The following is a 56407-nucleotide window of genomic DNA, read 5'->3' as shown; positions in this document are numbered from 1 at the left end:
CCTCGCTCAGATGCCCCGGCCGGAACGGCCGCCGATCGAGGGTGGGGTCGTAAATCACCCTCAGGCCGCTCATGTCGTCGATCAGGTCGCAAGGCTCGCCGGCCGCCTGGGCATCAGCCAGGGCGCCCATCACCCCATTGTGGGTTGCGACGCTCTCGGCCGCATCCAGCGCCATCTGCAGGGTGCGCTCCGCGTCAGCCATCATCTCGTCGACCCGGGCCCGATCGGCGGCGAGCTGCTGGGTGGTCTCGGCGATCTGATTTTCGAGCCCGGCGATGATCCGGTCCTGGGACTGGATGACCCAGACCAGTCCCTTGTCGAAAAGCTCGACATCACGGCGCGACAGGCTGCGCTGTCCCTGACGGACCTGATGGAAGCAGCAGGACAGCAAAGTCGTTATGCGGCGCAGCGTCTGCGCCTCCGACCGGAGATTATCGGTCATTGTCGATCTCCTTCTGGATGATCCGGGAATGAGGGCAGCCCGACCGGCAGGCGTGGTACATTTCCACACGGGCAGATGAGCTGAGGGCATAGGGCTTGGCCTGCCAGGCAAGGCAGCGATGGCGAGGCATCTCGCCCTTGACCGGGCAGTCGACGGTGAGGCCCATCAGGGCGCCGCGCACGGATTCTTCGATGCGCGGCAGGTCGAGCTTGGCCAGCATGTTGCCGCGGTTGACGACGACCGAAACGGTGCTGTTCGAGTACCCGATGGCCTCGCCAGAGGCCTTGGCACCAAACCGGTCCGCATGGGCGGCGAGCTCGGCAACCCAGTCCGGGACGCCACCCACCGCAGCCCAGGCCTGCGAGGCCTTTTCCGCATAGGTCCGAAGGTCGCGCCCGCTCATGGGTCGACCTCCTCGGCAATCACATCACCGAGCACTTTGCCCGTGTTGGCGTCGTAAACGAGCTTGCTGCGCAGGATCTTCGGCGGCTTCGGGCCGGTATTGGCAGACCCTTTCAGTCGCCAGACCTGCTTCTTGCCCGGACCGCCCGGCGTCACGACGACAAGTAGGCCGGCCTGGCAGAGTGTCCGCGTATAGGCCAATGCTGTTGCGGCAGAGACCGAGACCTCATCGGTGCTGGCAGAGATGGCGAGCTCCTGGGCGGTCCATCCACCCGTTTCGCGGCGCATGACGTTCCACATCTGCTGCTGGCCGCGCCCTTGCCGGCCGGCGGTGCCGTCGCGGTTGATCGTCGGCGTACTACGGCTGCGTTCGATAAGCCTGTAGAGCGTCGGGGCGCCGTGCTCTTCGGGAGGGGTAGCCTCCACCAGTCCGCCCTTGACCAGCCTGCGAACGAAGTCGCGGATAGGCGCCCGGGTGCCGCACTCGCTGCGGCCTTCGACGTCGGTAAGCGTGAAGGTGCTCCCGCCTTCTGACAGCTCCATGATCACGCGCCAGAAGTGGTCGTTGCCGCGCAGAAGGGGCTCGGCCGATCCGATGCGCAGCCTGAGAACCGCGGACATCAGCGCCCCCTCCGGGGCGGGCGCCCCGTGAAGACGGCGCCGGAATAGGCGCTCTTGTCGATTGCCGTATGCCCATGGGTGCGGCAGAACTGCCCCACCTCGGCAAGCGTCGTAACGATCCGGCTGGCCACTCCCCGTGTCTCGCTGACGATATGACCCAGGAGGTCATCAGCGATCTCGAGCTGGGGCTGGTAGAGCTGCCCCAAAACTCTCGCGTCGCCGACATCGCACGGATTAGCCATGCCGAAGGCGGTGACCCTGTTTTCGCACCGTTCGTATTGCGCCAGCTTTTCGGGCAGGCGCTCTTCACCGACGAGCAGCACCGGGATCTTTGCGCCCTTGTAGATGTCGCGGACGAGCTCAATCATGTTCTTGTCGACGAGCTTGTCGGCTTCATCGATGATCAGCAGGCGGTTGGGAGCATCTTTCAGCAGCCGGATGGCCTGTTGCATCATCGCGCCGATAGTGCCCCGCGGCGCGACCTCGAGCTCGGCAAGCAGCGCCTCGACGAAGAGCTTGCGGGTCCAGAAGTCGAAGACCTCGACATAGATCGCGTCGAGCTTGTTCTGAAGGAACAGGCTGGCCTTCGACTTCCCGTAGCCCGAGGGGCCGAAGAATACGCCCAGGCCATCGACGCCGGGTGGCCGGGCGATGATGCGGTTAGCAACGTCGAGACAGGCAGCGACATTCTTCAGAGGCGCTGTAGAGCCAGTCTTGACGAGAGTGGGCTTTGGGGTCATCTAAAAATCCTTCGTTGTCGTCCGGGCCCCGGTGCCAGCCGGGGCCTATTCTTTTCGGGATCAGCGCAGCGCCTGGTCCCCGAACTCCTCGTGCATCATCTTCATGGTCTGGTAGTCGGCGCTCTGCTTGAAGCCGCCGAACCAGATCAGGTCTTCGGGCGGCACCTGTTGCCCAGCAGCCAATTGCTCCTCGACTCCCAGCGCCTTGCGGAAGAGTTGCGCCGGCGTGAGCGCGCGGCGCAGGGGCGTCACATTGCTGTTTGCGGGCTCGGGCTGCGCAGGATCGAGCTCGGCTAGAAGCGCCTGGTGCATGGCCGAGACATCGTCCGAGAGCGGCACTGGCGCTGCAGGCGACATGGCGGCGATCGCGGCATCGATCTGGGGTGTGGTGTGTTCCACGGACCGCCGCGGCAGAGGGACCACATTCGGGATGTCCCGGGCCTTCACCTGCAGCGTCTTGGCGATCAGGGTCTCGAGGCCGATCTCGCGCATGTCCGCGCGGATGCCTTTGGTGGCATTGGCGAGGCGTTCCGAGAGGATTTCTCGGCGCGCTTGGTGGAATGCGGCAGGATCAATGCCTGCCAGTTCGGGGCAGATCGCCTCGCAAAGGAACGACCCGCCGTCCGCGGCAAACACATAGACCTTGCCCAGGTCGAGCGGGTCCATCCTCACCAGGACGTTGAGATCGCCTGCCAGAGACGGGTGAGCATAGTGGAAGTGGTCGACGCGGATGCCCTGCTTGCCAACCTTGCGCAGGCCGTTTCCGCTGCCACCAGCGACCGGCATGAGCAGCAGATCGAACGCCCGCTCGTCCACCATGCGCGGCACGTAATTCGGGGCACTTGCTGCAGCCAGGGCCGGCGTCTGGCCCTTGAGGCCGCTGTGGGCGCGGTGCTGGTAGACCACCTCGATCCATTGATCGATGTAGCGCTGCAGCTCGGCTGCAGTCAGGCGAACCGAAAACAGTTTGGCGTCGTCTTCGCCAAGGCGGCTGGCGAAGCTGCGCCGTTCCTCGATTGCTTTTCGGTCTGTGACGTTGTGCCCAATGAAGCCCGGCAACTCGGGCCCCACCATGTGCTGAAACGTCTTGATCGCGCGCTCGACATGCGCCTTGTGCTCTGGCGCATAGGGCGGGCACACCTCAATCTCGATATTGAGTGCTGCCAGAAGCCGCTTGGTATCGCGGGCGACGAAGTCCGAGCCATTGTCGGTGCGGATCTGCCGGGGCACGCCCCAGGCCAGAGCAGCTTTGCGCACAAGCAGCGCGACGGCCGACGCGCGAGGGGTGCGCGATACTGTTATGGCGAGGCGCCGGGTTGCAACGTCGATGCAGGCATAGATCGAGTGCCGGCCGTCGATGCAGAGAGCATCCATCGGCGAGGCGTCGACCATCCAGAGGGCATTGGGCTCGTGGATATGGGCGAGCATTCCCGTCCCCGAAGGCCGCATGGCCGAACGGAACCGGTCCGGGTTGGTGATCTTGGTGAGGATGAGCTGCTTTTCGGGGTCGGCCTTAAGGGCTTTCAACGCCCGTTGAAAGGCCCTGACATTGGGCATCGGCACGGCATTGCCTGCCAGCTCGAGTGTGTCGCCGAACTTGTGCCTACACTGGGTCTGGATCGCTTCCGCCTTGAGGTGCGGCTCGAAGGCAATGAGCGCCAGCATCCACTCAATGACGCGCCCCCCATTGGCCCTTTCAAGTATGCTGGTGCCCTTGCGGCTGAGGCTCGGATCGTGGCCGATTGCATCGCCAGCTTTGGCCTTGGCGGCCCAACGGTCGAGTGAGCGCATGGAGAGGACCGGCACCGTGTCCTTAATCCACGCGTCGATCGCCAGAGTGCCGAGATTGTATTTGTCGCAGAAGAGCTTCAACCGAGCTGTCTTGTTCGGCCGCAACCCTCTCGAGAAGCGTTCAAAGGCCGCCAGAATTGCTAGCCGCGCGTCGCGCTCTCGCTGGGCCCGCTGCGTCCCGGCGCCTGCAGGGGGCAGGTTTGCCTTAGCCGTCGACGGTTCGGCCGCTGCCACCCGATCATGGCGCTGGAACCACGCCAGCTGAGCCAAGGTCGGGAGAATGCGGTAATTGTACTCCATGCCACCGCCCCGTCCCTGGCGGCGCCTGGCGAAGGTTGGATGCTCGTCCCAGCGCTCCCGTTCAGCCATGATGGCTACGCCGCGCGTAGTGTTGGGCACATCCCGCAGCTGGGCATCGGCTATTTCCCGCGCTGTCAGCCATTCCTTCATGCCCGGCTCCTCAGTCGGGCCTGCAGGCGCGCTTTCGCGTCCGCCAGCTCCCGCTCTTTTTCTTCGATCAGGTGCATTTCGATGATTTCCGCGTACTTGCGCGGTACCACCGCGAAGCCGAGCATCGCGGGGATGAATGCCAGCAGATCCTCCACGCCGGTGACGACCACCAGGGCGGCGAAAGCGTCTAGGGGAATGCGGTGCCCGGTACTGGCTTCCGAGGTCCACTTGTCGAGCTGGTCCTCGCTGACTGCTCTCTGCAGCTCGCGCGCCATGAGAGCCGCAACGTCGGCCCGGGTGAGGCCCTTGTCCTCGCGAACGTCTCGCAAGGCGCGGGCCAGCAGGCGAGCGATCTGGTTTTCCAGCTTCCCACGCCCAGCGACATCCGGCCCATACCCCACAGCGACCTGGGGAGGTTCCCAGGACAGCAGGTCAGCGGTGCGGTGGTCGCGAGTGGCCATGACTTAGCGGCTCGCCATCCAGAGCCGGATCGCGTCCTCATGGGCCTCGAAGAAACGCTCCTGTTCGGCCGGCTTGAGCCTGGAGAAGCCCTCGCTCATCCGCTCCCAGGGCATGCGGGGCGCCGGCGTTGGCAGATTGTCGAGAATGGCGATCGCGTCCGAAACACTGACGGCCCCGGCGAGTAGCCGGTCGACGATGGCGTTCTGCCGCGCGGGCGTCTCCGCGACCAGACTGAGCAGTTCGCTCTGATTGTCCGCGATCGGGTGGAGGGCAATGCGCTGCCGGATGCTTTCGCCGATGCGCGCGATCTTGAGTGCGCGGAAGACCGCATCGCGGGAAAGCCCCAGAGCCTTCTGAGCCGCGACGGTGAAATTGGCCGCGAACCTGTCGCTGGCCAACTCCATCGCGTCGTCGCCGATCAAAGTTGCAGATTTGAACTTTGATGACTTCCGGTCGCCGCCGCGCTGGACCGTCCCCTTGACCGCCTCGAACAGCTCGCGCCAAGCTGCCACATCGAAAGCCCGATCGAGCACCGACAGTTCGCGGCGCATGAAGTTTTCGACGATCTCCGCCAGCTTGACCTCGGCCTCGCTGGCAAAGTCCGCCCACTGCTTGACGATCGCGTCGATGGTCACGTCGCCATTGCGAAGCCGTGCGGCAAGCCGGTGGCCGCCAGTGACGAGGCGATAGCGCTCCCCTGTCTGTAGCAGCTCGATCGGAGTGCGCTGGCCGCGAGCCTTGAAGTCCTCGGCAAGCGCCTCGACCCAATTGGGGTCCAGTGCGCGACGTCCGGAGGGCACATCAATCAGGGCGATCTTCACCGCGCGATGTTCGGCGAGATGGGATTCGGTCACGTTTGGGTCCTGGTGAATAGGATGAGCAAGAAGAGGTGCACGGCTCACGACATCACCCCCAGGGTGAGGGCGCAGGTGCCGAGGATGACCAGTCCTCCAGCCGCGTAGGCGATCAGGCTGATCGGGTCGAAGCGAGTGGCGCGGCTGTCAGCGCGCCGCCAGGTTGCTGACCGCGCGCTCATCTCCGGGCACTCCGGGCGTCATCACGAATGTGACGCTTTTGACTGGTGGAGCGGGGAGCCTTGAGGCTAAAGTCGCTCTCGTTGGAAAGGCCGCGCAGATAGCTGTCGGGAAACAGCGTCCGGAACGGCAGACCAAGCGCTTTAGCGATGGCTTCCGCGCCCTTGCGATTGCCGCCGCGCAGTCCATGACGCACGGCGCTGGGCTCAAGCCCGGCAGCTTGCGCGATGGCCGTCTGCGTCAGGCCCTTCCGACCTATCTCGGCCTTGATGGCATGCCGGTCCCAAACGACCGCCTGCGTCTTGGTCATGCTTGTCCCCGTATCAGCCGGCCAGGATCAGTGGCCGGTTGGTGCACACTCGAAACACGAATATGAGCACAAACGTAACCGATTTTTATCGATTCAACAACCGAGAAATCTCGTTCCAAGTTTGAATGAGCGAGTTTTATCGTTAAATATCGAGAAACGTCGGTCTACCAATGTGTTAGGTGCCTAACGCTATGACGACCGCAACTGGGAACCCGCTTCCACCTTCGGGACCGGCACACAACGCCGGGTTTCAGCAGCGCTTCCAGGATCTCGTTGCGCGAGTCGGGGGGCTAGCTATTGCCGGCGAGCTGGCCGGGGTTACCGATGAGACGATCGGGAAATGGCGAGATGGCAAGACGAAGCCGACGTTTTTCGGCCTTGCGGGCATCGCCGCTGCAGCTGGAGTAACGCTCGACTGGCTGTTGACCGGCGCTGAGCATCCTCGCGCTCTTGCAGCATCAGATGCCGACGTAGAGGCGGCGCTTCCGGAGTTTGCGCTGCTGCCGCGCTACAGCGTGTCCGCATCTGCGGGTTCTGGGCTCGTCGCCCATGAGGAGGTCGAGATCGAGCGGATCGCGTTCCGGCGCGACTGGCTACGCGATATGGGCCTTGATCCCAATCAGGCCGGCCTGCTCTCGGCAAAGGGCGACAGCATGCATCCCACCATCCCCGATGGCGCCATGATGCTTGTAGACCGCAGGCTCGACCAGCCGATAGTCTCTGGCTATATTTATGTCATCGTCCTGGACGGTGAGGTGCTCGTGAAGCGCGTAAGCCGCAACGTCGACGCCACTTTCGATCTCATTTCAGACAATCCGATCTACCCAGTCCAGAAAGTCCGGCAGCCCGACTTTGACAAGCTGATGATCGCCGGCAGAGTATTCTGGGTGGGTCGCACGATATGATTGCCGGCACACTTAATTTGTGAGGGGGTGGCCTTGGTTCTGCGAAGTCTGCTGGGAATGGCGATGATCGTTGTGGCGACAACTGCCAGCAACGCGTCCGAGCTTGCTGCAGAATGTGAAGCCGCAATCATAGAGCAACTGACCGCACCGTCGACATTCAGGCTGGTCGCATTCGACGAGCGAGCGGTGCCGCTAACCGCGGATGATTGGCTTTCGCTCGATTTGCACAATCGGCTTTCGGTGGCTGCGGTCGATGCCGCCTATGCGGCCGGCATTCTTCGGCCTGTGGCGTTCATCGCACGCGTGAGGTACGAGGCGCTCAATGCGTTCGGCGTGCCTATCCGATCCGAGGTCCTCTGCGCGCTCCCCACGGAGACCGGTCTCGCGGCCCCCGTGGACGCATCATCGCTGATCCTCGCTAGGCCAGGCTCGATCGAAGCGATGCTGCTCGAGCACCTCATGAGCAGGTCCGGCCCGGGCTAAGCGCCCGCCAACTGAAGTGTCGCGGTCAGTCAGGCAGCTGGCCCGCCGAAACCCACGGAATGCCCGGGGTTTCTCGCCACATCCCGGGTGATCCCACCTAATCCCAGAGATGCCACTCGTTCTGTCGCGTTACACTTTCGGCCGTCGGAGCATCGAAATGATCGGCACTTGCGTCCCGCACCATGATCCTATACTAGGGGAGCATACGTTTTCAGCTTACGTCGGCTGCCTGCTGCCCGGTTTTACCGGCCCTTGGCTCACTGATCCACTTTGCGAACGTTTTAGCCTCTCCTTGCATGATGCGGGAGAGAAACGCTCGCTTTGCTTCGGCTCCGAGCTTTAAGGAAAAAACAATGTCCACCATCAATGGCACCGTCAAGTTCTTCAACACGACCAAGGGCTTTGGCTTCATCTCGCCGGATAACGGCGGCAAGGACCATTTCGTCCACATTTCTGCAGTGCAGAATTCGGGCGTTGACGGTCTTTATGAGAATGACAAGCTCTCGTATGAAGTTGAAACCGGTCGTGATGGCCGTGAGTCCGCGGTCAACCTGATGCTGCAGAAGTAATAATCGCGCTTCAGTGTCGAACACGAAGGTCGCCCTTGAGGCGGCCTTTTTTGTTTGGGCCATCGCCTGATGTCTATCGGTACGGAGTGTGAAGCGCCCCTGGTGCGTTCAGCGTGTCTTTGAGACGGCGCAGGCGTCGGCATAGGGGAGGAGGGCACGACAACGTTCGCGTTGCTTGCCCTGCCATATTGAGCCTTGTGGGGCGAGCGGTGACGGGGAACTGCGCCCCAAACCGGGTACCCGGCCGGCACTGACCGGCCGGGCGCAGGGATCCTTACTGCTGGATCCAGAGGTTGCGGTAGTGGCGGAAGCTCAGGCCGGCATCGCCATTATAGCCCATCACCTTGTTGGCCAGGATGTCGTAAGACGCGCCCACCCAGGTCATCGCGACAGGGCCGCGTGTCGCGAGGATGGTTTCGGCTTCCTGGTAGAGCTTTTCGCGCGCATCGCGATCGAGCTCGGTACGGGCTTTTTCGATCAGGGCATCATACTCCGGATCGCTCCAGTTGCCGTAATTGAGCCCGCCGCCGGTGGCAAAGGCCGAGGAGAAGCGCTCATCCGGATCGAGCGTCATCGAGAAGCCGCTCTGATAGATGTCGAAGTCGTTGGCCCGGAGCGCGGCATTGGCGACGGTCGACTCGGCCAGGCGCAGGTTCACAGTGATGCCGATATTGGCCAGCTGGTACTGCTCGACCTCAGCCGAACGCACCTGGAAGGCGGAGGTCGAAATCACCAGCAACTCGGTCTCGAAACCATCGGGATAGCCGGCTTCCGCGAGCAGCGCCTTGGCCTTCTCGATATCGGGAGCGCCATAGATCGGCTCCTGGACCGAGCCCCAGCGATAGGTCGGCAGGTAGCCGGCATTGAGCACGGTGCCGTGGCCCGAATTGGCGATATCGAGAATTTCCTGCCGGTCGAGCGCATGGAAAACCGCCTGGCGCACGCGAACGTCGCTCCACGGCTCCTTGGACGTGTTCATGCGGAAGTGCAGGGATGTTGCACCCGAGCCACCGAACCACTTGACGGCCGGGTCGGTTTTGAGCGCATCGATGAATTCGGGCGCGGCAAACCACAGGAAGTCGATGGTGCCCGAGCGGATGGCTGCAGCGCGGGCGTTGTCGTCCGGGTTCCAGGTGATGTCGATGCCATCGAGATAGGGCTGGCCTTCGCGCCAGTATTCGGTGTGCTTGTCGAGCACCACCCGCTGGCCCACCACATGCTCGCGCAGCTTGAAGGCGCCCGAGCCGGCATCGGTGGTCTCGTTGAGCCCGGTGCCCTCAATGACCGTACGATCCACGATCGAGGCGCCATAGGTGCTCATCAATGTCAGGAACGGTGCGTTGGGCGCATTGAGATTGAAGACGACGGTGTAATCGTCGGGCGTCTCGATGCTGGTAATGTTGGAGTAGGAACGGGCGCGTGGCGAAGCCGTCGCAGGATCCTGGATGCGCTCGATGGAATATTTGACGTCAGCCGAAGTCACCGGATTGCCCGAGTGGAATTTGGCGTTCTGCCTGAGCTTGAAGGTATAGGTCTTACCGTCTTCCGAGATTTCCCAGCTTTCGGCAAGTGCCGGCTGCAGGCCGTCCATCGTGGTTTCGAGCAGGGATTCGTAGATCTGCTCGACGATGACGAAGCCCGATGTGTCGGAGGTCTTGTGCGGATCGATGGTCTGCACGTCGAGCCGGATCAGCATGTTCAGGCGACCACCCGGTGTGGGGGTGAGGCTCAGCTCCTCTGGGATGGAGAGGCGCTTTTCCATCTGGGCCATGGCGGGCGATGCAAGACCGATCGCGGTGCCGGCAAGGAGGGCCATCGCGGCTCCGAACGTCACCATCCGGCGGAGTTTGTTCACTTCAGGCTGCTTCATCTTGGTCTCCATGGCACGGGGCCGCAACCCTGCCGGGATCTGCACGTCCAGGATGGCGGCGGCTCGCTCTCCCGGGCCTCGGGTGGTGTCGGCGCGCGCCCATGGTGCGCCGAATGTGGAAACCGTGTGCTCCGAATTGGCCTTGCCGACCAGCATAGCGCATCGCCATCTTTCGTCGAGATATTTCTACGAAATGGAACAGATGGCGGATTTAAGTATACGAATTTCGTAAAGTTTGTTCGCCTTGGCTGGCGGGCTGCCGCGGTCAGAAGAGGATGCTTTGGAAGTTCATCGGAGGGCGATCTCTCACCGCGTCCGGCGTGCGGAAATGCGTCGCTGCCCGCGTGGATCGCGGCCGATGACCACAACAGTGCGGTTTACCGCGCAGACGTCGCCTTGCGGCCACCTGGTGCATCGACACGACTGCCGTCGCCGAAGGCTCGGGTCACATTGGCCAGATGAGCATCAGCATCGGCACGGCGATGAGCACCACCAGAACCGACAAAGGCAGGCCGAGGCGCCAGTAGTCGCCGAAGCGATAGCCGCCGGGGCCCATGACCAGCGTGTTGCACTGGTGTCCGATGGGGGTGAGGAAATCCGAGCCCGCGCCGATCGCGACCGCCATCAGGAAGGCTTCGGGCTGGTATCCGAGGCCGGTGGCGAATGTTGCCGCGATGGGCGCCATCACCAGCACCGTGGCCGCATTGTTGAGGAAGGGGGTGACGGCCATGGCCGCAACCATGATCATTGCGAGCGCTCCGTAGGCGGGGAGCACACTTGCGGTCTGCGACAGCCATTCGGCAATCAGCTCGGTTGCCCCGGTCGTGCGCAGCGACTCGCTGACCGGAATGAGCGCAGCCAGCATGATCAGGATCGGCGCGTCGAGGTGCGAATAGACTTCGCGCAGGGGCACGGTGCGCGTCAGCACCATCAGCACGGCCGCGGCGAAAAAGGCGAAGGCCACGGGCGCCAGCCCCAGCGCTGTGCTCCCCATGGCCAAAGCGAGGATGATGACCGGCACGAGCCCGTTGCGGACGCTGCCAAGCTTGAGGTTGCGCTCAACGAGCGGCAGGCAATCCCAATCGCGCAAGAGGTCAGGCAATTCGTCGAGATTGCCCTGCAACACGATGACATCGCCATTCTGGTAGCGGATCTCGGACAGCCGCTCGGTGAAGCGCTTGTCGCGCCGGCTGACCGCCAAGAGGTTGAGGCCGGTCGCGTCGAAGAGGCTAAGCTCGCGGGCGCTATGGCCGATGAGACGCGAGTGCTCACCCACGATGGCCTCGACGACGCCGGTCTTTTCCGAGGCGTTGGCCGCCGAGCGGCGCTCGGAAAAGGCGAGCTTGCCCTGTGCCACGATGGTGTCGAGTGCCTCGGGCTCGCCCTCGAGCATCAGCAGATCGCCGCTGCGCACCAGCGCATCGGGCAGCGGGACGCGGCGCTTGCCGTTTTCACCCATCAGCCCGATGACGATGGCCTGCCCTCCACCCAGGCGCTGCACCTCGGATATCGAGCGGCCGATGCTGGGGGAGTCGGCGGGGACATGGACCTCGGTGGTGTAGTTCTTGATCTCGATGGCCTTTTCCATCGATGAACTCTGGCGAGCGCGCTCCGGCAGCAGCCTGTAGCAGAGCGCGAGGAAGATAAGGCCGGCCAGGGCGAGCGCGGCGCCGACCGGGGTAAAGTCGAACATCGAAAAGGACGTGCCGGTCAGCTCCTCGCGCACCCGGGACACGATGATGTTGGGTGACGTGCCGATCTGCGTCATCAATCCGCCAAGCAGCGAACCGAACGACATCGGCATCAGAAAGAGTGACGGGGAGACGCCTGAAGTGCGCGCCATCTGAAACGCGATCGGGATCATGATCGCCAGGGCGCCGATGTTCTTGATGAAGGCAGAAAGGACGGTGACAACCAGGACGAGCAGGATCAGCTGGGCACGCGGGGTGCTGATGCCGGGGGCAAATCGGCGCACGGCGATTTCCATGATCCCCGAGCGCGCCACTCCGGCGCTGACCACCAGGGCGCTTCCCACGATGACGACGATATCGTCCGAGAGGCCCGTAAAGGCGTCTTCGGGCGCCACGATGCCCGTGGCCACGGCGGCGAGCAGGGCGCCAGCTGCGACAAGGTCATAGCGCCATCGTCCCCAGACGAAGGCGGCCATCATCAGGAAGATGATTGCGAAGGCGATAATTTGCGGTGTCGTCATACCAATAGCTCCCCAGCCCAGCCCTCAACGTAGCGAGCCTCAGAAAGGCACGGCGTTGGAACACTGTATCTTTTTGCTCGTAACCGCGCCGGCTGTGCAACCATTCGCGCAGCAATCGGATAGGGGGGAGGGCACCTTGCGCGGAAGGCGTAAGCGTCGGGCGTTTGGATGCCCCGGTCGCGCGATCATAGGCCGTTGTTGATCCAGATCAGAGGCGTGCCTGCCGGGACGTGCGATGGTCTGCCGAAATCGCGGAGGTCAATTATGCAAGCAGATGTGTTCGTGCCGGTGCTCATGTACCCCGATAGCCCCACCCCGGAGAGCGTATCGGCAGCTGTTCGCATGGGCCGGCTGCTGGGCGAGGGCGCGCAAGTGCTCCTTGTAGAGGCCATGCTTCCCAGACTTGAGGGTCACTGGGGCTCAAAAATCGTCGGGGTCGCTGCCATGGCTGCTGAACTCGAGGTCAGGCAGCACGAAGCCGCTCAGGCACTTCGTCAGCACCTCGAGCCGCAGGCAACTGTGAAAGCCGCACATATGAGCCAGGCGCAAATCCTGCAGGCCGTGTCGGTCGCTGCGCGCACACATGATCTCACGGTCATCAGTGCTGAAACCAGCCAAGCCCGGGAGCTCGGTCAGACTCTCGTCTTCCAGTCCGGCAGGCCGGTGGTTCTGGTGCCCGCAGAGAGCGAAACGTCACGAATTGATCGGATCGCTATCGCCTGGGATGGAAGTCGGGCTTCGGCGCGGGCGGTGCACGACGCGATGCCGTGGATCCGAAAGGCCAGCTTCATCGCCATCGTTACCGCATTTGACGACAAGACAATTGGCCAAGAGACGGTTGAGGATCTCAGAGCATATCTCGGTCGCCACGGCCTCGAAGCCTACGCCGAACATGTTTCCTCGAGCTCGGACGTCGTCGGGATCAAGCTGCAAGACGGGGCGCTGCAGCACGGAGCGGACATGTTGATCATGGGCGCGTTCGGGCATAGCCGGATCCGCGATTTCGTCCTGGGCGGTGCCACTCAAAAAGTCTTCGAGGAGACGAAGCTGCCGATCTTCATGTCGCATTAGATAGCCGGCAGGCGATGGGGCGGGCTGCTTCGCAGAGCGCTTTCGCCTCATTTTGTTGAGTAGTAGCCTCTGCGCCGCCGTCGTGCTGCCGGGGTTGGGGGGGCAGGCTTGGATGCTTCCGATCAGATGGGCGCCTTTGCGTTACCGCGCCTGCCCCGTGCTGGCGCCGAGCGACGCCGCAGCGAGGGCTTCGGCGAGTCTGAGATCGGCGGGGGTCGTTACCTTGATGTTGTCGGCGCTGCCCGGCACGAAGGTCGTTTTCGCGCCGCCGCGATCGAGCACATCCATGAGGCTGGGGTCGGTCGCCAGCCCCTCGGGAGGGAGCGCGGCGTAGCCCCTGAGGACAGCGTCGCGCGAAAAAGCCACCGGCTTTTGCCCGATCAGGACTGCGCCCGGCGCATGCAGTAGCCGGCCGGTATCAGCGGCATAGAGAAATTCGCTGTTCCTGAGGCCGGGTGCCGAGGCTCCTGTCTGGCGCGCGGCGGCCAGGAGGGTGTCGATCAACCCGATTTCGGCGAAGGGGTGCACCACATCATGCAGCACGAGCCATGGCGCGCGGGCTGCGGCGATCAGCCTCCGCGTGGTTTCGCTGCGGCTCGCGGCCCCCTCGACGATCTCGACATGCGCGCCCGCGATCAGTTTTTGCGCACGCTCGTGCTCGGCAGCGGGGATCGCCACGATGATGCGGTCGACCCGGCTTTCGAAAAAGCGCACCGCGCGCTCGAGGAGGGTGATGCCCCCCAGCGTCACGAACGCTTTCGGCCCGAGCCCGAGCCTCGTGCCGCTTCCCGCGGCCTGGATGAGCCCTTCCACATCGTGCCGTTTCATCCGCGCCGGGCCTTGCGATGAAACAGCCTGCGCAGTCCCCGCCGCTGCCTGGGCTCTGGGCTGCTGGATGGCGGGGCGCCCTTCATGCCGCCAAAGAACCGGTCCTGTCCGTGCCGGTTGATGCGATCAAAGACGGCGAGATCGAGTGTCATCACCTCATGGTCCGGCCGCCGCGCGGCGACATAGGCAGACTTGGCGCTGACATGCGCGTAGAGAGCCTGCCGCAGCCTCGTGAAAGCCTCCGTCGTGCTGCCCCCGCGCCACATGTGCCTGATGGTCGAAAAATGCGGGTGGGTATTGCTCAGCGCCACCGGATCCAGTCGCCCATCCGGCAGCAGCTCGAAAAAATGCAGCAGGTTGGTGTGATTGGTCGGGTCCAGTCGATGGTTGAAGAGTTCGAGGCCCCGCGATGAAGCCATCAGCAAATGCGAGGCGTCGATGGCGGCAAAGGCCTTGCGCGTATCATGGTCGATAGAGTCGCTCTGGTTGGCCGTGAAGTTCTGGGAAAACACGACGCTCTGCGCCTCCCCAGAGAGGAGGCTGCGCCCCGATCCGGGATACGAAAAGGGATTTGATTGGCCCCAAAGGTCCAGCACGGTCGGGCCGATGTCGATCGTGCTGGCGAGGCGATGGCTTCGCCCGGCAGCGAGGGCGGGATCGCGGATCAGCAGCGGCGTATGCACCAGGGCGGCATAGGGTTCGAGCCCGTGCAGCTTTCCGCCCTTGAAGCCATGGGTCCAGTAATCGTCGCCATGGTCGCCGAAGACGACGATGGTGGTATCGGAGAGGCGGCCCGATCGCTTCAGCACGTCGAGCACCGCGCCCAGAAGCGTGTCGGTGACGGCGCAGGCACCGCCGGCCAGATCGTCGAGACCCTCGGCATGGCTAGCAAGCGTCAGGCTGGTCTCGATATGCGGCAGCACGTTCCAGACATAGGCGGCAAAGCCGGGCGTTGCCATCAGCTCCGTGAGCCCCTCGAGCAGCTCCCCGAAATGGTTGGTGTTGAAAAAGGGCGGCAGGCTGCCCGACAGCAGGGGAAACATCGGGCCGTCGGGAAAGGGCATGAGGCAGAAGAATTGCGTTCGATAGCCTTGTGCGGCAAGGCCGTGAAAGAGGCTTGGATTGTTGCCGGCGGGTCGATCGAGCCAGGGCGCCGCATCGAATTCGTCATGATTGGCGTGAGCCAGCGCGCCCAGAACCATCTGCGTCGACGTGGCGGCGGAAAAGTGGTTGGTGAAGCACAGCGCTTCGGTCATCAGCGCAGAGAGGTTCGGGAACGCCTCGGGGAAGGCATTGACCGTCTGCCAGGCGACGCTTTCAAGATGAAAGACGAGGAGGTTCCGTGTGGGCGCCATGGTCTCAGGATTTCCGGCGGCGCCACTCGGCGAATACGGCATCGAAATCCATGCCATGCAGATGCGACCAGCCCCGGAACGGCCGGGCCCGACGGGAGCGCACCGGCGCTGGCGGCAGGACTTTGCGGCCTGGGGTGGGATCGATATGGAAGGCGCGACCGACGGCCGATCGTGCACCCTCGCCCTCCGGCAGCGTCCGGCCCGGGGGATCGGCATATCCGCGCAGCGGGAAGATCCGGCGCAGGCGTAACCCTGTTTCGTCGACCAGATGGGCGTAGCCTTGCGCCTGGTGGATATGATCGGGGTCGACGCTGCTGAACTTTTCGAACCGTGCCTGCCTGTCAGCCCTGTCGATCATGCGCAGGTGATAGAGCTTGGCGTCCATGACGGCCTGTGGCGCCGCATCGAGTTCGGGCGGATACCATGGCTGGTGCATGCCCGGCTGACGCCGCGACAGCGTGCGCGGCAGAGCAAAGAGCCGCGGCGTCCAGCGCGGGCCGCAGGCGCCGTCAAGGCGGTAGTGATCCGGGCTGTTCCAGAGATTGACGATCCGCACCAGTCGCACCGGGCGGCCGTGCCGATCCCCCCATCGCGTCTCCTTGCGCAGCCGCCTCAGGAAAAGCGTCTCGAACCGCTCATCCGCATCGGCACACAGGACCCATCGCGCACCCAGCCGCGCCGCCTCCATCAGCAGGCGATGGCGGTTCGATGTTTCATGGGCATGGGCGGGGCCCGGACGGGTCTCGGAGAGGATGGAGACGACCCGCTGCTCCTCGGCGAGCAGGGCGCGGGTGGTATCTGTCGACCCATCGTCAAGGGCGACGATGCCATCGACGTAAGGCGCGATATGGGCGAGAAATCCGGGCAGGTAGCGCGCCTCGTCCCTCACCGAAATCACACAGAACACCGTCATCGCTTGCCTTGGACCTCAAGCGCAACGGCCAGGGAACACGGGTCCGATCGCGCGCCGGCAAGCCGGCGCCACTGCGGAGCAGCCGAACTATTCCATAGAGGCGGTGATTCGCCATTGTTAACCCGGCTCGTTTGTCCTCGCCTGCCGGTCAGGGCCGTACGCCCTCGCTCAGGCTGAGCCGGTACTGGCAACGCTCTGAAGAACCTTGAGGAACTGCTGGCAGACCCTCGAGAGCGGGCGCCTGCGGGCGTGCATGGCCCTCGGCATCAGCACGACCCGGGGATGGAGCGGGCGCATGACGAGGTCGGGGAAGATCTCGGCCACGCCCATCGGCTCGACCACCGCAATGCCAGCTCCAGAGCGTACCAGCGCACAGGCGGTGATCGTGCTGTTGGTGCCGATCATCACGGAGCGGTCGAGATCCACACCCTGGAACGCCAGATCGATCAGGTCATGCAGGGGCTGGTTGCGCACATTGGTGATGATGGGGACATCGCGCAATTCGTCGGCCGAAAGCTCGGGGCGTTGAGCCAGAGCGTGGCCGGGCGGCATGACGCAGACGACCTCGGTGGAAAACAGCGGGATGACGTCGAGCCCTTCATGCTCGCCCGGCGCATAGACCAGTGCCAGATCGATCTGCCCGCTGGCAGCAAGCTCCATGGCCTGCTTGGTCGTGGTGATCTGCAGCCAGACGCGCACCTTGGGGCGCTTCTTGCGAAAGGCCGCGATCGCCTCGGTGAGAAAGCCGCAGGACATGGTGGGCGTCGAGGCGATGGATAGAACGCCGCTATGGGCCTCGCGCAGGTCATAGGCAAACTTCTCCACCACCGCGATGGAGCTGAACACCTTTTCGGCCTCCAGATGCAGGCTCGCCGCCTCCGGGGTGGGACGGATGCGGCCACGGCCACGCGCAAACAGCGCAAATCCCAGCCGATCCTCCATGCGCCGGATCGCCTTGGTCACCGCCGGCTGGGACATCTGCAGCGCTTCTCCAGCGGCCGTGAAGCTGCCGGTCTGCATCACGGCGCGGAAAATTTCCAGCTGGCGCAAGGGCATGGACATGTCGTCATTCCTCAAGGTTATGGAGAATGAAGATAGTAGCGGTCGACGGACCGACCGCTCCACGCCTAGCCTTACCCTGCAGCATTGCCAAGAGCCGGGGAACGGCCGGGAGGTGCTCAGCAGATATGGAATGAGGTGGCGATGACCGGGTTCGGCCTGCGGGCGCTCGAGATGCACAGCGGCTATGTGTGGAATTATGACCGCGTGCGGACAGCGCTCGATTTCATCGCACGCCATGAGATGAACGCGCTCGTGCTGCATCGCAACGATATCGTCGATCTCGTGGTCTATCCCGGGCGGACATTCGGCGCTGATCCGGCTGCCCGCAACATTTTCGAGCGCTATTCGCAGATCTATCAGAAGCTCTACCGCTACACCCCGACCCGTCGCAGCGGACCGTATCAGCGGCGCGACTATCTCAAGCGCATCCTGGAGTTGGCTGCGCGTCGCGGCATCTCGGTCTATTTCGAGAACAAGGAGCTCTATTTTGCCGACATCTTCATCGAGCTCTATCCCGAGCTGACCAAGAACGGCACGCTCTGCCCCAGCCATCCGTTCTGGACCGACTTCCTCTCGGTAAAGTATCAGGAGCTGTTCGAGGATCTGCCCGGCATCGCGGGCATCATAACGGCGCCGGGAACGGGCGAAAGCCGGCTGGCCATCAGCTCCAACCGCTGCACCTGTGAGGACTGCCGCACGATCAAGCCACAGGCCTGGTATCGACGCCTGCTGATGGCCATGCACGCTCCCATCCGCGACGCGGGCGCCGACCTCATCGTGCGCGACTTCGTCTTTGACCGAAAGGCGCAGACGGAACTGGCCGAAACGATGGAATCGCTGCCCCCGGACGTCATTGTCTCGCTCAAGAACACGCCACACGACTATTATCCGACCTTCCCCGAAAACCCGCGTATCGGCGATGTCGGCAAGCGTCGGCAGTGGATCGAGTTCGATACGATGGGCCAGTATTTCGGCTGGGGAGTGGCGCCCGCGATCCTCATCGAGGATTACCGCCGCCGCCTCGCCTCCGCGTCCGGCAAGGGCGCCGAGGGGGCGATCTTCCGCACCGACTGGGAAAGTCTCGACGGCCATTCGAGCTTTGCCAATCTCAATTTTATCAACCTTTACGCAGGCGCAGCGCTCTCGAAGGACAATAGCGTGCCGGCCGGTGCCATCCATCGCCGCTGGCTCGAGGATGAGGGTATGCTCATCGCGGGGGCGAGCGAAACGGACAGAGAGGCGGCGGCGCACTGGAGCGCCGAGCTGTTCTCCGCCAGCTGGCCGGTCGTGTCGAAGACCCTGTTCGTCAATGACTGCGTGTTCTCCGATTCAAGTAACTACCCGGTGAGCCTGTCGCACGCGTTCTGGCTGGCCGAAACCAAGAACAGCCTCAAGGACTGGGTCCCTGAAAAGGCGGATGCGCTCGCAGCGACGGAAGACAACATAAGGCTGCTGCTCGCTGAAAAGGACGAGGCCCTACGCTTGGCAGAAGCCATGCTCGTCGATGCACGGCAGGCCCGTCCGGCTGCGCTGAGCGAAGCTGGATACGACCAGATCACGACCGCGCTTGAAATCTCGGCGCTTTACGTGTCGGGCTGGCGGACAGTGACCCAGGCAATTCTTCTTTGCCACTATGTCACGGCGCCCACGTCGGCAAGCTCCGGCTTCCTGCCTGAAGCCCGGGATCTGCTCGCGTCGGAGCTTGGAACGCTGGAGGCAACCGCGCAGCGTTTCCGGCGCTTCGCCCAGGACACCGATCACCGATACGTCGTCTACGTCATGCTGGGATGGGAACGCATGCTGACACTGAAGGCGGACCTGGAGACGCGGATCGCCGCTCACGAGACGGCCTCACAGGGGTCGGCCGAATGAGGGACGCCGCGCTGCCACGCTCAAACTGGACGATCCAGTTGGTCGTCGCCGGCGCGCTGCTGGCGATTACGGCCGGATATCTGTTCCTGGCCTTTGGATACTCGTTCGGCAGCTGGAGCAATCCTCGCGCCGGCTTCCTGCCGCGCATTGCCGGCGTTCTCGGCACCGGATTGGCCCTCATCAACCTTGTCTCGACGCTTCTGCGGCGTCCGGCTGACTGTGACCTGGGGGAGATGCCGCTGCGCGCCCTCGGCGTTGCCGCGGTTCTGGCGGCGTATCCCGTTGGCTTGAGCTTTGGCGGCTATCTCGCCAGCACTGCGATTGTGACCTTCCTGCTCGTCAAGCTCTTCGGAGCCCGCACCTGGCTCATGCCCGTCGTGGTTGCAGCAGCGACAAGTGGCGGCACCTATCTGCTGTTTGCCCGCGTGCTCGAATTGCGGATTCCGTGATGGAGAGCCTCAACCTCCTGCTCAATGGCTTCCAGCTCGCGGCGACACCGGGAAATCTCGCTGCCGCTGCGATCGGCGTGCTGCTTGGCACCCTCGCTGGCATGTTGCCCGGTCTTGGTCTTTCGGGAACAATCGCGCTGCTCATTCCGATCAGCTTCGGGCTCGACCCGCTGACGGCACTGGTGCTGTTCGCCGGCATCTATTTTGGCGCCGCCTATGGCGGATCGACGACCTCCATTCTCCTCAACGTGCCGGGGGAGGGTGCTTCCGTCGTCACCTGCATCGAAGGCTACCCGATGGCCCGGCGCGGTCGCGGCGGTGCGGCCCTGTCGGTTGCGGCCATCGGTTCGTTCGTGGCCGGCGTGCTCGGGCTCGTCAGTCTCGTCACGCTTGCAGGCGTCGTCGCCCGTGCAGCACTGGCTTTTGGTCCGCAGGAATATCTCTGCATTGCCGTACTTGCTCTGGTGCTGCTCTCGGGAATCACCGGCGGATCGCTGGTGCGGTCCGCCCTGATGGCGACCATCGGCATCATGATCGGCACGGTCGGCATGGACCCGCTGACCGCAACGGGACGCTTCACCTTTCAGGTCGACGCGCTTTACGACGGCATTTCCTTCATCGCCGTCATCATGGGTACCTATGGACTGGCAGAGGTATTGCACACGGCCTCTGGCGGGACGGAAGTGCAGCGCCCGCCGCGCATTCGGCTGCGCGACCTCTATCCTACGCGCGAAGAAGCGGGGCGGGCGGCGCCTGCGATCCTCAGGGGCAGCTTCATCGGGCTGCTTGTAGGTCTGATCCCCGGTCCCTCCGGGACGATTTCGAGCTTTCTCTCCTATGCCACAGAAAAGCGCTTCAGCCGAGGCAGGTCCGAATTCGGCAACGGCGCGATCGAAGGTGTGGCGGGACCGGAATCCGCCAATAACGGCGCCGATTCCTCGACGCTGATCCCGTTGCTGTCCCTGGGCATTCCCTTCAATTCCGGCGCCGCCCTGCTGATGACCGGCTTCCTGATCCATGGGGTGACGCCGGGTCCGAACCTGATCTCCGGCCATCCCGATCTCTTCTGGGGTCTGGTTGCGAGCATGTTCATCGGCAATCTCATGCTTCTGGTGATCAACCTGCCGCTGGTCGGGGTCTTCGCTTCGGTTCTGATGACGCCAACCGCCTACCTCATGCCAATCGTGTCGGTGTTCGTGCTGATCGGCGCATACTTCATCGACACGAGCTTCGTGGATGTCGGCGTCGTCGTGCTGTTCGGGGTGGTCGGCTACCTGCTGCGCGGCACCGGCTACCACATGGCACCGCTGGTGATCGGCGTTTTCCTCGGGCCTCTGATCGAGCGCAGCTTCGCCCAGTCGATGGTTCTTCTCGATGGCGACCTGCTCAAGCTTTTCGCCCGGCCGCTGAGCGGCACCATGCTCGGGCTCGCCATCGCTTTCATCATCCTGCGCATCGCCTATGGCGTGCTGGTGCAGCGCCGCGCGGCTGCGACCTCCGTGGCAGGATCGCAGACCTGACTTCTGTTCAAACGACAAAAGGGAGAAGACCATGACATTCAAGCCTTCACGCAGGACCGTGCTGATCGCCGCGCTGCTGGCCAGTGCTGCGGCGGTGACGCCCGTCGCCGCTCAAACCTACCCCGAGCGCCCGATCACGATGATCGTGCCGTTCGGGCCCGGCGGCAGCACCGACCTCATCGCGCGCATCGTCATCGCCAAGGCCGAGGCGGCTCTTGGCCAGCCCATCGTTATCGAGAACAAGCCCGGCGCCGGCACGATGATCGGGCTCAACGAGCTGGTTGGGGCGGAGCCGGATGGCTACACGATCGGCATGACCACCAGCTCGGCGGCGCTTCAGCCGATCTATGGCGCCGCGCGTTACGACTATGTCGACGAGTTGACCCCGATCGCCCAGTTCGCGCAGACGGCTCCGATCCTCGCCGTGCAGGCGAGCTCGGACTGGCAGACCCTTGAAGATCTCCTCGCCGATGCCAAGGCCAACCCCGGCGCCATCAAATATGGCATCACGGGCGTCGGCAATTCCTCCCATCTCGGGCCGGCACAGGTTGCCCTCGAGGCCGGCGTGGAGATGCCGCATGTCGTCTTCGATGGCGGCGCAACCCTGATGACGGCGCTTCTGGGCGGGCATGTCTCGGCCGCCGCCGGTAGCCCGGTCGACTACAAGGAGCAGATTGCGGCCGGTGAACTGCGCGGTCTTGTCCTGTTCGCCGAAGAGCGCAGCGACGACGCGTTGATCGGCCAGATCCCGACGGCTCTGGAGCTGGGCTATACCGCCGAAATCACCTCCTGGACGGCCGTCTCAGGGCCCAAGGGCATGGCTCCCGAGGTGGTTGCCAAGCTCGAGGGGGCCTTCGCCGAAGCGATGGCCGACGAGGAGGTTCTGGCAGCGATCCGTGAACTGGGGTCCGACCCGGTCTATCTCGATGCCGAAGCCCTGGGCGAGCGCATGCGCAATGCCCGCGAGGGCTGGACTGCGATCGTCACGGACACGGGCATTCTTGACCTCGTCAAGAGCCAGACCAACTGATCAAGGCTGTGCGGTCGGATGGTTCAGCCCGGCCGCACACCAACGCCATGACGACGTCCGGCAAGACGAGCTAGCCGCCGTCTCATGTGTGACGGCACCGGCTGGCTGCATCGAGCAACAGGCTCGCGACACGCGGCCCCCAGACTTGCAGGGAATACTGTTCTTCGACTTTTCGGCGGCCGGCTGCGCCCATGCGGTGACGAAGGGCGGGGTCGTGAAGGAGTGTTGTCAGGGCCTCGCGCCACTCGTCATCAGTCCTCGCCAGAAAGCCGTTGACGCCGTGCTCGACGATTTCGGAATTCACCCCGACGGGTGAAGCAACGACCGGCAGTCCGCAAGCCATGTACTGGATCAGCTTGTAGCCGCATTTTCCCCGGGCCCACGGCGTATCGGTCAGCGGCATGATGCCGATATCGAGGCTTTGAAGGAATGGCACCTCTGCCGCTTCGCTCCAGGGTTCGATATCGAGCCTGGGCTGTGCAACCGCGTCGCGCCCGGCCCCCATCACCGCCAAATGTGCATCCGCCTGTTCTAGGGTCGGCATCAAGGCGGGCATCAGTTTGACCAGATATTCCGACCACGTGCTGGGCGTTCCGATCCAGCCGACGCGCGGAGCGGTCTCGGCGTTATTTGCCGGCGGGGCAGGGCGATACACCCAGGCATCAACCACGGTCGGGACGATTTCAACACGGGCGTTGAGCGGCCGCGCATAGTCGGCAAGGTAGGCATTGCCCGCGAGCACCAGCTCGGCGCCGCCAATGGTGCTGTGCAGCTTTTTGCCCAGCACGCGCCGCACCAGCCGTTTCGAATGAAGGTCGTAATTGTGGAAGATGGCATCGTCATAGTCGAAGACGATGGGTTTCCCCGGAATGCGCGCGAGGCTCTCGAAGAGGCCTGGCATGAACGGAAAGAGGTCGTAGTTGAGCCAGATCAGATCGACGTCAGGACGCGACAAAAGCCAGAGGACGCGATCAACATAACGGCGTGCCAGTTGCGCGGCGCTGCGGCGACCGCCCGTGTAGAGCCGCTCGAGATAGGTATCATCCAGCAGGGGGCGCGAAACGAGTTCGAAGTCGCTGGCTTCCAGATACGGACGATATTGCTGGAAGCGCTGACGGGTGCTCGCCGCCAGATCGCCATATCGCGTGAGAAGCGCGATTTTCATGTGTGCCGCGGATTGGCCGCGAGGGCCCGGCGATTTGCAGGGACGCCCTGCGGCACCGCAGTGCCGTTCGGTCCGAGTGTCTGCATGAGAACCATGATCATGCTGGAAGCGCAACGCCTCTTCGCTGGGCCATCATCCAGGCCTGGAACATCAAGATGATCCATATGCGATGCGTCCAGTCTCGTCGACCGGAGAGGTGCTCCGCCCAGGCCTGTCGTACGGGCGCGGGATCGATGAGGCCCTCGCGTCTAAGACCCTCTTCGGACAGGAGATCCTCGGCCCAATCCCGCAGCGGTCCGCGCAGCCAGTCACCCACCGGAATGCCGAACCCGGTCTTGGGGCGCTCGATCAGCTCGCGTGGCACGTGCCGATAAAGGATCTGCCTCAGCGCCCATTTGCCCTGTCCATCGCGGATCTTCATGTGTGGCGGCAGGCGGGCCGATACGGCGAGGACGTCCGGATCGAGAAAGGGAACGCGCGTCTCGAGGCTCACAGCCATCGCGGCCCGATCAACCTTGCAGAGGATGTCATCGGGCAGATAGGAGCGCATATCCTGCGCCATCATGCGCCCGGCGGCATCATCGGCGAGTGTGGACGGCAGAGGATCGTCGAGTGTCGTGTCGCTCTCCTCGTGCAGCCCGATCACCATATATTTCCCAGGCCATTCGGAAACGAGGCTGCGATAGAGGTCGTCCATCGTTTGAACCGTGCGCATGCGGAATGCCAGTTTGTGCGCCTTGTCACCGGTCCTCGACACATGGCCGCCAGTCAGCGCGCCGATCTTGTCCCATGCAGCAACGGGGATTGCGGCAATGGAGTGGCCCAAGCGCCGCCGCATCGCGTGGGGCATCCAGTCCAGCCGCTGCCAGATGCGCGGTCCCCAGAAGTATCGATTATAGCCCCCGAACAACTCATCCCCGGCATCCCCGGACAGTGCTACTGTAACGGCTGTGCGGGCGGCTTTGCAGACCAGGTGGGTCGGAAGTTGGGAGGAATCGGCGAAAGGCTCGTCATACATCTCGGGTAGGAGGGGGATGACGTCGCGTGCCTCGGCCTCTGTAACCGTGAGTTCGGTGTGATCTGTGCCTAGGTGACGCGCGACGGCGGCGGCGAACGGCGCTTCGTTGTAAGCCGGATTGTCGAAGCCGATGGTGAAGGTCCGAACCGGGCGTGATGACTGCGCCTGCATGAGGGAAACGATGAGCGAGCTGTCGATGCCGCCTGAGAGGAAAGCGCCGAGTGGAACGTCGGAAATTGTTTGTCGGGCGACAGCTTGACGGAGGCTGTATTCAACAGCTGCAAGTGCTTCTTGTTCAGTTGCGAAGCGTGAGTGTGCTCCGCGCTCGATCGTATCGCCCAATGACCAGTATCGTCGGATGGAGATGGACCCGTAGACTTGGTCGGGTCGTAGGGGAGACTCGGGAGCGGCGGTAGGTATTGGTCCTTCTACAGTAAGAATGCAGCCGGGCTCGAGTTTATAGATGCCGGGATGAATGCTGCGGGGGGCGGGGACATAGGCGAAGCGGAGATACTGTGCCAATGCTTGGCGGCAGATGTCGCGGGGGAAATTCGGATGGCGCCGCAGGGCTTTAAGTTCGGAACCGAAGACCAGAGCGCGGCCAGCCCAGCCCCAGTAGAGCGGCTTTTCGCCGATGCGGTCGCGGGCGAGGGAGAGGCGGTTTTCCCCTCTGTCCCAGAGGGCTAGCGCGAACATGCCCGCGGCGCGGCGCAGGGTATCGTCCAGCCCCCAATGGGCGATGCCGGCCAGAAGCGTCTCGGTATCGGAGTGGCCGCGCCAGTCTTGCACGGCATCTTCGGAAGCAAGTTCGCGGCGGAGATCAAGATGATTATAGATTTCTCCGTTGAAGATGATAATAAAACGACCGTCGGGGGAGGCCATGGGCTGGGCGCCGGCCTCGGAGAGATCGAGGATGGCGAGGCGCCGGTGGCCGAGGGCGATTTTCTCATCGATCCAAATGCCTTGGCCGTCGGGTCCCCGGTGGGCCAGAGTGTGTATCATGGCCTCGATACGGGTGCGAAAGGCACTCTCTGTGCCCCCCGCAGGATCGTAAAATCCTGCAAGACCACACATCACTCACGCTCCATTCGCGTGGAATCACGTGAAGTCGTGTGGACATCCGTTTCAGGGGCGAGAATCGCGGCGTAAATCGCGCGGTACGCAGCGGTGCCGGCTTCGAGCGAGAAGATCTCCTCGGCCGCAGTGCGGCAGCGGCGGGCGAGATCGGGATCGGCGAGAAGGGCGAGGAGCGCGTCGCAGGCTTCGGCCATCTGCTGGGGCGATGAGCCTTCGGCGATGACGCCGACGCGATGGGCGGCGATGATGCGGGCCACATCACCCACCCCGGCATTGGCGAGCACCGGCAGGCCGCAGCCGAGAATTTCGGCCATGCGGGTGGGGGAGCGGCCAAGCTCGGACACCTCACCGCCGGCATAGAACATCACCGAGGCCAACTGCTGGTGGAGGATGGCGGGGATTTCGGCCGGATTGGCGGGGGCGATGGAGACGCGGGCGGCGAGTTCGGGCGGCAGGGCGAGGGCGGCGCGCACCGCTGCCGGATCATCGCGCGTGGTGAGCATGAAGGTGAGGGAAGGGTCGCGCGCGGCGGCTGCGCGAATGAAGGCGGCGAGCCAATCGATGCGGAACCAGCCGCTGAGCACCGTGCCAAGGCAGCCGATGACGCGGCCGGACGGCGGGATCGTGGCCGGGACGAAGCGCGAGAGATCGGCGCATGTGGGGATGACGATGAGGCGCCGCCCGGCAAGCTCGCGCGGGTAGAGGCGGTGCAGATGCTCGGCCGCAGCCTCGGTGAGCGAGACGGTGGCGGCGGCGTGCCTGATGCAGGCCCGCTCGATGAAGGCGATGGCGCGATGGAGCAGCGAGCCCCGGCGCAGGCGGCCGGCGGTGATCAGCTCCTCGGGCCAGAGGGCGCGCATATCGAAGATGAACGGGGTTCCGGTGAGGCGGTTGAGAACTAGCGCGATGGCGGCGGGGATATAGGAGCGGGCGTGGATGAGCCGCGCCTTGCCCCACAGCACGGCGCCAAGCCCCTGCCAGCCCATGCCCAGCATGTCGAGCGCGGGGGCGACAAGCCGCGGGCGGGCGCGAAAGGGGCGGGGGCGCCAGTCTATGTTATGGGCGCTGCACTGGGCGCGGGCGGTGGCCATGGCAGCGGCATCGGCCCAATCCTCAGGCTTTTCGCGCGTGATGAGAATGATGCGCTGCTGCTGCGCCAGACCGCGCAGATAGGCGAGCACCTGGCTTTTGCCGAGGGGTTCGAGGAGGCCATTGCGGGTCAAATACACCGAAGTAACTATGGCCTACTGCCTCCACTTTGACCGCTCAATTCGGCGAAAAGATCCACCAACTTTGAAGTTAGGACTCGAAAGTCGCGATCTTCCGCGTATTTTACGCGAGCTTCGCCAAGTGCCCTCGGCTCAGCTAGTGCCCTCTCAATAGAACTTATAAATCCTTCGGCATCTCTATATGTGTAAAGCAACTCCTTGTAATCAGAAACTCCGACCACATCCGCCGAAACCACAGGCTTCCCCTGCGCAAAATAGTTCAATGTTTTGAAGGGCTCGTTATCAACAGAAAGCTTGTAGGGCATAATGCAGACATTAAAGTCTGCTATATAGCTAGGCAGAGACTGATAAGGCTTCGCCCCTAGCATTTGAACGTTAGGAAGATCACTAATAAGTTTGATTTGATCAGTTGCGCCTACTGACAATGGGTTTCGGTATGCGGGTCCAATGAAAACAAAGTTCCACCTAGGGCGTGCTAGGGCAGCTTGCCTAATGATATTGAAGTCAACGTACTCGTCGTGTATAGAGCCGGTATATCCTATAACGGCATCATATAATGTGTCGCGACGAGTGCTAGGAACAGCATCGCTGGCAAGGGAGAAATCGACTCCGTGCGGCAGAACAATAAAATCTCTCCGCGTCGAAGTTGAGAGCAGTCTGTTTTTGTGGCGGATGCTGGTTGTGAGCACGGCGTCAGATGCGTCAATAAGGGCGGCCTCCGTATACCATGGATCTTCGTTCTTAGGATTCATAGCATCAATGGCGTAATATATGACTGGTCCGTCAGGAGCGACTGCCTTGATTAAAGGCAAGCTGCGGCCATCAAACGTTAGTATATATGATTTATTACCAAGGAGGTGTTTCAAATTGGCGATTTGACGGCTCATCATCAAGCGGGATAGCGCCCTATACCAGCCCGTGCCTTTATAATATCCCGGCAAAGACGTCACCGAAAGTACATTTACTTTACCTTCCCTCCTCAACGATGGTCCAAATAAGAATTCACGAAGTCTCCCGCCTCTCCCTTTTAAAAAGGCACCCTTAAACGGCTCTAAGAAGTAAACGTCACCATATTCTGTGAGGGCTGTGGCTATCCAGTGTTTGCTAACCCACATGTCCGACCAGCCTTGAATTGAGATTACCAATATTGTTGGTCGCATATTTTAAACCTCCCTCGTTACGGAAGGAGCGACGATATTCACTTGACTCATATGCTCCATCCGTCGCCTCCTACGAGACCGAAAAATCGGATTTAATATCGGTATATTGTGTCTATCACAAAAACGGGCGAAGCGGGAAATGGCATGGCCTAGGCGGCTAGTCGCTGCATAATCAATTTCTCCCTTTCGATCGCTATGTCCGACTATGCAGGGGTAGGCAACGTATATATTATCTATTAGCTTCAATTTGAAAAAATCTTTCCAAGCGTCAGCGCCGCGTTTGATTGGAAAAAGGCCGGAAGTCAATTTATCGCTTGCGCTTCGTGAAATATAATAAGCAACTGTAGACAGCGGTATATCGTCTATGCTGCTAGGGCTGTAAATAATACTTGATGGATAACTAGATCCACGAGGACCTGTTAAATTTGTCACTTTTAGGTTCAAGAAGAACAGCATTAAAACATCGATATCGCTATCAAGGCAATACTGCTCAATCTGCGGAAGTCTATCAAGGGTATCTTGATCAACGATCACATCATCTTCAAATATAAATGCTCCAGGCAATCCAGAGTTAACAATTCTTTTGTATATAAAGGCATGACTAAGGGCGCAGCCAAATGCGCCTGGAGTCATATATGACTCGAAGCGACTTATATGAATTGTATCAAAGTATTTATTTATATCCGTGTCTGTCAATGCATAGCCATCGACAGCATCGAAAAACTCGAATTTGCAAGACGAAAATTGGTCGCTGATTGCAGCTCGCCTATCAGCAGATCTAGATAATGACAGTACAAATATTTTAGGGAAACCCACCGATTTAACCTCCCTGACAGCACGTTGGCGACTATTGTCGCTTCCGGAGAATAGCAGCCTGCGTCGCTTGAGCAAAATTTGATATATAAATACTGTCTACGGTGAAGTATTCGGCAAGAAAAATGGTGAGTTCGTGCATATTCCACTCGCGGCAGTGTGCATAATTATTTGGTGGTCCGTTATGAGGCCGGCCATAGACCAAGTCCCGTTCGGGAGTCGATATCACAGCCGTTTTAAATTCAATGCTCAAAATAAAGGAAATTAAATCTGTGGGGTCAGGTATATGTTCAATAACGTCGGCGCATATTAAAACATCGCACTTCAGTGCGGGGCGTTCCTTAAAGGAGTATGAGCGCCAGTCGCGTTCAGGGTGCATTTCAATAAGTTTGTTGACCGTCGGAGGAAGGTCAATGCCAATAGTTTGGAAATCACTGAAAAATTTCAGAAGTTTGAAGCCAGAACCGCAACCAATATCTATGACAGAATTTCCACCGAGTTCTATAAGAAGCGATTTCGCTTTATCATATACCTCATTCTGAAACTCGTCTTCGTTTTGAATGTCGTCAAAATACTTATTATTATTTCTGTGTCTATATCCAGCGCATATCCCGTAATTCGGCGTGGTGCTAGGGCGATTCTGAATATAGTCGAAGCCTCGTCTGAGGGCTCGGCCTATATTGATAGGGATCAGTGATACCATCTGAAAGTATCTCATATTTTTTCAAAAGAGACTACGTTATTGCAGAAATAGAGTGTAGACGCTCTGTGAGCAATTATGAGGATGGTCAGCTCGTCGTCGAACCTCTCAATCGCTTTCATAACCGCAGCCTCCGTCTCCGTGTCGAGGGCGCTGGTGGCTTCGTCGAAGACCAGCACATCCGCCTTGCGGTAAAGCGCACGAGCAATGCCAATACGCTGGCGCTGGCCGCCCGATAGCCTTACGCCGCGCTCGCCCACGAAGGTCTCGTAGCCCTGGGGCAGGGCTTCTATGAACTCGGCGATGGCGGCCTTGCGGGCCGCCTCGCGCAGGCGGGGGCGATCGATCTCGGCCAAGGGCACGCCGAAGGCGATGTTTTCGGCAATCGAGCTATCGGAGAGATAGATGGCCTGCGGCACATGGGCGATGCGGGCCTGCCAGCGCCCCATGGTATTACGATCGAGCGGGATGTCATCGACGCGGATCTGCCCGCTGGTGGGCTCGAGCAGCCCCATCAACAGATCCATCAGGGTGGATTTGCCGCTGCCCGTCTTGCCCACAATGCCCACTCGCGCGCCGCGCGGAATGGTGAGCGACAGGCCATCGAGCACTTTGGGCGCATCGGGCGCATAGGCAAAGCCCACCCCGTCGAGCACGATCTCGCGCACAAAGGGCAGGGGGGCGGGGCGCGCCTCGCCCTGCGCGGAAAGGGCGGGCATGGGCTGTTCGAGCACGGTGAGCACATCGGCGAGGTTGTGGTAATTGCCCATCACCTGCGTCCAGCCATTATAGATCAGCTGCAGGAGCGGCAGCATGCGCACCGCCCCCAGCGCCAGGGCGCCCAGCACCGGCAGGGCCGCGGCAAAGCCGCCTTCGCCCTGCGTCAGGATCACCGCAAGCCCGGCGATGAGCACCATGCCCGTCGCCTCGATGACATAGCGCGGCGCGGCGCCGAGGAAGGCATTGGCCGTCTGCGCATCGCGGAAGGCGGTGTCGACGGCGGAGAATTTCTGCACATAGACCGGCTGGGCCTGATCGAGCAGCACATCGCGTATGCCGCCCAGCCCCTCCTGCACCGTCTGTATGCGCTGGGACTGGGCCGCCGCGATCACCTTGCCATTGGCCCGGAGCCAGCGGCGCGACACGATCGAAATGCCCAGATACAGCGCGCCGAACCCCGCGCCCGCCACCAGCGCCACGAAGGGATCGATCGCGATCAGCCCCATGAGAATAAAGAGCGCGATGATGGCGGAGGTGACCGCATGCATCAGCGGCAACAGGATGCCGCCCACCACCAGCTGCACCTTGTTGATGTCGGCGATCAGCGCGCTCGAATTGCGGGCGATGTGGTAGGCATAGGGCTGGTAGAGGGTGCGGCGGTAGACCTCCACCCCCAGATCATGCCCGAGGCGGTAAACGAATTTCTGGCTCGCCCAGGCCAGCAGCAGGCGGATGCCGCCCGCCGCGAGCGCCACCATGGCGAAAACGATCGCCACCGGAACGAGCAGCCCCTCGCCCTGCCAGCCCATCCGTGTGAGCCAGGGGCCGATGAGCGGAATGTCCGCCGTGCGCCCCGGATCGGCAATGAGCGCAAGAAAGGGCAGCACCGCGCCGATGGTGACGAGCTCGGCGACGGCGCCCACGAGCATCAGCCCGAACAGCAGCGCCAGCTGCGTGCGCCGGCGGGCCGAGAGATGGCGGAAGAGCCGGCGCAGGGCGTCGATCAGGCCCTCGCGTGCCGGTGTCGCGGGCCTTGTGGCACTCGTCGCGGGCGTGCGGGCGATTTCGCTCACGGCCATGGGGCTCAGGCTCCCGACCGGTCGCGGGCCGGGGCCGTATCGTCGAGCTCGCCGCGGAGCGCCTCGATCTCGGCCTTGACCGCCTCGTATTCGCGCAGCTTGCGCTCGAGGAAGCGGCGGGTGATGGCGGCTTTCTCGGCGATGCCGTGCGGGGTGAGGATATAGGCGTATCGCCGCTTGTCGGCGGCGGCGGTGAAATTGCCGAGCTTGATCAAGCCCTTGTCGACGAGTGCCGAGAGCAGGTAATGCGCGCTGCCATTGCTGATGCCGACGGCCTCGGCCAGCTCGCGCTGCGACAGCTCGGGATTGTCGTGCAGGAGCCGCAGCACGCGGAACCGCACATCCTCCTGAAGCCTGCTCCTCTGCCCCGCCATCGCCACTCCCCGGCGATGAGGAAGATCATCGCTCTGGTTTGAGCGATATCAGAACGCGGGGGCGGGTGGAAGCGTCGCGATCGTTCTCTGTGGCAGGCATGGGAGCGCGGCCGGACGTTCCGGGCGGGTGCGGCGCCGGCCGACTGCCCGTCGCTGCCTGGTTTGTCGTGCTGGGCGATGCCTCCTACGCCATTTATCTCACAAGCCGCTCATCTCGATTGTCTCGCGTGGAGTTGGCCTGGTGTCGGACAGCTGGCGATTGGCAATGGCATTGAGCCTCGCGGCCTCCTTCGGCAGCGGGGTGGCTTATCACTTCATCTATGAGCGGCCCGCGCTAAGATGGATTGGCAGGGTCGGACGTGACCGGCTTCCGCCGGGCCAGAAGGCCCGCTTCGCAACCACATCGATTTCAAGCCAGCGCAAATTGAGCAGGTCGAATCTTATCTGAAGCTCTGCCTTACGGAGTGCGAGCGGCGTCGGGGCTCACAAAGCATCGCGCCCATGGCTCGCCTGCGCGTGAGGGGCAAAACCTAGAGGGTTTTCCGGAACACGAGAGCTTGGCACGATGCGTCAGAGGTCGAAATCAGTATGCGCAACTCGTCAGTGTAGAGAGCGAGCGGGCGGTGCCGTTCGACGCTTAAAATTTGATATCCATCCTGCACATTGTAGTACACTTCGAGCTGCGGTGCTCGGCCCTCCAGCGCTTGATATAGTTCTGAGAGTGCGGCAGAAAAAAATGACGGGCATACTAAGTCTGTCACGTCCTTGTCTTGGTACGTCGGCTCGTTCATCAAAGCCAAGATCAGTTCGAGCATCAGGTTATTCGTGGTGAGAGGGGCGTACTGCGCGCGATAACGTGTATCACCGACTGTGCAGATCGCATACCCCACGCCCCGACCTCAACGTGTTGAACTCGCAGGTCCACAAGGCACCTTCGCGGTCAGTGAGCCACAGGTCGGGCAACGATACGGAGTGTCAGGAGACCACTGAAACCCCGACAGCAGCGAAACCACCCAGCCAATCGCATCGTATCGGTTGTCGCGCTGTGCCTGCACCAGCCCATGTTTCGAGCAAATGCCTTGGCGAAAAACGACGCTCATCTTAAGCCTCCAGCGATCAGAATATGCAAGCGGCTGAAAAACCGCCAGCCCTCAACCCCGCATCGGGCGGGATCGCTGGACGCCACGGCCCAAGAAGCGCACTATCGAGCGCGCCAAGAGGAATGCGGCATGAGAACAGGACTAGTTTTGGCTGCGCTTGCCTCCATGACGATTTGTACAGAGGCGTGTGATATCGCTTATTACCCCGCTACACTCGCCGAGAAAATAGCTGGCGTTAAGCAGATTTATGGCGGTACCGTTGTCGGCTATGTTGTCGAGGGAGGCGCTCAGGTGCTCGGCGCCCCGCCCCGCCAGTGTCTCAATGAACAGGGTCAGTTGCGGTGGTGGGACTGGGAGTGGGGTAATTTTCCCCCTAAATGTTCCAAGTACCAAAACGTGAGCGCTGCGCTGTTTCGCGTCGACACCGCGATTATCGGACCCACCACAGGCGAAATTACCCCTTTTGAAATGACTTGGGGCGATGGTGATTGCAACACCGACTTCAATGTCGGGGAGAAGTGGTTCATCGCGGGGTTTTGGGTGCAAGAGCCGCTTACCGCTCCAATCAGGCCCGATGAAGTCGAAATTCTGCGACGAGTGGCTACGCGGCCGTCAATCGGTTGGCACCCCACGCCCTAAACGCATAAGACGCGGCGAACTCATCGCGCATACCCTTGCGGTCTCAGGGTCGGCGACCAAATCAATTATTTAGGCGCGTGGGTGTCCCAAAGACCAAAGCAAGGACAAAAAGTAGCGCCATCGATCCGAGTATTAGGCCCCAGCTCGTGAACAGCAATCTGCGGTCGAGTCGGAGCTCAGGTTGTATAAAGAGAAAGCCGAGTTGCTGCATTGACCAGTGTGTCATTTCGGCGCCTTTTATTCTCTCGGGAGGATGGCGTAGACGCAAAAACTGCCGAATCATGAAGGCGAAAAACAAGACTAAGCCGACCAAAAGGATTGCAAGTACCAGTGGGACAATCCAGAGCAGTTCAGGCGGGGTATCCGGGACAAAATTGCAAGCTCCTCACAAAACGTCGGTGCCGAGCATCCATAGCAACGGACTGGGCTCGTCCGCTACAACCACCCCACCAAAGATCAAAGGAGGCCATTCTGGACTTACGGTTGGATCAGTCGATTGGGCACCATCTGCGCCTTCATCCAGTGTTCACCGCTATGGACATGGTTGGCGCGCACGAATTTTCCCATCCTTACCGGCATGTCGGCTTCCGAGAATCCATCTGCGATCCTCGCGACGAACCCTTCCTGCCTTTGCGCGTGCAACGCCGCCGCCATGTCCGCGAACAGGGTGGCGGTGTAGGAGCCGCGGTAGAGCGTTCGTACCGGTGTAATGCCCAGCTCCTGGAACCGCATCAGCGTCGCATCCCACGACTGAAATCGGTCACCCAAGACCAACGCGAAGCCGAGGAAGAAGCTCGGCAGATCATCGTAGGCTATGGTATGACGCGCATAGAGGTTCTCGCCAATGATACGCTCGTCCGGCCTCAGGCGCGGACTGATGCCAGCGGCAAAAGCCTTCAGCCAGTCTCGTGATGGATGATGCCGGCTGTCCGGGCTTCGGGCGTGGGTGCCACCAAGATGAATGGTCGTGTTCTCACCATCCATCTTCTCTGTGATAAGGAGGTCATCAACCATCAGCCCGTCAACGGCAGGCATGACCTTGTCATCAGCTGTTGCGCCCGGCGAGATCGGCAGGTGGTAGGTTCGCCCATACTTCTGCATAGCCAGCATCTTGGAGTTTAGCTGACAAGGGCGCAACTCCGACTTTAGATCCCTTGCCAACGACGCCCTGACCACATCCCAGGCGGCCGGCGGCGCTTAGGCGGCTGAGGCTTTGGGGGGTGAGGCCAATGAGTGACGGGCGAACGTCAGCGACAAAATGCTGATCAGATCGTGCCTCTCGTCACGAATATGGATGGTCAGCGTCGACGCGGAAAACGAACCGGCCAATTCATCAAGCGCTATCTGTACCAACGCTTTCCGGGCCTCGCGCTCGGCTGCCTGCCTGTCACTGAACATATAACCCACGAGATCGTGGTACATGATGTCCAGCCCAATATCGAAATAGAAGCGCGGCATGACATCCTCGAGGGCTGTGGCGAAGGTCAAGCTTGCTTCGACCTTGAGGTTCCGTCCCACGCGCATCTGGGCGCTGTCCGCAAGCCCCACCCGCCTTGCTCCCAGTGTGTTCGTGTTATGGGACCCGGCGACCCGAAATGAGATCGCCATGGAAATCGCCGTCACCCTCAATCTCAACCGCTCGACAGAGGCGCTGCAGCGGCGCGCGCACAATCCCGACATGGCCGATAAGGAGCTCGCGCGGCGCACCGCCTGTCGATCAAGGAGGTGCGGGGTAAGATGGGTCGCCGACCCCATGGCCGATACAAGGGCAGGCTGCGGCCAGGAGCCGCTTGCCGGGCGGCCTCATACCCTCGCGCAGGCTGCCCGGGCACGAGCAACTGACCCTGGTCAAATGCGGGCTCTGCCGGCGCAAGGTGCGGTATCGGGGACGGATTGTCCGGCTCTCAAGCCGCTCTGCCCCTGCAGCAAATGCGAGCGATTGGAATTCTCTGCGCGTCGACACCGACAAGCCGTCGAGCGGCGATCATGGCCACCTGATCATCCGCCGCCCCAATGGCGGGCGCACTACCCAGCTCTGACGCAGATAGCTGCTGGCGAGAGCGTCAAGGACAATACCGAGCCGATCGATGAGGATTTGAGATCGAGTTGACCAGCGGCGTCGACCGATGTGATCTCAAAAATCGAGTAAGAAAAAAGGGCGGCCAGCAGAAAGTATGCATGGGATTCGCGGCCGCCCTGGAGTTTGCGCAATCGGCCAGGCAAATTTCGCCTTTGAAAGTCGCCGGATCGATGAATGGATGCGTTATCGATCGCTACAGTCTTAAAACCATAAACGGATGGCATGTCGTGCCAGAGATCAGCTTCAGGCGCCACAAACCGCACACGAAGGTTCAAGTTTCAACGTTGCCTATCCGGCGTCCGTCCAGGGTGATCAGGAGGTTTTCTGCTGCGCGTTCAGCAAGGCCTCTGGACACGAGAAAAAATACGGCAGCCTCATCGTCTGTGCCATAAAGCGACAGCAGACTGACCGGATGCTGCCCCAGCCGCCGCAGCAAGTGGTAAGCATATACCGGGACATGTTCCGCGAACGCCATTTCCGCGATTTTGAGCCCGTCTTTTGTGGCAACAACCTTTGGCGTCAAAAGCTCTGCGGCCTCGTGGTTGAAGCAGAGGGCTTCCAGCCATGAAGCGACCCGAACAGGAATCTGCTCCTCCCCGAGCAGCCATGTATTGACCTGCGCACGGTTGATTGAGAGCGCCTGCGCCAGAGTGAGCGGGCGCCAGCGAATTGCGGTGAGACAGGCCATAAGGCGCGATGGTTCCATAGCGTATCCTGTCAGTCGGCATCACGGGGGCCACCCCTGTCTGCTCAGCGTTCCAGGCTTCGCCAGCAACGCCAGGCAGAGGGCTTCACTTCGATGGAGCCAGAGACAGGCGAGGCCTGAGAGTGGGCGTGAACGTGATGAAACTGGGCAAAGCGCCCCGACCCAATACACGTCGATTGTAGCCGCGCATCCATATCTCGACCTGGGCATCCGCCTCGCCTCGCGATACAGCGGAGCGATCCTGAATGAGACGCGCCAGCTGCACAGGATTATGAAGCCCAGAGAGATCGAGTGTCGTCAGGAAGGGCCAACGCTCCTGCGCTGACCGGCGTTGGGCGACCTTAAGTGCACGGATCTTGTCCGTCCCGTTAGTGGAATACCCGAACATGCGGGCCTCCTGCTCGAGGGACGGGCGACCAAATGGTCGTTGGGCATCAGAAGCCGCCGCAGGCTTGATGGACCTTACGCATCCCTGACCCTAAAGTGGTCGCTTGGAAGGGCTATTACAAGAAAAATAGGCAGCGATTACAAAATATGTTTTGGAGCGCTCATGGCCAGCGAAATTCTCGCCTCGGCAATCGCCGCTAAATATTCATGAATATTAAGTTCTCATCCATAGGCAATTCGATCTCCTGAAGGCCCTTCAGGGCACTTTTCTGTTTCTCTACACTCGTGAGGAGCATGCCCATGGTCGCAGCGCACATCGTCGCCGTCATCGGCGGCTATGAGGGCTTTGTCCCGGCCTGACATGTGGACGGGGCCGGGGTGCCGACGGCAGTTTCGCTGAGGCGAGGCCAAGGTCCATTAAGCGGCCCAACCGGACGGAAGCAGATCTGCCCTGGCGGCGTTCTTGCGCCGTGCTGTTCTTCGCCCCTCAAACGGCAGGCGCGATCCTCGGGATCGTCCGAGCCTCATCAATCGAGTTCGATCACGCGCCCTTTGGCCATGCTCTGCTCGGCGGCAAGCACGATGCGCAGGCTGTCGATGGCCGCCTGCATGGAGGGTTCGAGGTCGATGTCCTCGCGGATCGCCTTGAGAAACAGCGCCTGTTCGCGGTCGCACAAGTCCTGATGGTCCGGCTCGTCCTCAGTGGAAAAGAAGGTGTCCGCGGTGGTGAAGTTCTTGTCCGGCCCGACCTCGGCGGAATGAAACTGAATGCGGTCGGTCTTGGTGTGCCGGTCGATATCGGCGGAGGCCGACACGTCGTCGGTCCGGTCTCCCGGAGCGGCGGGGACGATGGAGACGGCGCCTTTGGGGCCGATCACGTCCTTAACGAAATAGGCCACCTCGCTCATCATCGGGCCCCAGCCGGCTTCATACCAGCCCACCGACCCGTCATCGAAGGTGACGTGCAGGTGGCCGTAATTGGGCCGTGCCGCATCGGCCCAGAGCGCCGCGCCGATGCCGTGTACGCGTACCGGGCGCGCGCCCGTCAACTGGCACATGACATCGACATAATGCACTCCGCAATCGACGATGGGGAGAAGCGAGTCCATCAGGTTCTTGTGCCAGGTCCAGGCCGGGCCGTTCGACTGCTGATTGAGATTGAGCCGCATGACCAGCGGCTTGCCGAGCGTGCGGCCCAGTTCGATGAACTTGATCCAGCTCGGATGGACCCGCAGGATATAGCCCAGCACCAGCTTGCGGTTCGTTGCGCGGGCGGTGGCAACCACGCGCTCGGCATCGGCCAGCGTCGTGGCGATGGGCTTTTCCATGAACACATGCGCGCCCGCTTCCATGGCGCGGATGGCATAGTCGGCATGGGTGTTGGGCCAGGAATTGATCGAGACGGCATCGGGCCGGGTCTTCGCGATCGCCACGTCGAAATCCTCGAACAGGGGATAGCCCTGCAGTTCCTCGGGGATGGCGCTCGAAAGGATGGAGCGGCTCATCAGCCCGACGATCTCGAACCCCGGATTGCGGTGATAGGCACTGGCGTGGCTGCGGCCCATGGTGCCGAGCCCGACGACGAGAACGCGAACCGGATCAGGCATCAAGGCCTCCTTCTGACAGGCGCGTGGCGAGCGCGCGGGCGCCCGCGATGGCGAGCGAAACCGACATCAGCGTCGGATTGGTGGCGGTGGCGGTGGGCAGCACGCCATTGCCGGCGACATGGAGGTTGGAAAAGCCCCAGACCCGGCTGTTGCGATCGCTGACGCTGTCATCGGGGCGCAAGCCCATGCGCAGCGTGCCCTGATAATGGAGCGAACTGCCCAGCGGCGGGCTGATCGGCATGTGGCCGGGAAGGGGGCGGCCGACCGCATCGGCGATCGAAAGAGTGAGCGCGCGAGCGGCAGCGAGGGTGGACTGGTCATTCCCCGTGAGGCGGAGATCGACCGAAAGCCGGGGCAGGCCGCGCCAGTCGCGCGCCTCGTCGTCAAAACGCAGGCGGTTGTCGGGCGTGATGTCGCCGGCGCAGAAGACGCTGATGAAGGCGAGCGCATGGTCCTGGGGGCGATCGAAGGGCATGTGGCCGGGATTGGCGCCCCCGATGGTGACCGAGAAGGGGAAGGCGTCGCCAAGGCACGGGATCCACATCATGCCTTTGGGCGTGGCGGCGGTGTCGAGTTCGGCCAGCAGCGACACCTGGAAATGTTCGTTGAGATTGCGCCCGAGCGCCGGCGGGCGGATGCCCGAGGCATGGAGCAGCTGCGGGCCGTGGAGGGAGTCGGCGGCCACCACTACGGCGCGGCAGGGGATGCGCGCGATGCTGTCCGCAAGCCGGTCATGCACCTCCACGCCTGTCGCGCTACCGTTCTCGTGGAGGATGCGGAGCACCGTGGCGTTCGGGCGCAGCGTGAAGGCCGGGTCGTTTTCGAGCAGGTCGCCCAAGATCACGTCAACGCCATGAGTGCACAGTTCGCCATCGACGCGGCCGGCCGCCATCGGCATGGTGCGGACGCGGCGATCTGCCGGGCGACCCTCGGCGAAGGCGGGGCGCAGGATGGCGATCATCGCATCGAGCCCGGGATCGCCGGCGAAGAGATCGGGCGTGACCGAGAGCATCGCCTCGGCCTCGGTGAGGAGGGCATCCATCTCGGCGTCGTTAAAGAGATCGGGATATTCGCTGCGCGCCGGGCGCGGGCAGCCGCCAGACCAGTGCGCGCCCATGCCTCCGACATTGGCGGCCGCAAAGCCGGCAAAGGCCGCGTCTCCCGAGTGCAGGTCGGCGTGATTGGCAACGAAAAGTCCGGGGCGCCGCAGCAGAGAGGCATCGTCTCCGCCGGCAATGCGGCGCGACCATTCCGCCCGGCTGGCCGGATCATAGGGGGCGGTCGCCGGGCCCTGCGACGCGATCGCGGCCGCCTGGCGCTGAGCACCGGGCGGGATGGCCTCGACATGCTGGCCGAGGCGGCCGCCAAGTGCAGGGCCGGCCTCGAGCATGAGGATGGTGAGGTCGGGTATCAGGGTGCGCAGGGTGCGCGCATAGGCCGATCCGGTGGGGCCGCTGCCCACGATGATGACATCGGGATGCTCGGTCTTTGTCACTGCCACACTCCAATGGGCCACAAGATTGCATATATAACAGGCAAATTTTGTATTCAATACGGTGTCCGCATTTGCCGGGTGTTGCACACACCCTGCCGTTGACGCTTGGCGGGGCGCGTTCCGGGTCGTATGAGTACAGCGCGTCAGACGTGAAGGAGATTGCCGATTGGCACGTGTCGGAGACAAAGCGGCAAATGATGGCCAGAGCTGGCAGCCGATCCACGCAGCGATCACGGGCGCCATTCTCACCCATGACCTGCTGCCGGGCACGAAACTGCCCGAAGACGAGCTCGCCGCGCTGTTTTCCGTGAGCCGCACGGTGGTGCGCGCCGCGTTGCAGGCGCTGGCCCATGACCGGATCGTGCAGCTTGAAAAGAATCGGGGCGCCTTCGTGGCCCAGCCCTCAAAGAAAGAGGCCAAGGAAGTCTTCGAGGCGCGGGCGCTGATCGAGCCGAAAGTGGCCGCGATGGCCGCCAATAATGCCCGGCCTTCAGATATCGTGCGCCTCAAGCGCTGCCTTGCCGAGGAAGAGGAAGCAGTTCATCAGCAAAAGCGCGGCGAAGCGCTGTTGCTGTCGGCGCGGTTCCACGAGTCGATTGCCGAAATCGCCAATCATACGGTCTATTTCGACATCGTGCGCAATCTTTGCGCCAAGTCATCGCTGATCATTGCGCTCTATTCGGCGCGCGTCGACATTTTCTGCGAGCGGCATGCCCATGATGCTTTGGTGGAGGCCATCGCCAACAAGAGCGCTCACGACGCCGAAGAGCTGATGCTGAGCCATATCGTCGACCTGTTCTCGGGCATCGATGCGCGCGAGCGTCCGGCCTCGACGCGCGATCTCGCCGAGATCCTGGGGCGTCACGTGGTCAGGGTGGCATCCGCGTGAACAATCTTGCACACAATCGCATGAATCATTGTTGACAATCTTGTCGACGCGACACTACCGTCCATCATGCTTGGAGCAGGGTTCCAGCGTACGCAAAAGGAGATGGTGATGTCTACGTCGTTGAATCGTCGCTGGCTACTCATCGGGGCAGCTGCGGCTGCCTTGCTGGCGGGGGGCGCACATGCCCAGGACAAGCCGCTGGACCCGGCGCTGTATGAAAAGGCCGTCGCCAAGGTCAAGGAGATCGTCGGGGACGCCAAGCTCGATCCCACGCTCGAATATATCGGGGGCAACAGCGGCTCCGAGGGCGCGATCAAGCAGTCGCTGCACCAGGCCTTCACCGATGCCACGGGCACGGTGGTCAACTATACCGGCACCGGATCGTCCGCCGCCACCGCCGCTGCCGTGCAGGCGCGGCTGCAGGCCGGCAATCCGCCCGCCATCGCCGACCTGACGCTGGGCACCGCACGCGGGCTCGCCGCCGACGGCCACACGCTCGACCTCAGCGAAGCCGTGGGCCCCGAGGAACTGGCGAACTATTCCGCCACGCTGATCGACAGCCTGACCTATGACGGCAAGGTCTACGGGATCACGCTGGGCTTCAGCACCTTCATGATCTGGTACAATCCCGAAACCTATACCGGCCCCAACCCGCCCCAGAGCTGGGCCGATGTGGTCAAGTGGACAGAGGAGGTGGCCGCCACCGGCGCGACCCCCTGGTGCATGGCGCTCGAAGCCGGCGCGGGCACGGGCTTCCCCGGCACGCAATGGGTGCAGATCCTGTTCTCCAAGATGCATGGGCCCGAACTGCTGGCCCAGTGGAGCGCCGGCGAACTGCCCTGGACCAGCCCCGAGGTCAAATCGGCCTGGGAAGCGTTCGGCGCCATCGCGACGGTGGATGCCAATATCTATGGCGGTGCGCGCGGTGCGCTCTCCTCATCGATCTCGACCGGCTATAACGGCCTCATCGCCGACCCCCCGACCTGCCAGGCCGCCATGTGGGGCAGCTGGGTGCCGGGCCTGATCGGCGAGGGCATCGAGGAAGGCGTCAATATCGACTTCTTCCAGACCCCGAGCGACAATCCCGAATTCGCCAATACCGAGATCTTCAACACCGGCGCCACCGTGGTGTTGCAGGACAACCCGACCAGCCGCGCCTTCATCAAGTTCCTCGCCTCTGCCGAAGCCCAGACGCTTCTGGCCTCGGCCAATCACTGGGCCGTGGGCAATACCGCCGTGCCGCCCGAGACCTATAGCGGCGCCATGCTGCAAAAGGTGGCGGCGACTTATTTCCGCGACGGTGTCGACCTCGTCGCCCCGCCCGACATCATGTCGATCCCCGCCGTCGGTGCCGCCTTCAACCGTGGCATCGGCCGTTACCTGCAGGATCCTTCGAGCCTCGACCAGATCCTTGCCGACATCCAGTCGGCCGCCGAAGGCGAATGATACGGGAGCTTTTCGCCGCGTCCCTTAAGCGGTGAAAAGCTCCAAATCCTTGTTTTCCCGCGCTTGCGGCGGCGAACCGGTATCCACTTCGCCTCGCAGCGCTCCAGGGAGCACCAGCCTTGCAAATCTGGAACAATCTTCCCGTTCTTGTCTGCCTCGGTGCGGTGCTCCTGCCTTGCCTCGTCTATCTCTGGCTCGGGCTGGGTGAGCGCATACTCGCCCGGCTCGGCGCCGGAACCGCCCGCGTGCTGCGGCCCTGGTTCTGGCTCTCCCTGCCTCTTGCCGTCGTCGCCCTCGTCCTCGTCTATCCGCTCGTCGTCACCATCTGGCTGGCGCTGCGCAACAATCGCAGTACCGAATGGGTGGGGCTGAGGAACTTCCAATGGGCGTTTTCGGGCGAAATGATCCAGGTGATGGGCAACAGCCTGCTCTGGCTCGTGGCCCTGCCGCTGGGCACCATCGTGCTCTCGCTCGTCGCGGCGGTGCTGTTTGACCGGGTGAAGTACGAAAAGCTCGCCATCACCATCATCTTGCTGCCCACCGCCATTTCGTTCACCGCCGCCTCGATCATCTGGCGGCAGCTTTATTCCTACCAGCCCGCCGATGCGCCGCAGGTGGCGCTGCTCAATGCGATCTGGATGGGGCTGGGCGCATCCGAGCCGGTGGCCTGGCTTCAGACGCCCGTGCTCAACAGCATCTGCCTCATCGTGGTGGCGCTGTGGGCGAGCGTCGGGGTGGCGACGCTGATCGTCTCGGCGGGCGTCAAGAACGTGCCGGCCGAATTGCGCGAAGCCGCGCTGATCGATGGCGCCGGGGAATGGCGCATCTTCTTTCTCATCACCCTGCCGCAGATCGTGCCGGCCATCCTCGTGGTGCTGACGACCTCGGCGGTGTTCGCGCTCAAGGTGTTCGACATCGTCTACATCATGACCAATGGCCAGTATGGCACCGATGTGGTTGCCAACCGAATGTATTCCGAACTGTTCACGGCCAACAATGCGGCCCGCGCCAGCGCCATCGCCGTGCTGCTGCTGATCGCGGCCATTCCCATCGCGCTAGCCAATCTGCGGCTGTGGGAGAGGGTGGGCAAATGACCGGTCATTTGAAGGCGCTGCGGCAGGAACTGAAGGGGGGACGGCTGGCTCTGCACGCCATCGTGCTGGTGCTGTGCGCGCTGTGGTTCACGCCCATCGCAGGGCTGGTGGCCTCGTCGCTGCGCTCGCAATCGGAGATGGGCATCAGCGGCTGGTGGCAGATCTTTGTCGACCCCAAGGTGACGCTCGACAATTACGCGCGCGCCATCGGCTATGTCGGGGTGCTCAACGCTGCCGGCACCTCGCTGGCGCTCGCCATACCGGTGACGATCCTCACCACGCTGCTTTCGGCCATCGGTGCCTATGCGCTGGTGCGGCTCGAACCGCCCCGGGCGCGGCTCTTTGCGGCGGCTCTGGTGGTGCTGCTGGTGCTGCCCCCGCAGGTGACGGTGGTGCCGCTGCTCAAGCTCTTCGTCGCCATCGGCCTCAACGGCAAGGTGCCGGCGGTGTGGCTCTACCAGGTAGGCTTCACCATTCCCTATGGCGTGTTCCTGATCCGCGGCTTTCTCATTTCCATCCCCGAGGAAATCTTCGAGAGCGCCGTGATCGACGGCGCCAATCCGCTGCAGATCTTCACCGCCATCGTCATCCCGCTCTGTGCGCCCATTCTCGCGGCGCTGGCCATCCTGCAATTTCTCTGGTCGTGGAACGACCTGCTGATCCCGCTGATCTTTCTGGGCGGAGGCACCCTGGCGCCGCCGATCACCGTGCAGGCAGCCGGCATCGCCACCTCGAACGGGCAGGATGAGCCGGTGCTGATGGCCGCCACCTGCCTTTCGGTGGCGCTGCCCCTCATCATCCTCGTGTCGTTGCAGCGCTATTTCGTGCGCGGCATCGTTTCGGGCTCGGTCAAAGGATAGGCCAATGAAAGCCGGCTTCAGTTCGTTCTGCTTCAAGCCCCTGCTGCTCGAGGGCAGCATGGATGTGCCCGCCATGTTCCGCTGGATCGCCGAGCAGGGCGCGACCCATCTCGAGATCGCCACCCTCACCTTCACGCCCAAGGGCCGCGACAGCGCGTGGGAGCTGACCGATGAGCCCGAACTGCTGGCGGCGCTTGTCGCCGGTGCGCAGGAGACCGGGGTCGAGATCAGCGGCATCTGCATTCCCGCTGATTTCACCTCGGAGGACGCCGATGAGCGGGCCGCGCAGCTCGCCCGTGCCAAACGCGCCGTCGACACCTGCGCGCGGCTCGGGGCCCGTTATTTCCGCCACGACGTGACCGAATGGGCGCGCAAGGAAGCCGATTATGCCGAGTTCGAGGCGCTTTTCCCGCGCATCGCCGAGCTCTCGCAGGCGCTGGCCGACCACGCCGCGCCGCTGGGGGTGACGACGAGCGTTGAAAACCACGGCTTCTTCATGAATGGCAGCGAGCGGGTGCTGCGCCTCATCGCGGCGGTTGATCGCCCCAATTTCGGCGCCACCATCGATGTGGGCAATTTCCTCTGCGTCGACGAGGAGGCGCTGATCGGCACGCGGCGGCTGGCGAGCGCGGCGTCCTTCGTCCACCTCAAGGATTTCCACGTCCGCCGCAATGCCATCGGCCGCGGGCCGGGCTGGCTCCGAACGCAGTTCGGCCAGGAGATCTGCGGCTCCGTCATCGGTTATGGCGACCTGCCGCTCGTCGACATCGTCGCGGCGCTGCGGGCGGCCGGTTACGACGGATATGTCTCGCTCGAATTCGAGGGCAACGAGCCGGTGCTGTTCGGATGCGAGACGGGATTTCGGAACATGGGCCGGATCCTCGCCGAACGTTTCGCCTGAGGTTCCGCTGACGCCTTCATCGGGCGCGCTGCGCGGTGCAGCCCCCAGCAGACTGGATCGACCGGATGCCGAACGCAGGCGCCAAGCCCGTTATCTTGGTGATCAATCCCAATATCTCGCCATCCGTTTCGGCGAGCATCCTCGACCTGGTCCGCGACGAGCTGGGCGGGCGGGCCGAGGCGCGCCTCAGGACGGCCCCGTTCGGGTTCGGCTATATCTCGACCCATACCGGTCTCGTGCTGGCGGCCCATGCCGTGCTCGAGGTCTATGCCGATTATGTCGCCGAGGCCGGAGAACCCGATGCGGTGATCATCGCCTGTTTCGGCGATCCCGCCGTGCAGGCGCTGCGCGAGATCGCGCGCGTGCCGGTCATCGGCTTTGCCGAAGCGGGATTTCGCAAGGCGGCGCTCGGCCCGGGGCGCTTTCTCGTGGCCACCAGCGGCGCGATGTGGCTCGAGGTCTTGAGGCAGCTGGCCTTCAGCCTCGACCTGATCGAGAAGGTTTCGGGCTTTCTTGCGCTCGAGGGCGACACGCCCGCCGGCATGGCGCAGAGCCTCAGCCTGAAGGCCGCTGCGAGTGGGGCCGCCTCGATCGTTTTGGGCGGAGCGGGGCTCATTCCGACGCTGCCATCGATCAGCGCGCTTCTGGCCTATCCCGTGATCGATCCGCATCGCAGCGCCGTCGAGTTCGCGCTGGGGCTGATCGGGCAAAAGTCGCCGCCGCGCCCGACCTTCGCGCTCACCCTCAGCGGCGTGTCGCGCAACCTGACGCGCCTCCTCGCCGCGCCCGAGGATCATCGCCCCGTGCCGCTGCGATAGGGGCTCGTCAGTCGGGCTCGCATCGCTTGATGGCGGCGCTGATGATTTGCCCGATATCGGCGGCCTTTTGCGGCGAGAGCAGCGAGGCGGGGATGGCGATGGAAACGGCGGCGGCCGTTATGCCGCGGCCCGACCGGATCGGCACCGCGACGCCCCCGGCATCGGGATAGGTTTCCCCGATATCGTAGCTGAAGCCCAACGACCGGGCCCGTTCGAGTTCGCGCATCACCTTGGCGATGTCGGCGCTGTTGTATTTTGAAAAGCGCGGTTCGTTGTGCTGCAGGATGCCTTCGACGTCGGGCGGATCGAGGAGGGTCAGGATGCTCACCGAGCCGGGACCGATGCCCAGAGGCACGCGCCCGCCGACACCCCCGGTCAGGGTCTGCACGAAGGCGGTGCCCTCATGCATGTCCACGCAGATGGCATCGAAGCCGGCGCGCAGCATCAGATAGCTCGATTGCTCGGTGGCGGCCGCGACCTCCGTAACCGCCGGGCGATAGCGGCGCACCATTTCGCTCACCGAGGTCGCGCGGTTGGCGAGCCCGAAGATGGCCGGGCCGAGCCTGTAATGGCCGTAGCGGCCGGCCGGCTCCACGAAGCCGCGCTTGGAGAGCGCCATGAGGGCGCGGCGCGTGCCGGACTTGGCCTCGTCGAGCTTTTGCGACAGCGCCTGCAGCGACATCTCCTCCACGCCGGCATTGCCCAGCAGGATCAGGATCTCGCCGGCGCGTTCGGCATTGCTGGAACTCTCACTCGCCATAAAAATCTCCAAAGCCGGCCGTGTATGCCGTTTATCGGAATATCAACTATAGGCCAAAACCGATTATTGTACTATGATCCATGTCAACATCGGCAGAGAAGGGCAGGCGAACCATGTTCGACGTCGCGGTTGTTGGAGCAGGGATCAGTGGGTCGGCTACGGCCCATGAGCTGGCGCGGCGCGGCCATAAGGTGGTGTTGATAGATCAATACGGTCCAGCGTCAATGGCCTCGGGCTGGACGCTGGCGGGGGTACGGCAATCAGGCCGGCACCCTGCCGAGCTGCCGCTGGCACAGGCGGCGGTCGGCCGGTGGCAGACCCTGGCGGAGGAACTGGACGGGGAGACGCATTACCGGCAGGTGGGAAATCTGCGCTGCGCCCGCACCGAACCGGAAGCGGACCGCATTGCGGCAATCGTTGAGGATCATCGTCAGTCTGGCCTCGAAATGTCGCTGCTACGGGGCAGGGCGGTGCAGCAGATCGCTCCGCTCGTGTCCGAAAGCGTCATCTGCGCCTCTTTCTGCCCCAGCGATGGCCATGCCGATCCGCAGGCCACCGTGAACAGCTTTGTTGCTGCCGCCCAGCGGCTGGGTGCCGAGACCCGCTCCGGGGAGGCCGTCACCGGGCTCGTGATCGAAAACGGCCGCGCGACCGGGGTGACCACGGCGACCGAAACGATCAGCGCCGGGACGGTGGTGCTCGCCACCGGCATTTATGGCAACAGCCTCATCGCGCCCTATGGATACCATGTGCCCTACGAGGTGATGAGCGCGACGATGATGCGCTCGGTGCCGATGGAGGCGCCGCAGATGCCGGTGATCGGGGTCGCCAATGGCGATACCACGCTGCGCCAAGAAGTGGGCGGGCAGTTCCGCATCGGGGGTGGCCATGAGGTCTGGGATGGCCGGATGGCGCTCGACCCCTGGCCGCAGGTGCGGCCGCCGGCCCGGAGCGTGGCAACCCTCGTCGAGCGCTACAGCGCGCTGGTGCCCTCGCTCGGCGATGTCCGGCTCGACCGACTGTGGTGCGGGCTCATCGACCAGACGATCGATGCGCTGCCGGTGCTCGATATCCTGCCCGACGCCGGTGGGGTCGTGCTGGCTACCGGTTTTTCCGGCCATGGCTTCTGCCTGGGGCCCGTAACGGGCAAAATCCTCGCCGATCTGGCCGAAGCCGGCACGACGAGCTTCCCCATCGCGCCCTTCGCCATGGACCGGTTCGCCGGTCGCGCTGCGGGCAGCACAGTGGAACTGCATGGGTGAACGAAAGCGGCGCCCGGCGGGTCCGGGCGCCAGTCTTCAGGCGGCTTCCATGACGAAATGGCCGGGGCTCACTTGACGGTAGCGGGCCTGTGGCGGCGCATAGTCCAAAGGCCTGAGGGGGCTGCGCAGTTCCTCGGCAAGATCGCCGGTACGCCGCTCGCGGCGGCGCGCGGGATCGGCGACCGGCACGGCGGCCAGCAGCCTTTGGGTATAGGGGTGGGTGGGCGAACCGATCACGGCGGCACGCGGGCCGATCTCGACGATCCGGCCCAGATACATCACCGCGATGCGGTGGCTGATGCGCTCGACCACCGCCATGTCGTGCGAAATGAACAGGTAGGACAGCCCCAGATCGTCCTGCAGGTCGAGCATCAGGTCGGTGACCTGCGCCTTGATCGAGACGTCGAGCGCCGAGACCGCCTCGTCGGCGATCACCAGCTGCGGATTGAGCGCCAAAGCGCGCGCGATGCAGATGCGCTGGCGCTGCCCGCCCGAGAATTCATGCGGGAAGCGCGAGGCCGAGGCCGGATCGAGTTCCACCCGCGCCAGGAGTTCGGCGACCCTGTCATTGACCGCGCCGGCCTCCACCACCCCATGCACGAGCATCGGTTCGGCGATGGCCGACCCGATGGTCTGGCGCGGATCGAGCGAGCCATAGGGGTCCTGGAAGATCATCTGGATGCGCCGGCGGATGCGCCGCAGATCCTGCCCGTCGGATTTGAGCACGTCTGCGCCCTCGAAGCCCACCGTGCCCGAAACCGGCTCGTTGAGCCGCAGGATCGATCGGCCGGTCGTGGATTTGCCGCACCCCGATTCCCCGACCAGCGCCAGGGTCTCGCCCCGCGCGATGGAAAAGCTGACCCCTTCGACCGCGTGGATATTGGCGACGTGCCGGCCGAGAAGCCCCTGGCGCACCGGAAACCGGGTGACGAGGTCGGAGACCTCGAGAAGGGGCCTTCGGCGATCGTGCGTTTCGGCATCTCTTGCGATGGCCGGAGCGGCGCGCGGGGCGGCATCGGTCCGGGGGCGGAAGCGCTTGGGCCCAGTGTGGCTGGTCATGTCGCCCAGTCGCGGCACCGCGGCCAGCAGGTCCTGCGTGTAGGGGTTGCGCGGGGCGCTGAAGATCGGCCCGACCGGCCCCTGCTCCAGAAGCTCGCCATGGCGCATGACCAGCACGTCGTCGGCGATTTCGGCGACCACGCCCATGTCATGGGTGATGAACAGCACGCTGGTGCCGGTGTCGCGCTGCAATTCAGCCAGCAGGCCGAGGATTTCGGCCTGGATGGTCACGTCGAGCGCGGTGGTGGGCTCATCCGCGATCAAAAGGTTCGGCTTGCAGGCTAGCGCCATCGCGATCATCACGCGCTGGCGCATGCCGCCCGAGAAGGTGTGCGGATATTCCGAAAAGCGCCGTCCGGCATCGGGAATGCGCACGCGGTCAAACAGCCGCAGCACTTCGGTCCGGGCCGCGTCCGGCGAGAGATCGGTATGGTAGCGCAGGGCCTCAACCACCTGGTCGCCCACCCGCATCACCGGGTTGAGGCTGGTCATCGGCTCCTGGAAGATCATGCCGGCGAGCCGGCCTCGCGCCTTGCGCAACTCCTCCTTGCGCAGCGCCAGCATCTGCGTCTCGCCCAGCTGGATCGAGCCCGACACCACCGCCTTTTCCGGCAGGAGCCGCATGATCGAGAGCGCCGTGACGCTCTTGCCCGAGCCCGATTCCCCCACCAGCGCGAGGGTCTTGCCCGCTTCAAGCGAGAAGCTGATGCCCTTGACAACCTCGGCCCTGCCGAAGCGGACGCGCAGGTCTTTGACGTCGAGAACGGGAGCGGTCATGCGTTTTTCGCCAGTTTGGGATCGATCGCGTCGCGCAGTCCGTCGCCGATCAGATTGAGCGCCAGGACGAGCACCAGCACCGCCAGGCTCGGGAACAGCGCCACCGAATAGCTGTCGAGGATGTTCTCGAAGCCTTCGCGCACCATGCCGCCCCAGGTCGGGGTGGGGGGCGCGATGCCGAGCCCTATAAAGGCGAGCGAGGCTTCGGTGCGCACGGCCGTCGCCATCCAGAGCGAGGCCATGACGATGATCTCGGGCACGATATTGGGCAGGATGTGCCGGAACATGATGCGCAGGTCCGAAAAGCCGAGGGCCCGGCCGGCCTGCACGAATTCGCGCTCGCGCAACACCATCACCGGGGCGCGGGCGATGCGCGCGAAGGCGGGCACGGCGGTAAAGGCGATGGCGATGATGATGTTGGTGACGCTCGCCCCCAGCACCGCCACGAGGATGATGCCCAGGATGAGCGCGGGAAAGGCCAGCACGACATCCATGATCTGCATGATCACGATATCGATGCGCCCGCCGAAATAGCCTGCCACCAGCCCGATCAGGGAGCCGATGATTACCGCGAGCGTGATCGAGGCGATGCCGATCATCAGGGAATAGCGGGCCCCGTGCAGCAGGCGCGAGAGGATGTCGCGGCCGTAATAATCGGTGCCCAGCCAGTGGGCCCAGCTCGGGCCCTGCAGGCGATTGACGATGCGCTGCGCCACCGGATCATAGGGGGCGATCAGCGGGGCGAGGATCGCCAGAACCACGATGAGCAGGAAGATGATGGTGCCCACGAGCGTCGTGGGATTGTGGGTCAGCGCCTTGCGGGTGGCGCCAAGCGCATTGCCGGCCAGGAGCATGAATTCGCTGCGACGGGCGGGCGGGGAGACGTCGGTGGCCTTGCTCATTTGTACTGCACCCTGGGGTCGACGAGGCCATAGACGAGGTCGGTGGCAAGGTTCACCAGCACCACGATCAGGGTGTAGATCACCATCATGCCCTGCAGCATGGTGTAGTCGCGCTGGTTGAGCGCGCCGACGATCAGCTTGCCGAGGCCCGGGCGGTTGAAGACGATTTCGGTCAGCACCGAATTGCCGATCAGGATGCCGAGATAAAGGCCCACCACGGTGACCACCGGAATGAGGCAGTTGCGCAGCGCATGGCGCAGCACCACGGCCGTGCCCGATGCGCCCTTGGCCATGGCGGTGCGCACATAGTCCTGGCTCAGCACTTCGAGCATGGACGAGCGCGTGACACGGGTGACATAGGCCGCCATGATCAGCGCCAGATTGAGCGCGGGCAGCGTCAGGTCGCGCAGCTTGCCCCAGAGGTCGGTGCTTTGCCCGCTGCTGATCACCGGGAACCAGCGCAGCACGATGGCAAAGACCAGCAGCAGGACGATGCCCGAGACGAAGGCCGGGGCCGACAAGCCCAGCAGCGAGACGATGCGGGTGACGTAATCGGGGATGCGGTTGCGGTTGACCGCCGCCCAGATGCCGGCCGGCAGCCCCATCGCCACCCCCAGCACCAGCGCGAAGGCGGTAAGCTCGAGGGTGTGGGGCAGGACGTTGAGGATCTCCCCGATCACCGGACGTCCAGAAACGAGGGAGGTGCCCCAGTCGCCACGCAGGGCACCTCCCAAAAACTGCACATATTGCAGCCAGATGGGCCGATCGAGCCCGATGCGCTCGCGAAGGAGCGCGATGCTCTGCGCGCTGGCCTGATCGCCGAGAATGACGACCGTTGGGTCTCCGGGCAGAACCCTGATGACGAAGAACACCAGGGTCAGCACGGCGAACAGCGTCACCACTGCGAAGCCCAGTCTGCGCAGAACAAAGCCCAGCATCAGTTGGCCAGTCGTGTCGTTTCGTCGATCATGGGCGAGAGGTTCAGCGAGCCTGCCAGCGGATAGGCGAACTGCACCTTGTTGTTCCACGCATAGGGCTGGCCCATCTCGTAGAGCGGCACGGCACAGAGCGCCTCGACGATCTTGCGCTGGGCATCGGCCCAGAGCGCCTTCTGCTTTTCCGGATCGAGCTCGGTGCGGGCGGCGGTGATATCGGCATCGCCCACATCGCAGTGGGAGAAATTGGTCACGGCCGTCGGCGTCTGCACGATCGAGCGGGAATCGAAGAACTGGGTGAGGAAGATGTCCGCCACCGGAAGGCGGGCGGCCCCGTAATAGACCACCTGCGACAGGTCCTCGCGGATCTGGGCGTGGAAGGTGGGGTGGTCGACGAGCTCGAAATTGAGCCGGATGCCGGCTTCGGCCAGTTGGGCCTGCACCACTTCCATCGTGGTCAGCATGGCGGGCAGGGTGGTCTGCACCGTCTTGAGGTCGATGCCGTCGGGGTAGCCGGCCTCGGCGAGCAGGGCGCGGGCCTTTTCGGGATCATATTCGGGCAGGTCCTGCGGCTCGTGGCCGAGATAGCCCGAAGGGATCACCGAGGTCGCCTCGCGCGTCAGCATCTCGCCGCGGAAGGCGACGAGCCCGGCGCGATCGACGGCATGGGCAATGGCCTGGCGCACGCGGATATCGTCGAGCGGGGGCTGGCTCATATTGAGGTGCAGCTGGTGCAGCTCGTAGGGGCCGAGCACCTGCACCGTGGTATCGGGCAGTTGCGCGGTGCGGTTGAGCCAGCTTTCCTCGAAGCGGCCGTTCACGAGGTCGACTTCACCGGACTGGAAGGCGAGGTCGCGGCTCGAATCCGAGCCGAGATAGCGGAACAGGATCTCCTTGATCTGCGGAGCGCCGCGGAAATACTTCTCGTTGGCAATCAGGCGAACATATTGCTGTGACTGGTATTCGGCGAAGGCGAAGGGGCCGGTGCCCACCGGGTTGCGACCAAAATTCTCGCCGAGCGCTTCGCCCGCCGCCTCGCAGATGATCGAGCCGCCATTGAAGGGCACGAGCAGGCCCAGAACGGTGGGGATGGCGTTGGCGAGCTTGATTTCCACCGTGTGATCGTCGAGCGCGGTGATCTCTTCGAAGGCAGCATAGTCGCCGGCATAGCTCGATGTTTCGGGCGAGGCGGCGCGCTTGAGCGAATAGACCACGTCCTTGGCCGTCAGCGGGCCGTAGTCGCCCTGGCAGCTGACATCCTGGCGCAGAGCGAAGGTCCAGGTCAGCCCGTCTTCCGAAATGGTCCAGCTTTCGGCCAGGTCGGGCTCGATGGTGTCGAGCGAGAACTGGCCGGGAGCGGTGCGCACCAGCCCGTTGAACATCCAGTTGATGACGTTCTTGTCGAGCGTGGCGCTGGCGCGGTGGGGATCGAGGGTGGCCATGTCGTTGCCCGGCACGGCGACGTTGAGCGTCTGGGCGGTGGCGGCATGGACGCCGAGCCCGGCAAGCAGCGCGGCGGCGGCCGAATACAGTTTCAGTTTACGAATAGTCATCAGGCATTTCTCCCTCACTGAGAAACTCTATGGACTTCGCGTCAGCCGTGCAGCGTCGCTCCTTCGGTGAAGGCGCGGCTGTTGTGGAAACGGCTGTATTTGAAAGGCTCGATGGCAAAGCGCGGTGGCTTGCCCTGCACGATGTCGCTGACCAGCCGGCCGGTCACCGGGCCGAGGCAGAAGCCGTGGCCGGAAAAGCCCATGGTGACCACGAGGCCCTCGATGCCGACATCGCCATCGATCACAGGCAGGGCGTCGGGGGTCAGGTCGATGAGCCCGGCCCAGTAATCCTCGATCTGCGCGGCGGCGAAAGCCGGCACGACGTCGCCGAACAGCGCGACCACCTCGGCCATGCTGTGCCCGGTGGGCAGGACGCGCGGGCGCGGGCCGGCTTCGGTCTGGCGTTCGCCCAGCCCGCCATGCCAGTCCTGCAGGCCGCTGGTGACACGGAAGCGGCCATTATATTCCTGCCGGCCGGCGCAATCGGCATTGGCCACCCCGATGACCTGCTCGAGTACCGCATCGATGGGCACCGAGCGCAGCACGGTGACCATGGGTATCTGGAGGGGAACCGTGATGCCGAGTGGCTTCAGCACCTCATTGCCGAATATGCCCGCCGCCACCACCACGCGCGGGGTAGCGATGCGGCCCTTGTCGGTGACCACCGCCACGACGCGGCCATTCTCGACCTCGATGTCGGTCACCCGCTCGCCGAAGCGGGTCTTGGCGCCGGCGCGTTCGGCCGCCTTGACGAAGCCCATGACCGTGCTGGTGGGGTCGGCGCTGCCATCGGTGGGGCAGAACGAGGCCGTCAGCACATGCTCGGCGATGGCCGGGGCGATCTCGCGGATGTCCCGGTTCGAGGACAGAAGGCGCAGGTCCAGCCCGGCCGCCGTCTGGTCGGCGACGATGGCCTCGATGACCGGCACTTCCTCCGGCGTGCGGGCCAGCCGCAGATTGCCGCCGCGCCGGTAATAAGTGGGGCTGTCGAGCTCTTCGGCGAGGCTCGACCAGATCTCGACGGCCGCCCGGGCGAGCGGCAGTTCGGCCGGGTGCCGGCCGGACTGGCGGACGCCGGCGAGCGTCCAGCCCGAAGCCATCGCGGCGGGTCCGAAGCGATCGAGCAGCACCACGTCGAGGCCGGCCTTTGCCAGCTCGTAGGCGCTGGAGGCGCCGGAAATGCCGGCTCCGATGATGACGACGTCAGCCATCTGCCCGCTCCGCCTCAAACCGTGACCCGGGTCACGACATCGGGCGTGTCGGGGTCGCGGATATAGGCGATGACGGCCAGCTCGAGCTTCATTTCCTCATGGGGCTGGGTGCCGATGGCGATGGTGTGGGCCGGATCATTGCCGCCCACGCGCTCTGCGATGACTTCGAGGACGGGCTCGAGGTCTTCGCGCGTCGCGACCGAAATGTGGAAACGCACTGTGTCGGAGAGCCTGGCGCCGACGCCTGCCAGCGCGCCCGAAAGATTGTCGAGCGCCTGGTGCGCCTGCTTGCGCACGTCGGGCGAGATTTCGCGCGTCTGGTAGTTCCGGCCCGCCGTGTTGGACGAGTAGACCCAGTTCCCCACCTTCACCAGCCGGGAGAACTTGAACAGGTCCTCGTACTTGCTGCCACTCTTCACGCGTTCGACCGCAACCATCTTCCTGCACCTCAAGTCTTCTCTTTGGTCACCCCGCAGTGGGTGGCCATTTCTTGGGCATAGGAAAACGGCAACCAGCGGCTGTCAAGAATATTCCGATTAATGACATAAAAGAATTTTACATATGCCGAATATCGGAATTTACGGTGGAGCTGATGGGCTGGCCTGGGCGGTAGAGTGTGTTTGATCAACGGGTAAGGGTTCGATGAGGGGCAGTCGCGTCCGGGCTGGAGTGCGGGCAGCCTCGCTCAATGGCCGGCGAAGTCGCCCGCTCTCCGCCAGCCAAGTCTGCCTACATTGTCTGAGGACGGCCCCTCGGATCAGGGCCAGCGCAGGCCTGCCACGCGGGTTCCCCAGAGCAGCAGGGAGCCCTGATATGGGGCGTTCAACCGCCCGCTACGCCCGTGGGGCTGGCACAGTGCGCAATCGTACAGGAGGGTGTCAGGGGACGGCGGGCCGTGCGGCGCGTGCTTCCGTCGCCATGCCACAGCTTGCAGCACCACGGAGTTGCGGGCAATACGCTGGCAGGGTTCGTTGCCTCATCCCCGCATCAATGCCGGATGATAGCTTCATATTTTATGACGACCCCGTCTCGGACAATCCCGAGGCCCACATGTCCAGCCAGCGTGCCGACAAATCGGCTGCGGCAGACCCACAGTTCGTCGCCGTGCTCTATCTCGCGCGTCATACTCGCGATAACTTGGTCGCACCAAGCGCTCAGTTCTTCGCGCAGGTCGGGAAAGCTTGTGACAATGCGATCGACAAAATGTCGGAACACGACATCGCGGTCGGCCTTCTCGAGCGGCACCGGCTCCATTCCTGGTGCCAGGCGGGCTCGATCCGCCTTTGATAGTTCCTCACTCATGCCGCCCCCCCTAAAGCGGAGTCTAGTCCGGCCGCGGGCCGACCGGCTGGCCGCTCACTCTCGGGCCAGCGCCGGCGGCGCAAGTGCAGCGCGGCGGATCATGCTGGCTTTGGTCGTCATCGGCTATAACGACCGGAATCTGGTCTCCAGGGGCGATCTGCGTAGTTGAAGCTGGGAAACCCGGCGACAGTGGAGCCGACAAGGTTGCCATCGGCATCCTGAATGTTGAGGCTCTGAAAGATCTCGCCATCGATGATGGTGGTCGCGAGCCCGATCCGCCAGCCAGGATGGGATTGAAGGTTACGCCGTCAGGCTTTCAAGAGCGTTATTTATTGCACGCAGTTTGACTGGCGTGGCGGCTGGCCTCGTCGCGGCGGGGCATCGAGATGTTCGGCAGACTCCCATCCGCCAGCAGCGATGGCACGCAACCGTCCGGGCTTCTTCTCGTTCTGTGCTGTGGCCGAGGGAGGATTTATGGGCAGCACAATTCTGGTGGTGGACGACGACGCCTTCGTGCGGATGGACCTGGCGGAGATCGTGGAGGAGAGCGGCTTTGCGGCGTGCGAGGCGTGCAGCGTGGCCGAAGCGCTGGCGCTGATCGATGCGGCGCCCGAGCGCTTTGCCGCGGTGGTGACCGATATCCAGATGCCGGGCAGCCGCAACGGCATCGTGCTGGCCAACCATGTCGCCTATATGTGGCCCCATATCCGGGTGATCGTGATCTCCGGAGGGCGGGTGCCGCTCGAGGGACAATTGCCTTTTGCCACCCCGTTCATCGCCAAGCCCTATACGGCGCCGACCATTTCGGCCGCGATCCTCGGGGCTGTGGCCGACCTATCAGCGCGCCGCATGCCCGAGGGCACGCAGGTCTCCTGATGTCTCCGATCCGCACCCCGGA

Annotated in this window: 55 protein-coding genes (2 of these 55 cut by a window edge); 18 read left to right on the top strand and 37 right to left on the bottom strand. The window is 63.1% G+C overall.

The features are described from left to right. The 9 genes in view from BT183_RS15515 to BT183_RS15480 are tightly spaced (at most 60 nt apart) and all read right to left on the bottom strand, a layout consistent with a single transcriptional unit that may run on beyond the window. On the bottom strand, window positions 1–442 hold the 5' portion of the coding sequence (locus BT183_RS15515; protein ID WP_072345209.1) for a hypothetical protein. It extends 164 nt beyond the left edge of the window; the window shows 442 of its 606 coding nt (coding positions 1–442); the start codon lies at window positions 440–442; its stop codon lies off the left edge, out of view. Continuing rightward, the gene (locus BT183_RS15510; protein ID WP_072345207.1) at window positions 432–845 is read right to left on the bottom strand and encodes a hypothetical protein; all 414 of its coding nucleotides are present in this window, start codon (window positions 843–845) and stop codon (window positions 432–434) included. Before BT183_RS15510 ends, BT183_RS15515 begins: the two co-directional genes overlap by 11 nt. Beyond that, on the bottom strand, window positions 842–1465 hold the full coding sequence (locus BT183_RS15505; protein ID WP_072345205.1) for a hypothetical protein: 624 nt from the start codon (window positions 1463–1465) through the stop codon (window positions 842–844). The genes BT183_RS15510 and BT183_RS15505 overlap by 4 nt, the downstream gene beginning before the upstream one ends. Next, window positions 1465–2205, bottom strand: coding sequence for an AAA family ATPase (locus BT183_RS15500; RefSeq protein ID WP_072345203.1), 741 nt, complete (start codon window positions 2203–2205; stop codon window positions 1465–1467). The genes BT183_RS15505 and BT183_RS15500 overlap by 1 nt, the downstream gene beginning before the upstream one ends. Before the next feature lie 60 nt (window positions 2206–2265). Further along, window positions 2266–4446 carry a Mu transposase C-terminal domain-containing protein gene (locus BT183_RS15495; protein WP_072345201.1) on the bottom strand — a complete coding sequence of 727 codons (2181 nt, stop codon included), beginning with the start codon at window positions 4444–4446 and terminating at the stop codon, window positions 2266–2268. Then, window positions 4443–4907 (bottom strand): hypothetical protein, encoded by a 465-nt coding sequence (locus BT183_RS15490; protein ID WP_072345199.1) that lies wholly within the window; start codon window positions 4905–4907, stop codon window positions 4443–4445. The genes BT183_RS15495 and BT183_RS15490 overlap by 4 nt, the downstream gene beginning before the upstream one ends. Window positions 4908–4910: 3 nt before the next feature. Further along, entirely contained in the window at window positions 4911–5762 is an 852-nt protein-coding gene (locus tag BT183_RS15485; protein ID WP_072345197.1) for a ParB/RepB/Spo0J family partition protein, read from the bottom strand. Between the two features lie 44 nt (window positions 5763–5806). Further along, the gene (locus BT183_RS20815; RefSeq protein ID WP_177282586.1) at window positions 5807–5944 is read right to left on the bottom strand and encodes a hypothetical protein; all 138 of its coding nucleotides are present in this window, start codon (window positions 5942–5944) and stop codon (window positions 5807–5809) included. Beyond that, entirely contained in the window at window positions 5941–6252 is a 312-nt protein-coding gene (locus BT183_RS15480) for a helix-turn-helix domain-containing protein (RefSeq protein WP_072345195.1), read from the bottom strand. The genes BT183_RS20815 and BT183_RS15480 overlap by 4 nt, the downstream gene beginning before the upstream one ends. A 191-nt stretch (window positions 6253–6443) precedes the next feature. Here BT183_RS15480 and BT183_RS15475 point away from each other — a divergent pair, with 191 nt between their 5' ends. The 3 genes from BT183_RS15475 to BT183_RS15465 all read left to right on the top strand — a co-directional run bounded on the left by BT183_RS15475 (window position 6444) and on the right by BT183_RS15465 (window position 8209). After that, complete coding sequence (locus tag BT183_RS15475; RefSeq protein WP_072345193.1) at window positions 6444–7157, top strand: S24 family peptidase; 714 nt, start codon at window positions 6444–6446, stop codon at window positions 7155–7157. Between the two features lie 57 nt (window positions 7158–7214). Further along, entirely contained in the window at window positions 7215–7640 is a 426-nt protein-coding gene (locus BT183_RS15470; RefSeq protein ID WP_072345191.1) for a hypothetical protein, read from the top strand. A gap of 353 nt (window positions 7641–7993) precedes the next feature. After that, window positions 7994–8209 carry a cold-shock protein gene (locus BT183_RS15465; RefSeq protein WP_072345189.1) on the top strand — a complete coding sequence of 72 codons (216 nt, stop codon included), beginning with the start codon at window positions 7994–7996 and terminating at the stop codon, window positions 8207–8209. 274 nt (window positions 8210–8483) lie between these two features. Here the strand turns inward: BT183_RS15465 and BT183_RS15460 are convergent, their stop codons facing one another. Both BT183_RS15460 and BT183_RS15455 read right to left on the bottom strand, forming a co-directional pair. Beyond that, window positions 8484–10079, bottom strand: a complete 1596-nt coding sequence (locus BT183_RS15460; RefSeq protein ID WP_177282585.1) for an ABC transporter substrate-binding protein — start codon at window positions 10077–10079, stop codon at window positions 8484–8486. Window positions 10080–10524: 445 nt separating this feature from the next. Next, entirely contained in the window at window positions 10525–12291 is a 1767-nt protein-coding gene (locus tag BT183_RS15455) for an SLC13 family permease (RefSeq protein ID WP_072345185.1), read from the bottom strand. 264 nt (window positions 12292–12555) lie between these two features. On the opposite strand from BT183_RS15455, the gene BT183_RS15450 reads away from it, so the two are divergent. Beyond that, window positions 12556–13362 carry a universal stress protein gene (locus BT183_RS15450; protein WP_072345183.1) on the top strand — a complete coding sequence of 269 codons (807 nt, stop codon included), beginning with the start codon at window positions 12556–12558 and terminating at the stop codon, window positions 13360–13362. 141 nt (window positions 13363–13503) lie between these two features. Here the strand turns inward: BT183_RS15450 and BT183_RS15445 are convergent, their stop codons facing one another. The 4 genes from BT183_RS15445 to BT183_RS20285 form a co-directional block, all read right to left on the bottom strand. Continuing rightward, entirely contained in the window at window positions 13504–14190 is a 687-nt protein-coding gene (locus BT183_RS15445) for an IspD/TarI family cytidylyltransferase (protein ID WP_072345181.1), read from the bottom strand. Then, window positions 14187–15545, bottom strand: a complete 1359-nt coding sequence (locus BT183_RS15440; protein WP_072345179.1) for a sulfatase-like hydrolase/transferase — start codon at window positions 15543–15545, stop codon at window positions 14187–14189. Before BT183_RS15440 ends, BT183_RS15445 begins: the two co-directional genes overlap by 4 nt. 4 nt (window positions 15546–15549) lie before the next feature. Then, entirely contained in the window at window positions 15550–16458 is a 909-nt protein-coding gene (locus BT183_RS15435) for a glycosyltransferase family 2 protein (RefSeq protein ID WP_072345177.1), read from the bottom strand. A gap of 168 nt (window positions 16459–16626) precedes the next feature. Continuing rightward, window positions 16627–17520 (bottom strand): LysR family transcriptional regulator, encoded by an 894-nt coding sequence (locus BT183_RS20285; protein WP_072345175.1) that lies wholly within the window; start codon window positions 17518–17520, stop codon window positions 16627–16629. A gap of 141 nt (window positions 17521–17661) precedes the next feature. Between BT183_RS20285 and BT183_RS15425 the strand changes: the two genes are divergently transcribed. The 4 genes from BT183_RS15425 to BT183_RS15410 are packed head-to-tail and all read left to right on the top strand — an operon-like array spanning window position 17662 to window position 22391. Then, window positions 17662–19392 (top strand): hypothetical protein, encoded by a 1731-nt coding sequence (locus BT183_RS15425; protein ID WP_072345173.1) that lies wholly within the window; start codon window positions 17662–17664, stop codon window positions 19390–19392. Next, window positions 19389–19841, top strand: coding sequence for a tripartite tricarboxylate transporter TctB family protein (locus tag BT183_RS15420; RefSeq protein WP_072345171.1), 453 nt, complete (start codon window positions 19389–19391; stop codon window positions 19839–19841). Before BT183_RS15425 ends, BT183_RS15420 begins: the two co-directional genes overlap by 4 nt. Further along, the gene (locus BT183_RS15415) at window positions 19841–21361 is read left to right on the top strand and encodes a tripartite tricarboxylate transporter permease (RefSeq protein WP_072345169.1); all 1521 of its coding nucleotides are present in this window, start codon (window positions 19841–19843) and stop codon (window positions 21359–21361) included. Before BT183_RS15420 ends, BT183_RS15415 begins: the two co-directional genes overlap by 1 nt. Before the next feature lie 31 nt (window positions 21362–21392). Continuing rightward, complete coding sequence (locus BT183_RS15410; RefSeq protein ID WP_177282584.1) at window positions 21393–22391, top strand: Bug family tripartite tricarboxylate transporter substrate binding protein; 999 nt, start codon at window positions 21393–21395, stop codon at window positions 22389–22391. 82 nt (window positions 22392–22473) lie between these two features. Here the strand turns inward: BT183_RS15410 and BT183_RS15405 are convergent, their stop codons facing one another. The 9 genes from BT183_RS15405 to BT183_RS15365 all read right to left on the bottom strand — a co-directional run bounded on the left by BT183_RS15405 (window position 22474) and on the right by BT183_RS15365 (window position 32541). Further along, window positions 22474–23556, bottom strand: coding sequence for a glycosyltransferase family 4 protein (locus BT183_RS15405; protein ID WP_072345167.1), 1083 nt, complete (start codon window positions 23554–23556; stop codon window positions 22474–22476). A 97-nt stretch (window positions 23557–23653) separates the two neighbouring features. Then, window positions 23654–25648 (bottom strand): asparagine synthase (glutamine-hydrolyzing), encoded by a 1995-nt coding sequence (gene asnB / locus BT183_RS15400; protein ID WP_072345166.1) that lies wholly within the window; start codon window positions 25646–25648, stop codon window positions 23654–23656. Then, window positions 25648–26880, bottom strand: a complete 1233-nt coding sequence (locus BT183_RS15395; protein WP_244545358.1) for a glycosyltransferase — start codon at window positions 26878–26880, stop codon at window positions 25648–25650. Before BT183_RS15395 ends, asnB begins: the two co-directional genes overlap by 1 nt. An 8-nt stretch (window positions 26881–26888) precedes the next feature. Next, the gene (locus tag BT183_RS20280) at window positions 26889–28040 is read right to left on the bottom strand and encodes a glycosyltransferase (protein ID WP_084603597.1); all 1152 of its coding nucleotides are present in this window, start codon (window positions 28038–28040) and stop codon (window positions 26889–26891) included. A 3-nt stretch (window positions 28041–28043) separates the two neighbouring features. Next, on the bottom strand, window positions 28044–28856 hold the full coding sequence (locus BT183_RS15385) for a glycosyltransferase family 25 protein (protein ID WP_072345160.1): 813 nt from the start codon (window positions 28854–28856) through the stop codon (window positions 28044–28046). Window positions 28857–28887: 31 nt separating this feature from the next. Next, entirely contained in the window at window positions 28888–29556 is a 669-nt protein-coding gene (locus BT183_RS15380; protein WP_177282583.1) for a methyltransferase domain-containing protein, read from the bottom strand. Between the two features lie 11 nt (window positions 29557–29567). Next, window positions 29568–31352, bottom strand: coding sequence for an ABC transporter ATP-binding protein (locus BT183_RS15375; RefSeq protein ID WP_244545357.1), 1785 nt, complete (start codon window positions 31350–31352; stop codon window positions 29568–29570). A gap of 5 nt (window positions 31353–31357) precedes the next feature. Beyond that, window positions 31358–31726 (bottom strand): MarR family EPS-associated transcriptional regulator, encoded by a 369-nt coding sequence (locus tag BT183_RS15370; protein ID WP_072345156.1) that lies wholly within the window; start codon window positions 31724–31726, stop codon window positions 31358–31360. A 530-nt stretch (window positions 31727–32256) separates the two neighbouring features. Then, complete coding sequence (locus BT183_RS15365; RefSeq protein WP_072345154.1) at window positions 32257–32541, bottom strand: hypothetical protein; 285 nt, start codon at window positions 32539–32541, stop codon at window positions 32257–32259. A 264-nt stretch (window positions 32542–32805) separates the two neighbouring features. On the opposite strand from BT183_RS15365, the gene BT183_RS15360 reads away from it, so the two are divergent. Further along, window positions 32806–33465, top strand: a complete 660-nt coding sequence (locus BT183_RS15360; RefSeq protein WP_143145842.1) for a hypothetical protein — start codon at window positions 32806–32808, stop codon at window positions 33463–33465. A 477-nt stretch (window positions 33466–33942) separates the two neighbouring features. Here BT183_RS15360 and BT183_RS15350 read toward each other — a convergent pair whose 3' ends face one another. The 5 genes from BT183_RS15350 to BT183_RS15330 all read right to left on the bottom strand — a co-directional run bounded on the left by BT183_RS15350 (window position 33943) and on the right by BT183_RS15330 (window position 39740). Further along, window positions 33943–34566, bottom strand: a complete 624-nt coding sequence (locus tag BT183_RS15350) for an RNA ligase family protein (protein WP_072346257.1) — start codon at window positions 34564–34566, stop codon at window positions 33943–33945. Between the two features lie 96 nt (window positions 34567–34662). Continuing rightward, entirely contained in the window at window positions 34663–35073 is a 411-nt protein-coding gene (locus BT183_RS15345; protein WP_143145841.1) for a DUF6894 family protein, read from the bottom strand. Between the two features lie 743 nt (window positions 35074–35816). Further along, window positions 35817–36251 carry a hypothetical protein gene (locus tag BT183_RS15340; RefSeq protein ID WP_143145840.1) on the bottom strand — a complete coding sequence of 145 codons (435 nt, stop codon included), beginning with the start codon at window positions 36249–36251 and terminating at the stop codon, window positions 35817–35819. Window positions 36252–37165: 914 nt separating this feature from the next. Beyond that, window positions 37166–38245, bottom strand: coding sequence for a Gfo/Idh/MocA family protein (locus BT183_RS15335; RefSeq protein ID WP_072345144.1), 1080 nt, complete (start codon window positions 38243–38245; stop codon window positions 37166–37168). Next, a complete protein-coding gene (locus BT183_RS15330) occupies window positions 38238–39740 on the bottom strand; it encodes a GMC oxidoreductase (protein ID WP_072345142.1) in 1503 nt (500 codons plus the stop codon). The genes BT183_RS15335 and BT183_RS15330 overlap by 8 nt, the downstream gene beginning before the upstream one ends. A 166-nt stretch (window positions 39741–39906) precedes the next feature. Here BT183_RS15330 and BT183_RS15325 point away from each other — a divergent pair, with 166 nt between their 5' ends. The 6 genes from BT183_RS15325 (at window position 39907) to BT183_RS15300 (ending at window position 45748) form a co-directional block, all read left to right on the top strand. After that, complete coding sequence (locus BT183_RS15325) at window positions 39907–40629, top strand: GntR family transcriptional regulator (RefSeq protein WP_072345140.1); 723 nt, start codon at window positions 39907–39909, stop codon at window positions 40627–40629. 108 nt (window positions 40630–40737) lie between these two features. Continuing rightward, the gene (locus tag BT183_RS15320; RefSeq protein WP_177282582.1) at window positions 40738–42075 is read left to right on the top strand and encodes an ABC transporter substrate-binding protein; all 1338 of its coding nucleotides are present in this window, start codon (window positions 40738–40740) and stop codon (window positions 42073–42075) included. Window positions 42076–42194: 119 nt separating this feature from the next. Beyond that, window positions 42195–43169, top strand: coding sequence for a carbohydrate ABC transporter permease (locus BT183_RS15315; protein ID WP_084603593.1), 975 nt, complete (start codon window positions 42195–42197; stop codon window positions 43167–43169). After that, entirely contained in the window at window positions 43166–44029 is an 864-nt protein-coding gene (locus tag BT183_RS15310) for a carbohydrate ABC transporter permease (RefSeq protein ID WP_072345136.1), read from the top strand. The genes BT183_RS15315 and BT183_RS15310 overlap by 4 nt, the downstream gene beginning before the upstream one ends. A 4-nt stretch (window positions 44030–44033) precedes the next feature. Then, complete coding sequence (locus BT183_RS15305) at window positions 44034–44930, top strand: sugar phosphate isomerase/epimerase family protein (protein WP_072345134.1); 897 nt, start codon at window positions 44034–44036, stop codon at window positions 44928–44930. A 65-nt stretch (window positions 44931–44995) separates the two neighbouring features. Continuing rightward, the gene (locus BT183_RS15300) at window positions 44996–45748 is read left to right on the top strand and encodes an aspartate/glutamate racemase family protein (RefSeq protein WP_072345131.1); all 753 of its coding nucleotides are present in this window, start codon (window positions 44996–44998) and stop codon (window positions 45746–45748) included. 7 nt (window positions 45749–45755) lie between these two features. Here the strand turns inward: BT183_RS15300 and BT183_RS15295 are convergent, their stop codons facing one another. Further along, entirely contained in the window at window positions 45756–46508 is a 753-nt protein-coding gene (locus BT183_RS15295) for an IclR family transcriptional regulator (protein ID WP_072346253.1), read from the bottom strand. A gap of 80 nt (window positions 46509–46588) precedes the next feature. Here BT183_RS15295 and BT183_RS15290 point away from each other — a divergent pair, with 80 nt between their 5' ends. Continuing rightward, on the top strand, window positions 46589–47770 hold the full coding sequence (locus BT183_RS15290; protein ID WP_084603591.1) for an FAD-dependent oxidoreductase: 1182 nt from the start codon (window positions 46589–46591) through the stop codon (window positions 47768–47770). Window positions 47771–47806: 36 nt separating this feature from the next. Here BT183_RS15290 and BT183_RS15285 read toward each other — a convergent pair whose 3' ends face one another. The 7 genes from BT183_RS15285 to BT183_RS20535 form a co-directional block, all read right to left on the bottom strand. Further along, entirely contained in the window at window positions 47807–49606 is a 1800-nt protein-coding gene (locus tag BT183_RS15285) for an ABC transporter ATP-binding protein (RefSeq protein WP_072345127.1), read from the bottom strand. Continuing rightward, window positions 49603–50460 (bottom strand): ABC transporter permease, encoded by an 858-nt coding sequence (locus tag BT183_RS15280; protein ID WP_072346251.1) that lies wholly within the window; start codon window positions 50458–50460, stop codon window positions 49603–49605. The genes BT183_RS15285 and BT183_RS15280 overlap by 4 nt, the downstream gene beginning before the upstream one ends. Before the next feature lie 44 nt (window positions 50461–50504). Beyond that, window positions 50505–51446 carry an ABC transporter permease gene (locus BT183_RS15275; protein WP_072345125.1) on the bottom strand — a complete coding sequence of 314 codons (942 nt, stop codon included), beginning with the start codon at window positions 51444–51446 and terminating at the stop codon, window positions 50505–50507. After that, complete coding sequence (locus BT183_RS15270) at window positions 51446–52996, bottom strand: ABC transporter substrate-binding protein (RefSeq protein WP_072345122.1); 1551 nt, start codon at window positions 52994–52996, stop codon at window positions 51446–51448. The genes BT183_RS15275 and BT183_RS15270 overlap by 1 nt, the downstream gene beginning before the upstream one ends. A 41-nt stretch (window positions 52997–53037) precedes the next feature. Next, on the bottom strand, window positions 53038–54207 hold the full coding sequence (locus BT183_RS15265) for an NAD(P)/FAD-dependent oxidoreductase (protein WP_072345120.1): 1170 nt from the start codon (window positions 54205–54207) through the stop codon (window positions 53038–53040). Window positions 54208–54221: 14 nt separating this feature from the next. Continuing rightward, a complete protein-coding gene (locus tag BT183_RS15260; RefSeq protein ID WP_072345118.1) occupies window positions 54222–54644 on the bottom strand; it encodes a Rid family hydrolase in 423 nt (140 codons plus the stop codon). A gap of 550 nt (window positions 54645–55194) precedes the next feature. Further along, window positions 55195–55509, bottom strand: a complete 315-nt coding sequence (locus tag BT183_RS20535) for a hypothetical protein (protein ID WP_143145838.1) — start codon at window positions 55507–55509, stop codon at window positions 55195–55197. A 474-nt stretch (window positions 55510–55983) separates the two neighbouring features. Here BT183_RS20535 and BT183_RS15250 point away from each other — a divergent pair, with 474 nt between their 5' ends. Together BT183_RS15250 and BT183_RS15245 are read left to right on the top strand one after the other, a co-directional pair. Further along, entirely contained in the window at window positions 55984–56385 is a 402-nt protein-coding gene (locus BT183_RS15250) for a response regulator (RefSeq protein WP_177282580.1), read from the top strand. After that, on the top strand, window positions 56385–56407 hold the 5' portion of the coding sequence (locus tag BT183_RS15245; RefSeq protein ID WP_072345114.1) for a hypothetical protein. 292 nt of this gene lie beyond the right edge of the window; the window shows 23 of its 315 coding nt (coding positions 1–23); its start codon is at window positions 56385–56387; its stop codon lies beyond the right edge, outside the window. The genes BT183_RS15250 and BT183_RS15245 overlap by 1 nt, the downstream gene beginning before the upstream one ends.

The organism is Devosia enhydra (assembly GCF_900119845.1).
Classification (GTDB): Bacteria; Pseudomonadota; Alphaproteobacteria; order Rhizobiales; family Devosiaceae; genus FPKU01.
Note: the sequence above shows the minus strand (reverse complement) of the source record. Positions and strands in the feature narration are given on the sequence as shown.

Coding starts and splice junctions, on each gene's coding strand:
- BT183_RS15510 (WP_072345207.1), bottom strand. CDS start 845: ATGAGCGGGCGCGACCTTCGGACCTATGCGGAAAAGGCCTCGCAGGCC.
- BT183_RS15505 (WP_072345205.1), bottom strand. CDS start 1,465: ATGTCCGCGGTTCTCAGGCTGCGCATCGGATCGGCCGAGCCCCTTCTG.
- BT183_RS15500 (WP_072345203.1), bottom strand. CDS start 2,205: ATGACCCCAAAGCCCACTCTCGTCAAGACTGGCTCTACAGCGCCTCTG.
- BT183_RS15495 (WP_072345201.1), bottom strand. CDS start 4,446: ATGAAGGAATGGCTGACAGCGCGGGAAATAGCCGATGCCCAGCTGCGG.
- BT183_RS15490 (WP_072345199.1), bottom strand. CDS start 4,907: ATGGCCACTCGCGACCACCGCACCGCTGACCTGCTGTCCTGGGAACCT.
- BT183_RS20815 (WP_177282586.1), bottom strand. CDS start 5,944: ATGAGCGCGCGGTCAGCAACCTGGCGGCGCGCTGACAGCCGCGCCACT.
- BT183_RS15480 (WP_072345195.1), bottom strand. CDS start 6,252: ATGACCAAGACGCAGGCGGTCGTTTGGGACCGGCATGCCATCAAGGCC.
- BT183_RS15475 (WP_072345193.1), top strand. CDS start 6,444: ATGACGACCGCAACTGGGAACCCGCTTCCACCTTCGGGACCGGCACAC.
- BT183_RS15470 (WP_072345191.1), top strand. CDS start 7,215: ATGGCGATGATCGTTGTGGCGACAACTGCCAGCAACGCGTCCGAGCTT.
- BT183_RS15465 (WP_072345189.1), top strand. CDS start 7,994: ATGTCCACCATCAATGGCACCGTCAAGTTCTTCAACACGACCAAGGGC.
- BT183_RS15460 (WP_177282585.1), bottom strand. CDS start 10,079: ATGAAGCAGCCTGAAGTGAACAAACTCCGCCGGATGGTGACGTTCGGA.
- BT183_RS15455 (WP_072345185.1), bottom strand. CDS start 12,291: ATGACGACACCGCAAATTATCGCCTTCGCAATCATCTTCCTGATGATG.
- BT183_RS15450 (WP_072345183.1), top strand. CDS start 12,556: ATGCAAGCAGATGTGTTCGTGCCGGTGCTCATGTACCCCGATAGCCCC.
- BT183_RS15445 (WP_072345181.1), bottom strand. CDS start 14,190: ATGAAACGGCACGATGTGGAAGGGCTCATCCAGGCCGCGGGAAGCGGC.
- BT183_RS15440 (WP_072345179.1), bottom strand. CDS start 15,545: ATGGCGCCCACACGGAACCTCCTCGTCTTTCATCTTGAAAGCGTCGCC.
- BT183_RS15435 (WP_072345177.1), bottom strand. CDS start 16,458: ATGACGGTGTTCTGTGTGATTTCGGTGAGGGACGAGGCGCGCTACCTG.
- BT183_RS20285 (WP_072345175.1), bottom strand. CDS start 17,520: ATGTCCATGCCCTTGCGCCAGCTGGAAATTTTCCGCGCCGTGATGCAG.
- BT183_RS15425 (WP_072345173.1), top strand. CDS start 17,662: ATGACCGGGTTCGGCCTGCGGGCGCTCGAGATGCACAGCGGCTATGTG.
- BT183_RS15420 (WP_072345171.1), top strand. CDS start 19,389: ATGAGGGACGCCGCGCTGCCACGCTCAAACTGGACGATCCAGTTGGTC.
- BT183_RS15415 (WP_072345169.1), top strand. CDS start 19,841: ATGGAGAGCCTCAACCTCCTGCTCAATGGCTTCCAGCTCGCGGCGACA.
- BT183_RS15410 (WP_177282584.1), top strand. CDS start 21,393: ATGACATTCAAGCCTTCACGCAGGACCGTGCTGATCGCCGCGCTGCTG.
- BT183_RS15405 (WP_072345167.1), bottom strand. CDS start 23,556: ATGAAAATCGCGCTTCTCACGCGATATGGCGATCTGGCGGCGAGCACC.
- asnB (WP_072345166.1), bottom strand. CDS start 25,648: ATGTGTGGTCTTGCAGGATTTTACGATCCTGCGGGGGGCACAGAGAGT.
- BT183_RS20280 (WP_084603597.1), bottom strand. CDS start 28,040: ATGCGACCAACAATATTGGTAATCTCAATTCAAGGCTGGTCGGACATG.
- BT183_RS15380 (WP_177282583.1), bottom strand. CDS start 29,556: ATGGTATCACTGATCCCTATCAATATAGGCCGAGCCCTCAGACGAGGC.
- BT183_RS15375 (WP_244545357.1), bottom strand. CDS start 31,352: ATGGCCGTGAGCGAAATCGCCCGCACGCCCGCGACGAGTGCCACAAGG.
- BT183_RS15370 (WP_072345156.1), bottom strand. CDS start 31,726: ATGGCGGGGCAGAGGAGCAGGCTTCAGGAGGATGTGCGGTTCCGCGTG.
- BT183_RS15365 (WP_072345154.1), bottom strand. CDS start 32,541: ATGCTCGAACTGATCTTGGCTTTGATGAACGAGCCGACGTACCAAGAC.
- BT183_RS15350 (WP_072346257.1), bottom strand. CDS start 34,566: ATGCAGAAGTATGGGCGAACCTACCACCTGCCGATCTCGCCGGGCGCA.
- BT183_RS15345 (WP_143145841.1), bottom strand. CDS start 35,073: ATGGCGATCTCATTTCGGGTCGCCGGGTCCCATAACACGAACACACTG.
- BT183_RS15340 (WP_143145840.1), bottom strand. CDS start 36,251: ATGGAACCATCGCGCCTTATGGCCTGTCTCACCGCAATTCGCTGGCGC.
- BT183_RS15335 (WP_072345144.1), bottom strand. CDS start 38,245: ATGCCTGATCCGGTTCGCGTTCTCGTCGTCGGGCTCGGCACCATGGGC.
- BT183_RS15320 (WP_177282582.1), top strand. CDS start 40,738: ATGTCTACGTCGTTGAATCGTCGCTGGCTACTCATCGGGGCAGCTGCG.
- BT183_RS15310 (WP_072345136.1), top strand. CDS start 43,166: ATGACCGGTCATTTGAAGGCGCTGCGGCAGGAACTGAAGGGGGGACGG.
- BT183_RS15305 (WP_072345134.1), top strand. CDS start 44,034: ATGAAAGCCGGCTTCAGTTCGTTCTGCTTCAAGCCCCTGCTGCTCGAG.
- BT183_RS15300 (WP_072345131.1), top strand. CDS start 44,996: ATGCCGAACGCAGGCGCCAAGCCCGTTATCTTGGTGATCAATCCCAAT.
- BT183_RS15295 (WP_072346253.1), bottom strand. CDS start 46,508: ATGGCGAGTGAGAGTTCCAGCAATGCCGAACGCGCCGGCGAGATCCTG.
- BT183_RS15290 (WP_084603591.1), top strand. CDS start 46,589: ATGTCAACATCGGCAGAGAAGGGCAGGCGAACCATGTTCGACGTCGCG.
- BT183_RS15285 (WP_072345127.1), bottom strand. CDS start 49,606: ATGACCGCTCCCGTTCTCGACGTCAAAGACCTGCGCGTCCGCTTCGGC.
- BT183_RS15280 (WP_072346251.1), bottom strand. CDS start 50,460: ATGCTCCTGGCCGGCAATGCGCTTGGCGCCACCCGCAAGGCGCTGACC.
- BT183_RS15275 (WP_072345125.1), bottom strand. CDS start 51,446: ATGCTGGGCTTTGTTCTGCGCAGACTGGGCTTCGCAGTGGTGACGCTG.
- BT183_RS15270 (WP_072345122.1), bottom strand. CDS start 52,996: ATGACTATTCGTAAACTGAAACTGTATTCGGCCGCCGCCGCGCTGCTT.
- BT183_RS15265 (WP_072345120.1), bottom strand. CDS start 54,207: ATGGCTGACGTCGTCATCATCGGAGCCGGCATTTCCGGCGCCTCCAGC.
- BT183_RS15260 (WP_072345118.1), bottom strand. CDS start 54,644: ATGGTTGCGGTCGAACGCGTGAAGAGTGGCAGCAAGTACGAGGACCTG.
- BT183_RS20535 (WP_143145838.1), bottom strand. CDS start 55,509: ATGAGTGAGGAACTATCAAAGGCGGATCGAGCCCGCCTGGCACCAGGA.
- BT183_RS15250 (WP_177282580.1), top strand. CDS start 55,984: ATGGGCAGCACAATTCTGGTGGTGGACGACGACGCCTTCGTGCGGATG.